Origin of the sequence: Kitasatospora sp. NPDC056273, assembly GCF_042268845.1 — a bacterium.
In the GTDB taxonomy this organism is placed as follows: Bacteria; Actinomycetota; Actinomycetes; order Streptomycetales; family Streptomycetaceae; genus Kitasatospora.
Map to the genome: position 1 here is coordinate 48,602 of NZ_JBHJSJ010000035.1, position 40,475 is coordinate 89,076.

At 75.6% G+C, this 40,475-nt stretch carries 30 protein-coding genes and 1 pseudogene; 16 read left to right on the plus strand and 15 right to left on the minus strand.

What is annotated here, in order from left to right; all coding sequences use genetic code 11:
* Nucleotides 1-230 precede the first annotated feature (230 nt).
* Entirely contained in the window at nt 231-1,262 is a 1,032-nt protein-coding gene (locus ACFCY1_RS27025) for a DUF4232 domain-containing protein (protein ID WP_375876339.1), read from the plus strand.
* Nucleotides 1,263-1,643: 381 nt separating this feature from the next.
* Here ACFCY1_RS27025 and ACFCY1_RS27030 read toward each other — a convergent pair whose 3' ends face one another.
* Nucleotides 1,644-2,660, minus strand: coding sequence for a helix-turn-helix domain-containing protein (locus tag ACFCY1_RS27030; protein WP_375876340.1), 1,017 nt, complete (start codon nt 2,658-2,660; stop codon nt 1,644-1,646).
* Between the two features lie 349 nt (nt 2,661-3,009).
* Between ACFCY1_RS27030 and ACFCY1_RS27035 the strand changes: the two genes are divergently transcribed.
* Nucleotides 3,010-3,525 (plus strand): hypothetical protein, encoded by a 516-nt coding sequence (locus ACFCY1_RS27035; RefSeq protein ID WP_074005383.1) that lies wholly within the window; start codon nt 3,010-3,012, stop codon nt 3,523-3,525.
* A 94-nt stretch (nt 3,526-3,619) separates the two neighbouring features.
* On the opposite strand, the gene ACFCY1_RS27040 is transcribed toward ACFCY1_RS27035, so the two are convergent.
* Nucleotides 3,620-4,432 carry a GntR family transcriptional regulator gene (locus ACFCY1_RS27040; protein WP_375876341.1) on the minus strand — a complete coding sequence of 271 codons (813 nt, stop codon included), beginning with the start codon at nt 4,430-4,432 and terminating at the stop codon, nt 3,620-3,622.
* Nucleotides 4,433-4,640: 208 nt separating this feature from the next.
* On the opposite strand from ACFCY1_RS27040, the gene ACFCY1_RS27045 reads away from it, so the two are divergent.
* The 4 genes from ACFCY1_RS27045 (at nt 4,641) to ACFCY1_RS27060 (ending at nt 8,814) form a co-directional block, all read left to right on the plus strand.
* Nucleotides 4,641-6,197 carry an alkaline phosphatase family protein gene (locus ACFCY1_RS27045; protein ID WP_375876342.1) on the plus strand — a complete coding sequence of 519 codons (1,557 nt, stop codon included), beginning with the start codon at nt 4,641-4,643 and terminating at the stop codon, nt 6,195-6,197.
* A 210-nt stretch (nt 6,198-6,407) separates the two neighbouring features.
* Complete coding sequence (locus tag ACFCY1_RS27050) at nt 6,408-7,418, plus strand: aldo/keto reductase (protein WP_375876343.1); 1,011 nt, start codon at nt 6,408-6,410, stop codon at nt 7,416-7,418.
* 39 nt (nt 7,419-7,457) lie between these two features.
* Nucleotides 7,458-7,877: an SRPBCC family protein gene (locus ACFCY1_RS27055; protein WP_074005387.1), complete on the plus strand. Its 420-nt coding sequence runs from the start codon at nt 7,458-7,460 to the stop codon at nt 7,875-7,877.
* Nucleotides 7,878-8,034: 157 nt separating this feature from the next.
* A complete protein-coding gene (locus ACFCY1_RS27060) occupies nt 8,035-8,814 on the plus strand; it encodes a hypothetical protein (protein ID WP_375876344.1) in 780 nt (259 codons plus the stop codon).
* Between the two features lie 51 nt (nt 8,815-8,865).
* Here the strand turns inward: ACFCY1_RS27060 and ACFCY1_RS27065 are convergent, their stop codons facing one another.
* Nucleotides 8,866-9,507, minus strand: a complete 642-nt coding sequence (locus ACFCY1_RS27065; RefSeq protein ID WP_117484956.1) for a hypothetical protein — start codon at nt 9,505-9,507, stop codon at nt 8,866-8,868.
* 134 nt (nt 9,508-9,641) lie between these two features.
* Here ACFCY1_RS27065 and ACFCY1_RS27070 point away from each other — a divergent pair, with 134 nt between their 5' ends.
* The 4 genes from ACFCY1_RS27070 (at nt 9,642) to ligA (ending at nt 14,640) form a co-directional block, all read left to right on the plus strand.
* Complete coding sequence (locus tag ACFCY1_RS27070; protein WP_375876345.1) at nt 9,642-9,842, plus strand: hypothetical protein; 201 nt, start codon at nt 9,642-9,644, stop codon at nt 9,840-9,842.
* 60 nt (nt 9,843-9,902) lie between these two features.
* Nucleotides 9,903-11,414 (plus strand): phenylacetate--CoA ligase family protein, encoded by a 1,512-nt coding sequence (locus ACFCY1_RS27075; RefSeq protein ID WP_375876346.1) that lies wholly within the window; start codon nt 9,903-9,905, stop codon nt 11,412-11,414.
* On the plus strand, nt 11,415-12,464 hold the full coding sequence (locus tag ACFCY1_RS27080) for a hypothetical protein (RefSeq protein ID WP_375876347.1): 1,050 nt from the start codon (nt 11,415-11,417) through the stop codon (nt 12,462-12,464).
* A gap of 112 nt (nt 12,465-12,576) precedes the next feature.
* The gene (gene ligA, locus ACFCY1_RS27085) at nt 12,577-14,640 is read left to right on the plus strand and encodes an NAD-dependent DNA ligase LigA (protein WP_375876348.1); all 2,064 of its coding nucleotides are present in this window, start codon (nt 12,577-12,579) and stop codon (nt 14,638-14,640) included.
* A 128-nt stretch (nt 14,641-14,768) separates the two neighbouring features.
* Here the strand turns inward: ligA and ACFCY1_RS27090 are convergent, their stop codons facing one another.
* The 3 genes from ACFCY1_RS27090 to ACFCY1_RS27100 are packed head-to-tail and all read right to left on the minus strand — an operon-like array spanning nt 14,769 to nt 18,465.
* On the minus strand, nt 14,769-16,085 hold the full coding sequence (locus ACFCY1_RS27090; RefSeq protein ID WP_375876349.1) for an ATP-binding protein: 1,317 nt from the start codon (nt 16,083-16,085) through the stop codon (nt 14,769-14,771).
* The gene (locus ACFCY1_RS27095; RefSeq protein WP_074005393.1) at nt 16,085-16,798 is read right to left on the minus strand and encodes a response regulator transcription factor; all 714 of its coding nucleotides are present in this window, start codon (nt 16,796-16,798) and stop codon (nt 16,085-16,087) included. Before ACFCY1_RS27095 ends, ACFCY1_RS27090 begins: the two co-directional genes overlap by 1 nt.
* A 59-nt stretch (nt 16,799-16,857) precedes the next feature.
* Nucleotides 16,858-18,465 carry an alpha/beta fold hydrolase gene (locus ACFCY1_RS27100; protein WP_375876350.1) on the minus strand — a complete coding sequence of 536 codons (1,608 nt, stop codon included), beginning with the start codon at nt 18,463-18,465 and terminating at the stop codon, nt 16,858-16,860.
* Between the two features lie 175 nt (nt 18,466-18,640).
* On the opposite strand from ACFCY1_RS27100, the gene ACFCY1_RS27105 reads away from it, so the two are divergent.
* Together ACFCY1_RS27105 and ACFCY1_RS27110 are read left to right on the plus strand one after the other, a co-directional pair.
* A complete protein-coding gene (locus ACFCY1_RS27105) occupies nt 18,641-19,489 on the plus strand; it encodes an arylamine N-acetyltransferase (protein WP_375876351.1) in 849 nt (282 codons plus the stop codon).
* A 156-nt stretch (nt 19,490-19,645) separates the two neighbouring features.
* The gene (locus ACFCY1_RS27110) at nt 19,646-20,656 is read left to right on the plus strand and encodes an LD-carboxypeptidase (RefSeq protein ID WP_375876352.1); all 1,011 of its coding nucleotides are present in this window, start codon (nt 19,646-19,648) and stop codon (nt 20,654-20,656) included.
* Between the two features lie 17 nt (nt 20,657-20,673).
* Here the strand turns inward: ACFCY1_RS27110 and ACFCY1_RS27115 are convergent, their stop codons facing one another.
* The gene (locus ACFCY1_RS27115) at nt 20,674-21,093 is read right to left on the minus strand and encodes a helix-turn-helix domain-containing protein (protein WP_049660094.1); all 420 of its coding nucleotides are present in this window, start codon (nt 21,091-21,093) and stop codon (nt 20,674-20,676) included.
* 83 nt (nt 21,094-21,176) lie between these two features.
* The gene (locus tag ACFCY1_RS27120) at nt 21,177-21,683 is read right to left on the minus strand and encodes an AAA family ATPase (protein ID WP_375876353.1); all 507 of its coding nucleotides are present in this window, start codon (nt 21,681-21,683) and stop codon (nt 21,177-21,179) included.
* A 267-nt stretch (nt 21,684-21,950) separates the two neighbouring features.
* On the opposite strand from ACFCY1_RS27120, the gene ACFCY1_RS27125 reads away from it, so the two are divergent.
* From ACFCY1_RS27125 to ACFCY1_RS27135, 3 genes are all read left to right on the plus strand, one after another.
* Nucleotides 21,951-23,015 carry a DUF4190 domain-containing protein gene (locus ACFCY1_RS27125; RefSeq protein ID WP_375876354.1) on the plus strand — a complete coding sequence of 355 codons (1,065 nt, stop codon included), beginning with the start codon at nt 21,951-21,953 and terminating at the stop codon, nt 23,013-23,015.
* Nucleotides 23,016-23,214: 199 nt separating this feature from the next.
* Entirely contained in the window at nt 23,215-25,287 is a 2,073-nt protein-coding gene (locus tag ACFCY1_RS27130; protein ID WP_375876355.1) for a hypothetical protein, read from the plus strand.
* On the plus strand, nt 25,284-26,831 hold the full coding sequence (locus tag ACFCY1_RS27135; protein ID WP_375876356.1) for a hypothetical protein: 1,548 nt from the start codon (nt 25,284-25,286) through the stop codon (nt 26,829-26,831). The genes ACFCY1_RS27130 and ACFCY1_RS27135 overlap by 4 nt, the downstream gene beginning before the upstream one ends.
* A 51-nt stretch (nt 26,832-26,882) precedes the next feature.
* Here the strand turns inward: ACFCY1_RS27135 and ACFCY1_RS27140 are convergent, their stop codons facing one another.
* From ACFCY1_RS27140 to ACFCY1_RS27170, 7 genes are all read right to left on the minus strand, one after another.
* On the minus strand, nt 26,883-31,829 hold the full coding sequence (locus tag ACFCY1_RS27140; RefSeq protein ID WP_375876357.1) for an amino acid adenylation domain-containing protein: 4,947 nt from the start codon (nt 31,827-31,829) through the stop codon (nt 26,883-26,885).
* Nucleotides 31,826-33,874 carry an ABC transporter ATP-binding protein gene (locus ACFCY1_RS27145; protein WP_074005398.1) on the minus strand — a complete coding sequence of 683 codons (2,049 nt, stop codon included), beginning with the start codon at nt 33,872-33,874 and terminating at the stop codon, nt 31,826-31,828. The genes ACFCY1_RS27140 and ACFCY1_RS27145 overlap by 4 nt, the downstream gene beginning before the upstream one ends.
* Nucleotides 33,871-34,101: an MbtH family protein gene (locus ACFCY1_RS27150; RefSeq protein WP_074005399.1), complete on the minus strand. Its 231-nt coding sequence runs from the start codon at nt 34,099-34,101 to the stop codon at nt 33,871-33,873. Before ACFCY1_RS27150 ends, ACFCY1_RS27145 begins: the two co-directional genes overlap by 4 nt.
* A gap of 67 nt (nt 34,102-34,168) precedes the next feature.
* A complete protein-coding gene (dpgC, locus tag ACFCY1_RS27155) occupies nt 34,169-35,470 on the minus strand; it encodes a (3,5-dihydroxyphenyl)acetyl-CoA 1,2-dioxygenase DpgC (RefSeq protein WP_375876358.1) in 1,302 nt (433 codons plus the stop codon).
* Nucleotides 35,467-36,150, minus strand: a complete 684-nt coding sequence (gene dpgB / locus ACFCY1_RS27160; RefSeq protein ID WP_049659703.1) for an enoyl-CoA-hydratase DpgB — start codon at nt 36,148-36,150, stop codon at nt 35,467-35,469. The genes dpgC and dpgB overlap by 4 nt, the downstream gene beginning before the upstream one ends.
* A gap of 21 nt (nt 36,151-36,171) precedes the next feature.
* The gene (gene dpgA / locus ACFCY1_RS27165; protein WP_074005401.1) at nt 36,172-37,317 is read right to left on the minus strand and encodes a 3,5-dihydroxyphenylacetyl-CoA synthase DpgA; all 1,146 of its coding nucleotides are present in this window, start codon (nt 37,315-37,317) and stop codon (nt 36,172-36,174) included.
* The gene (locus ACFCY1_RS27170; RefSeq protein WP_063780398.1) at nt 37,314-38,684 is read right to left on the minus strand and encodes a PLP-dependent aminotransferase family protein; all 1,371 of its coding nucleotides are present in this window, start codon (nt 38,682-38,684) and stop codon (nt 37,314-37,316) included. The genes dpgA and ACFCY1_RS27170 overlap by 4 nt, the downstream gene beginning before the upstream one ends.
* Before the next feature lie 911 nt (nt 38,685-39,595).
* Here ACFCY1_RS27170 and ACFCY1_RS27175 point away from each other — a divergent pair.
* A pseudogene (locus tag ACFCY1_RS27175) lies at nt 39,596-40,475 on the plus strand (peptidase M28); the annotation flags it as partial.

The window sequence follows — 40,475 nt, forward strand, 5'->3', positions numbered from 1 at the left end:
TCCCGCCGAGGGCGGTGGCGGGGTGGGGGGCGGGGGGGGGGGGTGTCCGGGGGGGTGCCCTTCCCCGCCCCTCGCCCGGGCCCCCCCGGCGGTCGCCCCGGCGGGGGGCCCCGGCCATACGGGTCGGCGCCCGAGGCCCGTCCGCCAGGGGCGCGGACCGTGGCAGGACTGTTGCCCGTGAAGTGGCGCAGCTCACTGCCGTCCGGTGCGGGGCGTGATCGACTCGACCGATGCGCCAGCCCTCCCCGCCCCGCCGCCCGTTGACGGCCCGGCACCCCGCCGCGTCCGCCGTGGCCGCCGCCACCGCCGCGTTCCTGCTCGCGGGCTGCGGCACCGCGACGACCGCGGCCTCCGGCGGCGGTCCGGAGGGCGCCGGCGGTCCCCGGCCGTGCGGCAGCGCGCCGCCGAGCGCGCCCGGTGTGCCGCAGCCGACCGCGCTCGCCCAGGGCGGGGCGCGGATCACCGCCGTCGGCCGCACCTGCTTCGAGTACGAGGTGATCAACCCGAACGCCGAACCGTACGACTACACCGTGGTGTTCAACGGCCCTGATCCGGACCGGGGCGCGGCGGTGTTCGGCGGCCCGGGCGGGGGAGGGAACCTCACCCGGACCGTCACCGGGCTCGCCCCCGGCGCCACCGAGAAGGGGCGGATCGACCTGGCCGTGTCCGGCGCGACCGGGCCGGGCTCCCGCCCGGGCGCGCCCACCCTGGGACGGTCCGACAACCCCCGCCCGCCGAAGCCGGAGCTCCTCCGGGTCCGCAGCGTGCCCACCGCCGAGGCGCCCAGTGCCGGCGGCCCCTGCCCGCCCTCCGGCCTGCGGCTGTACGCCGACGAGGGCAGCGCCGCGATGGGCCTGCGCGCGGTCGGCCTGCACCTGCGCAACTGCGGGACGGCCACCGTCACCCTCGACGGCTACCCGCAGGTGCAGCCGCTCGACCCCGACCACAAGCCCCTCGACGGCGTGCGGATCCTGCGCGGCGGCGCCGAGATCGCCTCCGGAACCGGCGCGGACAACCCGCCGCAGAAGATCGCCCTGGGGCCGGGGGAGGGCGCCCGCGCCACCCTGGTGTGGCGCAACACCACCGAGGCCGGCGCCGGGGACCCGCAGAACGCCCCGTACGTCCGGGTGCGCGCCACCGCCGACGCGGCCCCCGTGATGGTCGTCCCGGAGCTCGACCTCGGCACCACCGGCCGCCTCGGCGCCGGCGCCTGGGCCCGGGAGGACGCGAACGACAAGCCGTCGCCGGATCCGAGGCCCTGAGGCCCTGAGGTCCTGGAGAGGGAAGGACGGCCCGGCACGCTCCCCCGTGGCGTGCCGGGCCGTCGGCGCGTAAACGGAACGAGATGTTCCGCCGCGCGGTGTTCACTCGTGGAGGATGCCAGGGAGACGCCCCCGCCGTGTTGGCACCGAGTCGACAGTCCTTGGCACTGGGTGGACAGGTGCGGCCTTCCGGCCCGTCCGTGCGCGCGGGGTGCTCGCGGTGCGGGGTTCTCGGGGGGCGTGGGTCGGCCGGCGGCCGGTGTTGTGCAGGAGGCGCAGCACCGCGTCGGTGTCCAGGCCCTCGCAGGCGGCGTCCATCGCGGCGTAGAGGGACTCCTCGATCCCGACGGCCCCGTCGGCGGGGCCGTGCCGCCCGTGCGGCTAGCCGCCGGCGCCCCCGGCCAGGGTCTGCCGGCGGTGCTCGCTGGGGGAGAGGCCGTACGCGGTCTTGAATGCGCGGCTGAACTCGGCGGCGCGGGGCAGGCCGCAGCGGGTGGCGACGGCGTGGACGGGCAGGTCGCGCAGCGCGGGGTCGGCCAGGTCGCGGCGGGCCCGCTCCAGCCGGCGGCGGCGGACGAAGGCGGCGACGGTCTCGCCGCCGGACTGCCGGGTGAACAGGCGGTGCAGGTAGCTGACCGAGATGTGGTGGGCGGCCGCGATCACGGCGGGGGTCAGCTCCGGGTCGTGCAGGTTGCGTCCGACGAAGGCCCGGACGTTCTCGACCAGGGCCCGCTGCCGGGTGTCGTCGGGTACGGCGGCCTCGGCGTCCAGTTCCCGGGCGAGCCAGGTGGCCACCAGGTCGACCACGATGCCGCCCAGCCGGGGGGTCTCGACCGGGCCCAGGACGGCGGCCTGCCGGTCCAGGCCGACGAGGAACTCCGAGAGCAGCGCGCAGGCGCCCTCCCGGGAGGAGAAGCCGCGGCCCAGCAGCTCGTGCACCCGGTGCGGCGGCAGCGGCAGCAGGGCGGTGGGGAAGTCGACGCCGACGGCCTCGATCCGGCGCTCCGCGGGCGCCTGGGCGCGGGAGCCGAAGGCCCGCAGGTCGAAGGAGTGGGAGCTGTCGAGCATGTGCAGGTTGCCGGGCCCGAAGGTCTCGGTGCGCCCGCTGCCGGGGGTCAGGACGAAGCCGCCGTCGAGCAGCAGGGTCAGGTGGAACACCCCGAGGTCCGAGCGGCGCACCCGGCGCTCGGTGCGCTGGAAGCGGGTCGGCGGGAAGGAGGTCCGCAGGAGGGTCACCGGCCCGAGCTCCAGGCGCCGCATCTCCGCCCGGAAGTCGTCGGAGTGGTCGCTGGTCACCTCGCTGTCCCGGGTGCGGCTGACCAACTCCCGCCAGCACTCGAACCGTTCCCTCTCGGGTACGCCCTCGCCGCGGAACACGCTCGCCGTGCTCGTGGTCACTGTCCGCCCTTCCCGTCCGGGGTCCGTCCCCTTCCCTGCCCGGTCGGGCTCCCCTTCCCCACCAGGTGTCACCGGCCCCTCGCAGCCGGTGACACCGAAACCTACAAGGTCAGGCCCGGTGTCCTCCGCCCGGGGGCCCGGAGCCCGGCCGCGCTCCGCCCGGGGCGGCCGTCGCCCGCCGGGAAATCCGGTGAACCGGCCGTCCGCCACTGCCCGTTGGCATGAACGCAGGGGCCCGACAGGCCCTGCTCCCATCGGAGGGCGGCGTACGGGGCGCGTCCCGTACCGCCGTCGACGAGACCGTGCCGCGGCCGGCCAGGAACCGCGCCGCAGCGGAAAGAGGGGAACGATGAGGAACACCGGAAGGACCAGGCGCACGCTCGCCTTCGCCGGCGCCGCCCTGGCGCTGGCCTCGCTCACCGGGCTGACGACGGCCACCAGCGCGTCCGCCGACGTCAACAGCGAGTGGAACTGTTCGCGCAACCCGAGCGGCTGGGACCACATGAACTGGGGCAGCTGCCTGCTGCCCGGTGACTCGCTCGTCTCCGCCAACGGCGCCTACCGGCTGACCTACCAGACCGACGGCAACCTCGTGGAGTACGACCGCTACGGCACCGCGATGTGGAACACTGCCACCTTCGGCGGCGCGGGCAAGGCGATCATGCAGTACGACGGCAACTTCGTCGTCTACGACACCTTCAAGAACGCCAAGTGGGCCACCGGCAGCGGCTTCGGCTGCAACCCCAGCGCCAACTGGGTGCGCATGCAGAACGACGCCAACATCGTCGTCTACCGCCCGCACGACAACAGCAGCCCCTGGGTCCCGGTCTGGTCCTCGCAGTCCGGCCGCGTCGGCACCTGCTGACACCCACCCGGCCCGTGCCCGGCACCTGCTGACACAGCCGGGCCCGTGATACCCGCCCCCGGCGGCCGCACCCCTGCGGCCGCCGGTGCCGGCGTCAGTTCCCCCGCGGCCGCTCCGCCTCCGTGGCGCCGCCCACCCGGGGGGCGCCGTCCGGGGCGCCGAGGGCGAGGGTGAAGCTGAACCGGTCGCCGCGGTACAGGGAGCGCACCTGCTCCAGCGGGCGCCCGGCGGCGTCCAGGCTGCGGCGGTGCAGCAGCAGCATCGGCAGTGCCGGCGGGGTGCCGATCAGCAGCGCCTCGCGCGGGGTGGCCAGTACCGTCTCGATCCGCTCCTCGGCGGCGCCCAGGCGCACCCCGTGCTCGCGCAGGTAGCCGTAGAAGGACCCCTCGGGGTCGAAGTCCCGGTCCAGCGCGGGCACCCGGGCCACCGGCACGTACGTGGACTCCAGCCCGACGCGCTCCTCGTCCGCGCGCAGCACCCGCTCCAGGTGCCACAGCGGCTCGCCCTCGGGGACCTCCAGCAGCCGGGCCACCGCCGCGTCGGCGGGCAGCCGGTCCAGGCCGATCAGGGTGCGGCCGGGGCGCAGGCCCTGGCGCGAGACGCCCTCGGTGTAGCTGCTCAGGGACAGCGGCTGCTCGATCTTCGGCCCGGCCACGACCGTGCCCCGGCCCTGCCGGCGCAGCCGGCCCTCCAGCAGCAGCTCGCGCAGTGCCTGGCGCACGGTGGCCCGGGCGACGCCGTGACGCTGCGCCAGATCGGCCTCGGTGGGCAGCCGCCCGCCCGGGCCCAGCTCGGCGACCAGCTCCTCCAGCCGCGCCTTGACCAGGTAGTACTTGGGCACCCGGCCGTGCTCGGGGACGCCGGCGCGGGCCGCTTCGGGGCCGGCCCGGGAGATGGGGTGGTTCACCGCGCAAGCCTACCGAGCGCCGCCCGGGCCGCACCGGGCCGCGCCCGGCGCCCCGGGGCCGTTGATCACGGAAGCGTAACGGGTCTGGTCTGAATTTCCGCGGTTGTTCATACAACCGTGGATCCGGCGAGGGCCCGTCCTCGCCCGCCCGGCGCATCCTCACTCCCGGTGCAACTGCACCGCACTGACGACCAGTTGGGAGCCCTCGATGCGCACCTCCCGCACCGCCGCCCTCGCCGCCGCCACGGCCCTCGCCGCCACCGCCGCCGCGCTGATCGCACCGACCACCGCCGCCACGGCCGCCGCCCCCGCCGCGACCGGGGCCACCACCGGGGCCGCCGCCGGTCCGTACCAGGGCCTGCCGAACGGCACCAAGCAGGCCAAGACCCTGGTCATCGGCGTCGACGGCACCCGCTACGACAAGCTGCTCACCGCCGACGCCCCCGCCCTCAAGGCCCTGATGGCCGGCGGCATGACCGCCACCAGCAACCTCTACGCCAACCCGCTGGCCCCCACCCTCTCCGGCCCCGGCTGGTCGACCATCGCCACCGGCGCGTGGCCCGACAAGCACCAGGTGAAGGACAACAGCTTCACCGGCTCCCGCTTCGACCTGTTCCCCGACTTCGCCACCCGCCTGGAGAACGCCGACCCCACCACCTCCACCCTGGTGATCGGCTCCTGGAACCCCATCGCCGGCAACGTCTTCAACGGCCGCGCCGACCTGCGCCTCCAGGAGAGCGAGAACGACACCAAGACCGCCGCCGACGCCGTCGACTACCTCGCCCACGGCAACCCCGACACCACCTTCCTGCACTTCGACCAGGTCGACGAGGCCGGCCACAACCACGGCGGCACCAGCCCCGAGTACGCGGCCGCCCTGCACTCCGCCGACGCCCTGGTCGGCCAGGTCCTCCAGGCCGTCAAGTCCCGCCCCACGTACGCCTCGGAGGACTGGCTGATCGTCGTCACCACCGACCACGGCCACACCGACGCCGGCGGCCACGGCGGCAACAGCGCCAACGAGCGCCAGACCTTCCTGATCGCCAACGGCACCGGCTACGCCCCCGGCTCGCGCCGCTACGACGTCAAGCCCGTCGACATCGCCCCCACCGTCCTCAAGCACGAGGGCGTCGCCCTCGACCCCGCCTGGAAGCTCGACGGCCGCCCGATCGACGAGATCGCCCCCGACGCCTTCGACGCGCTGCGCCCGAGCCTGCAGGCCCGCGCCGACGAGAGCGGCATCCCGGCCGGGGTGAAGGGCTGGACCCACACCCCGCCGGCCGGCTGGAGCATCGACAACTCCCGCATGCCCAGCGGCGGCGTCACCGAGTGGCGCGGCTGGACCTTCGCCACCGACGAGTTCTGGACGGCCGCCCAGCTCGGCCAGTCCCGCGAGACCAACGTGCGCGCCCGCAACGTGTTCGCCGTCGCCGACTCCGACGAGTGGGACGACAAGGCGCACGGCGCCGGCCAGTTCGACTCCACCCTGGTCGGCCCCGCCTACCCGGTCTCCGGCGCGAGCCGCGGCGTGCTGTCCTTCGCCACGAACTACAAGGTCGACGGGCCGCAGACCGGCGACGTCTACGTGGTCTTCGACAACGGCGCCCCGCAGCTGGTGAAGTCCTACCGCAGCGACCTCAACACCGTCGAGAACCTCCCCGTCACCGTCCCCGCCGGCGCCACCACCGCCCGCTTCCAGTTCCGCTACACCGGCACCAACAGCGCCTTCTGGACCGTCGACCAGGTCTCCTTCACCGCCTCCTGACCCGGGCGGCGGCGCGGGCGGGGGAGGGGCACCGGGCCCCGCCCCCGCCCGCGGCCGTAGACGGCGGGATCGGCCCACCCCTTGCATTGCCACGCGTATGCAACTATTGTTCCTGCATGTAAGGCGCGTTTGCACTAATCCTTCGGTGCGGACGCAACCCTCGGCGGGTCCCCACCCCACGACGCCCGCCCGCTCCGCAAAGGTACTGACATGTCCCTGAAGAACATCCTCCCCGGCAAGCTCGGCTTCGGCACCGCCCCGCTCGGCAACATGTTCCGCGCGATCCCCGACGCCGAGGCCCTGGCCACCGTCGAAGCCGCCTGGGACCAGGGCGTCCGCTACTTCGACACCGCCCCCTTCTACGGCGCCGGCCTCTCCGAGGAGCGCCTGGGCGAGGTGCTGTCCACCAAGCCGCGCGACGAGTACGTCCTGTCCACCAAGGTCGGCCGCGTCATCCTCGACGAGCTGGAGGAGGGCGCCCGCGACCTCGGCGAGAAGGGCGGCCTCTTCGAGCACGGCAACCCGAACAAGATGCTCCACGTGTGGACCGCCGAGGCCACCGAGCGCTCCGTCGAGGACAGCCTCAAGCGCCTCGGCACCGACCGCCTGGACATCGTCTGGGTCCACGACATCGCCCAGGACTTCCACGGCGACCAGTGGCTCGCCAAGTTCGAGGAGGCCCGCACCGGCGCCTTCCGCGTCCTGTCCCGCCTGCGCGACGAGGGCGTCATCAAGGCCTGGGGCCTGGGCGTCAACAAGACCGAGCCGATCGAGCTCACCCTCGCCCTGGACGAGCCCAAGCCCGACGGCTTCCTCCTCGCCGGCCGCTACACCCTCCTCGACCACGACCACGCCCTCCAGCGCCTGCTGCCGATGGCGCAGGAGCAGGGCGTCGACATGGTCGTCGGCGGCCCCTACAGCTCCGGGATCCTCGCCGGCGGCACCCACTTCGAGTACCAGCAGGCCCCCGCCCACATCATCGAGCGCGTCACCGAGCTCAAGGCCCTGGCCGCCAAGCACGGCGTCTCCATCAAGGCCGCCGCCCTGCAGTTCTCCCTCGCCCACCCGGTGACCGCCGCCGCCGTCCCCGGCGCCACCAAGCCCGGCCGCATCGCCGAGGACGTCGCCGCCCTCAACGAGACCGTCCCGGCCGCGTTCTGGCAGGAGCTGCGCGCCGCCGGCCTGGTCAGCCCGGCCGCCCCGCTGCCGAACAACGCCTGACCACCCCCGCTCCCCACCGCAGTGACAGGAGAAACGACCATGGCCTCCACCTCCGTCAGCCGTACCGTCCCCGCCACCCCCGAGAAGGTCTGGAGCCTCATCGGCGGCTTCGACGCCCTGCCCGACTGGCTGCCCTACATCCCCGAGAGCACCGCCTCCGAGGGCGGCCGCGTGCGCAGCCTGAAGAACCCCGAGGGCGACGTCATCGTCGAGCGCCTCGTCGACTTCAACGAGACCGAGCGGCAGTACAGCTACGCCATCCTCCAGGCCCCGTTCCCGGTCGACGGCTACGTCTCCACCCTCCGCGTCCACGCCGTCCCCGGCCGCGCCGACCTCGCCGAGGTCCAGTGGTCCGGCCGCTTCAACCCCGTCGGCGCCACCGAGCAGGAGGTCGTCGACCTGTTCACCGGCATCTACGCCGACGGCCTCGACGCCCTGGCCCGCACCCTCGCGGGCTGACCCGGGGCACCGCGCACCGGCGGCGCGGCGGTCCGGACACCTGGGGGATCGGGTGTCCGGGCCGCCGCGCCGCCGGCGTTTCCGCCCGTCCCCGCCGCTCCGACCTGCCCGGCCCCGCCCCGCGGGCCGTACGGGCGGCGGGCGTAGGCTCCCGCCGGTGACACCAGCACCGACACCCCCTGCCGAGGCCGGACAGCCCGTCGAGCCCGTCGAGCCCGGCCCCGTCTGGGCCCCGCTGACCCGCGCCACCGCCGTCGACCGCGCGACCGGCCTCGCCTGGTTGTCCGGGCTCGGCCACAACCGCGCGGCCCCCGCCGGCCTGCTCCTGCGCCTCCTGGACGCCGGCGAGCACCACTTCCTGGACCGCGACGACCTGCCCGACGGAGTCCTGGACGCCGCGATCGCCCACCCCGACCGGCGCGTGCGGATGGGCGCCGCGGAGAGCGGCCGGCTGTCACCGGCCCAGTGGGAGCGGCTGATCGCCGCCACGCCCGGGGCGGCGCTGCGCGAGCTGTTCGCGGAACTGGCCGAGGGGCCGGGCCGCCCGCGCGACCACCCCCACTTCCCCCGCCAGGGCCTGCTGCGCCTGGCCGCCGACCCGAACCCGCGCCTGCGGGCCCTGGCCCTCGACGACCCCGCCGCCACCCCCGCCCACGTCGAACGGGCCGCCGCCGACCCCGACCCGGCCGTCCGCCGGGCCGCCGCCGCGGACCCCCGGCTCGCCCCCGCCACCGCGGCCGCGCTCGCGGCCGACCCCGACAGCGGCGTGCGGCACTTCGCCCGCGTCAACCCGGCCCTGCCCCCGGAGGAGCTGGTGGTGCTGCTGCTCGACCCGTGCCGGGCCGACACCGCCGCCAGGAACCCCGCGATCCCCGCCGCCGTCCTGCACCGCATGGCCGACCTCGCCATCCCGCACGCCGCCGTACCCCGGCGCTGACCCGCCCGGGGCCGGTCCTGGGCACGGACCGGCCCCGGGCGGGGGCGGGGCTCAGTGGCAGACGAGAAGGTTGCGGGCCAGCTCCTGGATGGTGCCGGGGTTGACCGGGGTGTCGCAGGAGACGATTCCCTCCATCTCGGCGTCGAAGGTGCTGTAGGTGGGGTGGGAACCGAAGGCATAGGCCCAGTACCCGTCGCCGGGGTCGCTCCAGGGGCGGTTCACGCAGACGTACTCGTCGGCCTTGCCCTGGATGCGATGGGTGCCCTTGAACACCATGTAGTCGCCGGGGCGGTTGACGTTGTAGGTGACCTTCTGGGACCAGGTGCTGGTGGTGGACTTGCTGGTCTGGACGGAGAAGCCGACCTTGATGGAGACCTTCGCGAAGAACGCGCCAGCCTCGGCGTTGATCTCGGTCGAGGCGTTGAAGGTCGTGCTGACGTTCTCGACCTCGGTCACGGTGGTCTCGACGGAGCCGGTGGTGCCCGGTGCGATGGTGATGCCCTTCCGGTGGGTGAGCACCGGTTCGACGACGGCGGTCGAGACCTCGTACAGCCCGGTCCGGGAGACGCGGGGGTCACATGGGCCGCCCGGCTCGGCCGCGTGGGCCGTACCGGTGGAGAAGGCCGACGCCGCGACGGTCAGGACGGCGAGCGCGGCGGGTAAGGACAGCCGCCGCAGGAACGTGTTCGTCAAGGGGACTCCTCGGGGGAGGGGGTGTCGGACCGTCACGCGGCCGGCACCCGGCATGGATTCGTCAGATCGTGCCCAGAACACCCCCACCGCACACCCACAACACCGAACTCCCCTGCACAAGCGGAAGGTTGGCCGTGCACATAGCCTGTTGCGCACCGCCGGACCGTCCCTATACTGCCGTTGCCCGTAGGCCGGAACCCGGCCCCGGGCATCCGCCGCTGCGCCCGGCCAGGGCGGCCGGCCGCCCGTACGAGGGAGAACCGATCATGGTCAAGCACTACCTCAAGTACGCCTTCAGCACCCTCACCGCCGCGATGTTCCTGCACATGGTCTGATCCGACCGACCCCGGCCGGGGCCGGGTGGCCCATCGTCCGACCCTGGCCTGGGAGTCCGCTTGTTCGCGACCGCGCTGAGCCAACTGCGCTACGGCGCAGCGATCCTGACGAATCGTCGGATCCGACCCCGCGACCTGGAGCGCCTCGCCCGGGACCTGGTCGCCACCATCGCCGAGTTCGGCGAGCCCGGCGAGGACTCCGCCCTGCTGCCCGGCCGCGCGGGACACGTCGACCCGCAGGTTCGGCGCGAGGTGGCCCGCCGCAGCCTGCGCGCCACCGCCCGCTCCGCGGCCCGGCACACCGCCTACTACCGCCGCACCTTCGCCGAACTCGGCCTCGACCCCGACCGGTTGGAGCCCGAGGACTGGTCACGCGTCCCCGTCACCCCCAAACAGGCGCTGCGCGCCCTGCCCGCCGCCTTCGTCTCCGACACCGCCCGCCCCGCCCTGCAGGCGCTCACCACCGGTACCAGCGGCACCCCCACCGCCGTGTGGTTCTCCCGCGCCGAACTCGAGTGCGCCATCGCCTTCAGCACCATCTCCGCCGTGCTCGGCCTCGGCCTGCGCCCCCGCCACACCGTCGCCTACGCCGGCTGCTCCCGCGCCACCCTGTCCCTGGTCAACGCCGAGGAGTCGGCCACCCGCGCCGGCGCCGGCTTCGTCCAACTCGGCACCGTGGCCCCCGCCGTGGCCCTCGACCGCCTCGCGGCCCCGCTCGGCCTGCCCGGCAAGGACCCCCAGGTCACCCACCTCACCACCTCCGCCTCCTACCTGGCCGCCCTCGTCCAGGAGGCCGAACAGCACAAGTGGCGCGACGCCGACTTCGGCCTGGAGTCGATCAGCGTCGGCGGCGAGGTGCTCTCCGCACCGCTGCGCCGGCGCGCCGAGGCCGTGTTCGGCGCCACCGCCACCTCCGCCTACCTGATGACCGAGATCCTGCCCTCCGGCGCCACCCCCTGCACCCGGGGCCACCTCCACCACACCACCGAGTTCGGACACCTCGAAGTCCTCGACCCGCTCACCTGGGAACCCACCGCCTCCGGCGGCACCGGCACCGTCGTGCACACCCCCTACGTGCCCTACCGCGAGTGCACCCTGCTGCTGCGCTACGCCACCGGCGACCTCGTACGCCTCCCCGCCGAGCCGCCCGACTGCGAACTCGCCCACCTGCCCGCCACCTCCGAGATCCTCGGCCGCTGGAACGGCCCGCTCAGCCGCACCGTCACCACCCGCGAGGTGCTCGACCTGGTCGAAGCCGAACCCGAGGTCCCGCTGCCCGCCCGCCACGCCCTCACCGAAGGCCCCGACGGCCCCGACGGACCGGCCCGCCTGCACCTGCTGGTCGACCGCCTGCCCGCCACCGCCCTGCGCGGCCGCCTGGAGGACCGCGCCCGCGCCGCCGGCCTGCGCCTGGCCGACATCCTGCTGTACGAGGACCGCGCCGCCATGCCGCCGACCGCACCCCTGCGCGCCGACCTGTGCGAGCACACCTTCGACACCCTCGGCACCTTCGACGTCCCCGCCGCCCCCGGCACCCCCGCCGCCCCCGACCGTGTCCCCGGAAGGCGCTGAATGACCGTCGACCTCGCCGCCCTGGCCGCCCTCAGCGCCGCCGTCGCCGCCGAGACCGCCCTGGCCGCCTGGTACCTCGCCCGCGTCCGGATGCCCCGCCCCCCGGTCGGCGTCTACACCGGCGGCGACATCGCCGTCCTGTGCGCCGGCGTCGTCCTCGCCCCGCTGCTCTACACCGCCCTGCCCGCGGCCGCCGTCTCCGCCGTCTTCGGCCTCGTCGCCTGCCTCGCCGTCCAGTTCACCCTCGCCCCGCTGCTCGCCGCCACCCGGCTGCGCGCCACCCCCTGGTCCTGGGCCGCCGCCCTCACCGCCACTGCCGCCACCGCGCTCGCCGCCCTCACCGGCCACCCAGCCGCCGCCCGCGCCGGCAGCGACCTGATGATCGCCACCGCCGTCGTCGGCGTCGCCAACCTCTGGACCCAGAGCGGCCTGCGCTCCGGCCACAGCGCCGCCCTGGCCGCCGTCCTCACCGGCTACGACCTGGCCGCCACCACCCTCACCGACACCACCACCCGCTTCTTCGAACAGGTCCAGGACCGGCCCTTCGCCCCCCTGCTCGCCCTCACCGGCGGCCCGGCCCCCGTCGCCGTCGGCCTCGGCGACCTCCTGCTGCTCGTCCTCTACCCGCTCGTCGCCGCCAAGGCCCACGGCCGCACCGCCGCCGCCGTCGCCGCCCTCGTCGGCCTGCTCACCACCAGCGCGGTCAGCGCCTGCTTCGCCGCCGGCTGGCTCACCAGCGGATTCCCGCTGCTCACCGCCCTGGGCCCGCTGATCGTCGCCCAGCACCTGTACTGGCGGCGCCGCACCGGCGGCGAGCGCACCACCGCCCAGTGGCGCGAGGGCCACCAGCTCCCTCTCCCGCTGCCGTCCTCCGTCGGCCACGAGCCCGCCGCCGCCCTCGCCGCCCCCGTCCCCGACGGCACGCCCCCGGGCACCTGGCTCGCCCTCGCCGACGGCCGCGTCCTCGGCACCGGCCCCACCCCCGGCCACGCCCGCCGCGACGCCCGCCGCCACGGCACCGACACCCCCACCACCGCCCGGCTGGTCTGACACCTTCCAGGGCTCCGCCGGCGCGCGTCCCGAGGCCCTGCCGGTACGCGTCCCGAGGCCCTGCCAGCGCAGGACCCGAGGCCCTGTCAGTGCCGGCCGCCATGATTCCCGCATGACCGCCACCGCAGCACCGCTGTCCTCCCCGTCCGCGTACGCCGACGCCGTCGCCACCGCCGTCCGGGCCGCCGCCGCGTACTACACCGACGGCTCCACCCCGCTCGGCGACGACGAGTACGACACCCTGCTGCGGGCCATCGCCGCCTACGAGAGCGCCCACCCCGGCGAGACGCTGCCCGACTCGCCGACCGGCAAGGTGGCCGGCGGCGCCGCGAACGGCGACGTCCCGCACAGCGCCCCGATGCTCTCCCTGGACAACGTGTTCTCCGCCGAGGAACTCGACGCCTGGGCCGCCGGCCTCGAACGGCGCCTGGGCCGCCCCGTCACCGCCTGGTGCGTGGAGCCCAAGCTCGACGGCCTCGCCATCGCCGCCCGCTACCGCGCCGGCCGCCTCCAGCAGGTCGTCACCCGCGGCGACGGCCTCGCCGGCGAGGACATCACCCACGCCGCCGACGCCGTCCTCGGCCTGCCCGCCGAACTCACCGAACCCGCCGACATCGAACTGCGCGGCGAAGTCCTCCTCACCCGGGACCAGTTCGACCACGCCAACCGGATACGCGCCGACCACGGCGCCACCCCCTTCGCCAACCCGCGCAACGGCGCCGCCGGCACCCTGCGGGCCAAGGACCGCCCCTACCGGATCGAACTCACCTTCTTCGCCTACGACGCCATCGGCCCCGACGGCCTCGCCCACAGCGCCCTGCTGGACCACCTCGCCGCCCTCGGCGCCCACACCGCCGCCACCACCGCCGCCCGCCCCCGGCGCTGCGCCGACACCGCCGAAGTCCAGCAGCGCGTCGAGGAGATCGCCGCACTGCGCGCCGAACTGCCCTTCGGGATCGACGGCGTGGTCGTCAAGGCCGACCTGGCCGCCGACCGCGCCGAGGCCGGCTCCGGCTCGCGCGCGCCGCGCTGGGCCGTGGCCCGCAAACTGGCCGCGCAGCACCAGGTCACCCGGCTGCTCGCGGTGGAGTGGAACGTCGGCCGCACCGGCGTCATCGCCCCGCGCGCCGTCCTCGAACCCGTCGTCATCGACGGCGTCACCGTCACCTTCGCCACCCTCCACAACCCCGCCGACATCGAACGGCGCGGCCTGATGATCGGCGACCAGGTCTTCGTCTACCGCGCCGGCGACGTGATCCCCCGGGTCGAGGCCCCGGTGCTCGACGCCCGCACCGGCGCCGAGCAGCCGATCGCCTTCCCCGAGACCTGCCCGCGCTGCGGCGACGCCATCGACACCACCGAACAGCGCTGGCGCTGCGTCCGCGGCCGCGACTGCCAGGCCGTCGCCTCCGTCCTCTACGCGGCCGGCCGCGACCAGCTCGACATCGAGGGCCTCGGCGGCACCCGCGCCGTCCAGCTCGTCGAAACCGGCCTGGTCACCGACCTCGCCGACCTGTTCACCCTCACCCGCGAGCAGCTGCTCACCCTCGACCGGATGGGGGAGACCAGCGCCGACAACCTGCTCGCCGCGATCGCCACCGCCCGCACCCGGCCGCTCAACCGGGTCTTCTGCGCCCTCGGCATCCGCGGCACCGGACGGACCATGTCCCGCCGGATCGCCGCGCACTTCGGCTCCATGACGGCGATCCGGGCCGCCGACGCCGAGACCCTGGCCGGCGTCGACGGCATCGGCACCGAGAAGGCCCGCGTCGTCGCCGCCGAACTCGCCGAACTCGCCCCGCTGCTGGACCGCCTCGCCGCCCTCGGCGTGGGCACCGCCGTCACCGCCCCCACCGCTCCCGCCGCCACGCCGACGGCAGGGGAAGGCGACACCGCCGACGGCCCCGCCGACGACCGGGGCCCGCTCGCCGGCGAGGCCGTCGTCGTCACCGGCAGCATGACCGGCGCCCTCGCCGACCTCTCCCGCAACCAGATGAACGAACTGGTCGAACGCGCCGGCGGCAAGGCCTCCTCCTCGGTCTCCAAGCGCACCACCCTCCTGGTCGCGGGCGAGAAGGCCGGCTCCAAGCGCGCCAAGGCCGAGGAGCTCGGCATCCGCATCCTCACCCCCGAGGACTTCGCCACCCTGGTGGCCGCCCACCTCCTCCCGGTCTGACGGGCCCCTCCCGCGCGGGGGTCCGAGTCCCTCCGGACGGTCCGGTACGCCCCACGGGCCGGAACACCGCGGCCTCCCGGCCGGACCCGACCACCGGACGGTCCGCCGGGGCGCCGTCCGGCGGACCGTCAGCCGCCCGGGGCCGGCGGCAGCCGGAAGCCGACCTCGGCACCGCCGCCGGGAGCGGCGGCGGCGAAGACGGTGCCGCCGTCCGCGACGACCAGGTCGTGGACGATGGCCAGGCCCAGCCCCGAACCCGGGGTCGACTGGGTGCCGGCGGCACGGTAGAAGCGCCCGAAGACGGCCTGCCGGTCGCCGGCGGCGATCCCGGGCCCGCGGTCGCGCACGGCCAGCCGGGTGCCGGTGACGCGGACCTGGACCAGGGTGCCGTCCGGACTGAACTTGACGGCGTTGCCCACCAGGTTGTCCACGCAGCGCTGGAGCGCCCGCGGACGGGCCAGCACCGGGACGGGCCCCTCGGTGACGACGGCGATCTCCCGGCCGGTACGGCGGCGGAAGCGCCGCGCGCTGTCCTCGGCGGCGGCCGGCAGGTCGAGCGGCTCCGGCTCCTCCGCGCTCTGCTGGTCGGTGGCCAACTCGACCAGCTCGCGCACGAGTTCGTCGAGCGCGACGGTCTCGGTGACCAGGGTCGCGAGGATCTGCTCCTCGTCCTCGGGAGCGAGCCGGCCGCGGGCGCGCTGGAGGAGCTCGGCGCACCCGCGCACCGAGGTCAGCGGGGTGCGCAGCTCGTGGCTGGCGTCCTGGACCAGGCGCTGCTGCTGCTCGCGGGAGCGGCGCAGCGCGCCGACCATCGACTCGAAGGCCCGGGTGAGGCCGCCGACCTCGTCGCGCCCGGCGGCGGGCAGCGGGGTGGCCAGGTCACGGGTGGTGGTGATGTGCTCGGCGGCGCGGGCCAGGCGCCGCACCGGGCGCAGGATGCGGCCGAGGACGAGCCAGCTGAGCAGGGCGCAGGCGGCGGCGGCCGCCACGCTGGTGACGGTGATCCGCCGCAGGAACGCGTCGTCGACCTCGGTGACCCCGGCGTAGGTCTGGCCGACCATCACCGCGCCCTGCCCGTCGGGGCGGGCCTGGGTGAGGACGCCGTAGGGGGTGCCGTCGACGGTGGCGTCCTCCTGGTGGGAGCCCTGCCCGGTGCGGGCCACCTCCAGGGCCCGCTCGGAGACCGGCAGCGCCGGCCCGCCGCCCGGGGCCAGCGGCCGGGCGGTGCCGTCGGCGGGCAGCAGCTGTTCGACGGTGTCGGGCCGGGCGGGCGGCAGCCGGCCGAGGTCCAGGGCGGCGAGCACGGTCTCGGCCCGGTCCCGCAGGCTCCGGTCGAGCTGGTCGGAGACCAGGGTGCTGACGCCGCGGTAGGCGGCGGTGACGGGCACGGCGATCGCCAGCAGGACGGAGGCGAGGACCACCAGGCCGATGCGGGTGCGCAGCATCAGGCGGTCCGGGCGGTGTAGCCGACGTTGCGCACCGTGTGGATCAGCCGGGGCGCGCCGTGCTCCTCGGTCTTGCGGCGCAGGTAGCCGACGTACACGTCGAGCGAGCGCGAGTCGGTGTCGAAGTCGTAGCCCCAGATGCGCTCGTAGATCCGGTGGCGGGTCAGGACGGTGCCCTGGTTGCGCAGCAGCAGCTCCAGCAGGTCGAACTCGGTCTTGGTCAGGTCGAGCCGGCGCCCGCCGCGGTGGGCCAGCCGGGCGGCCGGGTCCAGGGCGAGGTCGGCGAGGACGAGCCCGGTGTCCTCGCCGTCCCCGGCGTCGAGCGGCTCGGTGCGGCGCAGCAGGGCGCGGATGCGGGCCAGCAGCTCCTCGGTGGCGAAGGGCTTGGCGAGGTAGTCGTCGGCGCCCGCGTCCAGCCCGGCGACCCGGTCGCCGAGCTGGTGGCGGGCGGTGAGGACGAGGACGGGCAGGCGGTCGCCGCGCCGGCGCAGCATCCGGCACAGCGCGAGGCCGTCGAGGCGGGGCATGACCACGTCCACCACCGCGAGGTCGGGGCGCCGGTGCTCCAGGAGCTCCAGCGCCTCCTGGCCGTCGGCGGTGGTGAGCACCCGGTAGCCCTCGAAGCGCAGCAGGTGGTCGAGGGTGGCGCGGACACCGGGGTCGTCCTCGACGACCAGGACGGTGCGCCGGGCGTCGGCGGTGGGATCTGTCATGGTGTCATCCTCGCTGGTGGCGGGCGTGGTCAGGCCGGTCGGGGGCTGCCGACGACGCGTCAGCGGGGGACCGGGACGACCGCGACCGGCGGGATCCGGACCAGGCAGGAGGTGTCGCCGACCTCGCCGGTGCGGATGAAGCCGCTGGCGATCTCCAGGGCGCAGCCGGTGGACTCCATCTCCGGGAGGTGTCCGCTGTTGGGTACCGAGACGAACGCGCTGTGGCGGAACTGGGCCGCCGACAGGCGGGAGTTGACCTCGGGGGTGTTGGTGTCGAGGTCCCCGGAGAGCACCAGGACGGGCACGTCGGGCAGGTTCCCCAGGTCGGTCGGCTGCGGGCGGGCGGTACCCCGGCGCGGCCAGTTCAGGCAGTTGTCCCCGCCGTCGGTCTGGCCCGCGGCCCAGCCCTCGGGGCTGAAGGCCCCGAAGTCGGCCGGGTCGGCGGCGGCCAGGGCGGCGCGGTACTGGCGGCGGCGCTCCGACACCGGGGCCTCCGGGTCCCAGGCGCGGACGTAGTCGTTGCAGGTGACGGCCAGGAAGGAGGCCTGGTCCTCGGTGCCGGTGCCCTCCATCTCGCCGCGCACCAGGGCGGACAGCGGCCCCTCGTCGCCCGCGGCGAAGGCGTGCAGGGCGGCGGGCAGGGCGCCGAGCAGCCCGGACTCCCCGGGGTGCAGGCCGATGCCGCGGGTGGCCGGCTCGTACATCAGGTCGGCGAGCTTGTCCTCGGTGAACAGCACGGTGCGCCGCTCGCCGCCGGCCTCGGCGGTCACCTTCAGCGGGCGGGCGCGCAGCCGCTCGGCGACGGCGGCGAGGTCGTGCACCGCGGTGTCCGGGTCGCAGGCGCCGCTGCGCTCGCAGATCCGGCGCAGCGTCAGGGAGACCTGCTGGGCGCCGGGCCGGGCCAGGGAGTCGAAGGCGACCGGGTAGGCGCCGGACAGCACCATCTTCTCGACCCGCTCGGGATGGCGGTCGGCGTAGACCGGCATCAGGTAGGTGCCGTAGGACATGCCGTACAGCACCAGCCTGGGGGCGCCCAGGCGCTCGCGGGCGGCGTCGATGTCGTCGGCGGTGGCGGCGCTGGTGTAGCCGCGGGCACGCGGGCCGAGTTCCTCGGCGCACTCGGCGACGAGCTCGCGCTGGCCGGCCCGCGGGGCCCAGCGGTACTCGGCCTCGGTGACGTCGCAGGGCAGCCGGCCGGAGCGGCCGGTGCCACGCGGGTCCAGCAGGAGCACGTCGTAGTCGTCCAGCACCCCCCGCAGCGCACCGGCCACCTGCTCGGCGCGGTCGATCAGGGTCTCGCCGGGGCCGCCGGGGTTGAGGGCGACGGTGCCCAGGGCCGGACCGGGGCGGCTGTGGCGCACCACCGCGTAGCTCACGTCGACGCCGCCCAGGCGCGGCTCGCCCGTCACCAGGGGCCGGCGCATGGTCGTGCAGTCGACCCGGTGGCCGGGGACGGCCGGGCACCACGCGGGCCGGCCCTGCGCCCCGGCGGCGGAGGCCTGCGCGGGCGGGGCGGCGGCGAGCGGCAGCGCCGTCGCCAGTACCGCCAGGGCCGCGGCGGCCAGGGCGCCCCGCCGGGCCCGCCGCCCCGCGCCGCCCGTGTCCGCGCCGTTCGCGCTCGCGCCGTTCGCCCCGGTGGCCGTGCCCCTCGCCGTGCTCGTCGTCATCGCGGTGTCCTCCGTACGTCCTGCGGTCGGTGTGGGCACGACTCTGCCGGGCGCCCGTCAGCCGTTCGGCAGAGTGACGGCAAAGGCGTGTAAGAACCCCGAGCGCGCGGGAACCCGGGGGCGTAGGACCAAAAGCCGATGGCCCCGCGCCCGGCCTCCCGGGTGGAATGGCCCGATGGATCACGCGCCACGACCCGAGCCGTCGCACCCCGAGCAGTCGCACACCGGCCCCGCCGACGGCCTCACCGCCGCCCAGCGGGACGCCTACCTCGACCGCATCGGCCTGCCCGACCCCGGCGCCCCCTCCCCGCACGCGCTCGCCCGGCTCCAGCTCGCGCACCTGCGCACCGTCCCGTTCGAGAACCTGGACATCCACCTCGGCGAGAGCATCGTCCTCGACCCCGCCGCCCTGCTGGCCAAGGTCGTGACCCGCCGCCGCGGCGGCTTCTGCTACGAACTCAACGGCGCCTTCGCGCAGTTGCTCACCTCGCTCGGCTACCGGGTCGGCCTGCTCGCCGCCCGCGTCTTCGACGGCGAACGGCTCGGCCCGCCCTTCGACCACCTCGCCCTGCGGGTGGACCTCGACGAACCGTGGCTGGCCGACGTCGGCTTCGGCCGCTTCAGCCACCACCCGCTGCGCCTCGACGAGCGCGGCGAACAGGCCGACGCCGAGGGCGCGTTCACCCTCACCCCGACCGGCACGGACGGCGACCTGGACGTCCTACGGGACGGCACGCCCCAGTACCGCCTGGGCCCGCGCCCGTACGAACTCGCCGACTTCGCCCCGACCTGCCGGTGGCAGACCACCTCACCGGACTCCCACTTCACCCGCTCCACGACCTGCACACTGCTCACCGCGGACGGCGGCCGGGCGACCCTCAGCGGCAACCGCCTCATCACCACCACCCCGGCCGGCGAACGCACCGAACGGACCCTCACCGACGACGAGGCCCTCGCCGCGTACCGCACCCGCTTCGGCATCACCCTGGACCGCCTGCCGAGCCTGCCGGCCCTCCCCGGCTGAGCGCCCGGCGACCGCCCGCCCGGGCGAAAACCGGTTGCCGCCGCGCAGGCCGACGGCGAGACTGCGGTCCGACCCGCCCGGCCGGTGCGGCCGCCGGGGGTGTCCCGCCCGTCCGGCCCGGCCGGATCTGCCCACCTGTGAAACCGGGGTCGCCCCATGCCCACCGAGCCGACCGCCCTGCTCCGCCCGCGTGCCCTGCGCCCCGGTGACCTGGTGGCGGTGGCCGCGCCGTCCGGTCCGCTGGACGAGGCGGACCGTCCCCTCCTGGCCCGCGGCACGGCCGTGCTGGAGGAACTCGGCTTCCGGGTACGGGTGTGCCCGTCGGTCGCCGAGGGGCGCCGGCACTGGTGGGCCGCGGGCCGTCCCGCCGAGCAGGCGGCGGAGTTCAACGCGCTGCTGCGCGACCCCGAGGTGCGGGCGATCGTCGCGCACACCGGCGGGCAGGCGGTGACGGGCTGGCTGGACCAGCTGGACCTGGACGCTGTACGCGCCGACCCGAAGCCGGTGCTGGGCTGCAGCGACGTCTCCCAGCTGCTGCTGGCCCTGCACGCCCGCACCGGACTGGTCGGCGTGCACGCCGACATGGCCACCTACGGCTTCGGCGAGTGGAGCGAGCGCTTCGCGGACGGGCCCGAGGAGGACGGCGCGCACCAGGCGCTGCGCGAGGCGTACCTACGGGTGCTCACCGTGCCGGCCCCGCCCGGGCCGCTGCCGGCGCTCTCCCCGTGGCAGTGCTGGCGCGACGGCCGCGCCCGGGGCCCGCTGGTCGGCGGCCTGCTCAACCGGCTCGTCGCCCTCCAGGCCACCCCGTACGCCGTCCCCGCGCGGTCCTTCGACGGCGCGGTGCTCTTCTGGGAGGAGGTGGACCGGCCGCTGTCCGCGGTCTGGAAGGACCTGCACGTGCTGCGGCTGTCCGGCGTCCTGGACCGGATCGCGGCGATGGTGGTCGGCACCCCGCACCGGGTCGGCTCCGACGGGCCCGCCGGCGCGGGAGAGCCGTCGCTGCGCGAGGTGGTCCTGGACGTGCTCGGCGACCGCCCGCTGCCCGTCCTCGCCGGCGTGGACTTCGGCCACGCCGGCCCCAACCTCCCGCTGCCCCTCGGCGTGCGGGCCGAGGCCGACGCCACCGCCCGCACCCTCACCCTGCTCACCCCGGCGGTCTCCTGACCCCTCCGCGGAAGCCGTCAGGCGACGAGGCAGAGCCCGTCGTACCGGCCCGTGGACGGGGCGCGGCCCCGGCCGGTGCGGCTCGGGACGGCGGCGTAGCGGGCCAGCTCGTCCTGGGCGAGCGAGAGCAGGTCGCCGAGGCCGAGGCCCAGCGCCCGGGCGGCGGCCGCGAGCACCTCGGAGGAGGCCTCCTTGCGCCCGCGCTCCAGCTCCGACAGGTACGGCATCGAGATCCGGGCCGCCTCCGCGACGTCCTTCAACGTGCGTTCCTGGGCGAGCCGTTCGCGCCGCAGCACGTCGCCGACGACGTCGCGCCACAGCGGCTCCCGCCGTACGGGCGCCGGGTGCGGGGGACGGGACGGCCCGCCGGACGCGGGCGGCTGCGCCTGCGGGCGCAGGGGGATGACGCGGGCTTCGTTCGGCGCATGGGTGCTCACCCCTTCACCCTAGGGATCCGGCGCCCCGGGGGAAGAGCACGGAGTTCCGCCCTGGGTGAAGCCCGCGCGCCGGCCGCGGCCCCTCAGGGCCGGGGCGTCCAACCGGCCGGGGCGAGGCCGGTGTCGGCGAGGATCCGCCCGACCGTCTCCTCCAGGCCGCTGTGCCGGCCGACGACCCGTTCGAGACCGTCGGGGAGCAGGTCGTGGGGCCGGTACCAGTCGGCCATGTCCTCGGGGGAGAACTCGGCGGCCTGGGGGCGGGTGGCGTGCCGGCGCACGGTCTCGTCGAAGTCCACGTCGAGGTAGTACAGGAAGCTGCGGCCCCGGTGGTCGGCGACGAGCCGGGCCAGCATCGGCCCGTAGCGCTCGGCGGCGAGGATGCCCTCGACGACCGTGTGGAAGCCGTGGTCGAGGGCGTGCCGCGCGACCAGGTCGATCAGCCCGATGTTCGCCCCGCCCGGGACGTCCCGCTCCCGCAGCACGGTACGCCGCAGCAGGTCCTGCCCGACGACGGCGAGGCCCCGCCCGTACGCGGCCCGCAGCCGAGCGGCGACGCTGGACTTCCCGGCGCCGCTCGGACCCCGCACCACGACCAACACGCTCTCCGGGCCGCCCGTCACACCGCGACCGTCCCCGCGCCGCGCCCCGCCCACACCACCGGGCGCCCACCGGGTACCCGGCGGGAGGCCGCGGCCCGGCACTGTATATGTTGATCACTCGCCGGTCCGGCCGGCGTCCCGTCCCAGGGGGTGACGCGTGGGGCCGGGTCGCTGCCGTCGGGGAGCCGGGCAGGAGGCCCCCGGCCCGGGGCCGAGCAGCGGCCCGCCCGACATCCCACCGTTCCCGAAGGATTCCGCATGACCGTTCCCGTCCCGCCCGACAGCAGCCCGCGGCCTGCCGAGGAGCCGGCCGCCGCCGACCCGTGGGCGCCGCCGGGCCAGGGCCGGGACGAGGCCCCCACGGTCCCCGCCCCCGGCTTCGGCCCCGCCCCCGCTCACGCCCCCGCCGCGGGCCCCGGGCAGATACCGGGTCAGGCCCCCGGCCAGGCACCCGGCGCCCCGTACTGGCCGCCCTACGCGATGCCGGCGCCCGCGCCGCAGCCCCGCAACGGCCTGGGCATCGCGGCCATGGTGCTCGGGATCGTCGGGGTCGTGCTCGGCCTGACCATCATCCTGTTCTGGCTGTCCTGGCTGCCCGCCCTGCTGGCCGTGGTCTTCGGCGTGATCGCCCTGGGCCACGTGCGCAAGGGCCTGGCGGCCAACCGGGCGATGGCCCTGGCGGGCGTGGTCCTGGGCGTCACCGGCCTGCTGGTCTCGGTCGGCACCGGCGTGTTCGTCGTGAACCGGGTGCAGGAGGTCCACCGGGAGCAGAAGGCGCAGGCGGAGGCCGCGCGCATCCGCTTCGAGACCGCGACCAAGGCCGCCGAGGAGCGGGCGGCCAAGGAGAAGGCGCGGATCGAGGCCGAGCGCCAGCGGCTCGCGGCCGAGCAGGAGAAGCGGGCCGCGGACGAGTGGGCCCGGCGCCTGTCGTTCGGCCAGTCCTACACCTACCCGGACGGGCTGAAGGTCACGATGGCCGCGCCGGAGCCGTACGTCCCGCGCGGGGGCGTGGGCGAGACCCCCAAGGACGCCACGATCGTCCAGGTGAGGATCACCGTCGTCAACACCGGGCCAGCGGAGGTCTCGCTCCTCGGTTCGGGGCTGCCCACCGTCCGGGACGCCAAGGGCAACCTCGTCTTCACCCTGATCGACGGCAGCGGACGGATGAAGATCCTCACCAAGTCCCTGGCCCCGGGCGAGGAGGCCACCGGGCTGACCGCGTACGCCCTGCCGGCCGGCGCGGGCGACCCGTTCTCCGTCCGGTTCGACCACACCATGGGCACGGAGTACAAGGACGTCATCTGGACCGGCCCGGCCGGCTGACCCCCGACCCGCCCCACCGCCCGAGGCCGCCCGACCGCCCCCCGCGGCAACTCTGACGGCACGTCACGAATCGGCAACCGAGGCCCCGTCTCCGGCGATACACCTGTGACGCACCGACCGGCTCGCCTATTCTCCATCCGGCGCGGCGCACTCCCGCCGCGCCGGACGACTGGGGGGTCGCGTGCTTCTGGACGGACGCATGGCCGTGTTCGAGGCCGTCGTTCCCGCGCTGGTCGGCCTCGAACTGACGGGGCCCGAGCCGGGCAACGGCACCCGGCTGCGCATCCCGCCCGGCACCCCCCTGCTGGTCGAGTGCGCCGGCGGGCGGCTCACCGGCAAGACCACCCTCCTCAAGGCCCTGGAGGAGCGGTACGCCGAGCGCCTGCCCCAGGCGTACGCGGACCTCGGGCGCGCGGACTTCGGCCGCCCCGGCCTCGCCCTGCCCGCCGAGAACGAGGCGCCCCGGCTGAGCAACGCCTCCCACACCTCGGACCTGCTCTTCCACGTGCGCTACGAGCTGAGCCGGCGGGCGAACCGGTTCGGCGGGGGCCTGTCCTTCCCCCGGCTCACCCAGGGCCTGCTCGCGATCACCAGCTGGCAGGCCGTCGGGCTCGGCGAACTGGAGGCCGCCGGCCGGCGCCTGGAGAGCCTGCTGCGCGAGAGCCAGCCCGACGCCCAGGCCCGCCGGAACAAGGTGGCGGGCTGGATCAGACAGGTCGCCCCGAACCTCGGCGCCGCGGCCGGGCTCGGCCCCGGGGTGAACGAGCTCGTCGCCTCGCTCGCCGACGTCGTCGCCACCGAACTGCTCGGCGCCCGCGCCAACAGGAACGGCCTGCGCTGGTGGGCCGAACGGCGGGTCAGCGCCCAGGGCGAGGCGAACGTCCAGCTGTCCGAGCTGGCCCGCGCCTTCCGCGGCGGCGCACAGGACCGCGAGTCCGCCGAACGGCACCTGCTGGCCGCCCTCCTGGCCGACATCGACGACCACTACACCTGGGCGCGGCTGAAGAACCGGCTGCCGCGCCCGCTGCTGCTCCTCGACAACGCCCACACCCCGCTGGGCCGGCCGGTCCTGGAGACGCTGACCCGGGTGTGGCACGAGGAGAGCGTCCGGACCCGGCCCGGCGTGGTCGTCACCGCCCTGGACCGGGAACCGGCCGTCCCCGACCCGGAGAGCACCGCCCCGTCGACGCGCAACGCCGCCGGCCCGTTCTGGCGGGCGGACCGGCCGCAGACCGCGGACGGCTGGACCGTGCGGCTGCCGCTGGCCCAGCTGACCCTCGACGAGGTCAAGCGGATGTTCGGCACCGACCACCCCGCGCCCGACACCGCCCAGCTGATCCACCGTCTCAGCGCGGGACGGGCGGGCATCGCCCACGGCCTGGTCCAGGCCGGCCGGCGGGCGGTGCGTCTTGGGACGGACACCGGCCCCCGCGCCCTGCTCGACCTGCCCGCCGACGACGAACCGGACACCCCGGTGCACGAGCGGCTGCTGCGCCTCCTCGTCCCCGACGACACCGCCCGCACCCGCCTCGCCTACTTCTCCCCGGCCCTCGACTACGAGGCCGCCCACGGGCTCGGCTCCGCCTACCCGCCCGGCGACGACGGGGCCCTGCGCGTCCAGGAGACCATCCGGCTGCTGGAGCGCGACCGCTGGGGCACCCGCCCGTGGCCGGGCACCGGAGCACCCTTCGTCGGCGACCCCGCCCTGCGCGCCCTGCTCGGCCACCAGCTGGCCGCCCGGCTCGACGCCACCCCCGGGGCCGAGCCGTGGCACGACATCCACGAGACCCTCCGCGACCGCTACGCCCCGCGGACCGCCGGCGGCCAGCCCGACGACCGCTTCCTGCACCACGCGCTCGCGGTCCTCGACACCGGCACCGTCGTGCGCGCCCTCCACCAGCGCCTGGCCCGACAGGACGCGGCCACCTGGCTCGCCGCCCTCAACCTGGTCTGCGCCGCGCCCCACCCGCCCCGGAACCTCGCCCCCGCCACCGCACGCCCCGAGGACTGCCCGGCCTGCGGGAGCACCCGCGCCCCCGTGCACCAGGCGATCGACCTGCTCGTCCGCGGCCTGTGGCAGCAGTCGCACCCGCTCGCCCCACCCGACCAGCGGCTGATCGACAGCGTCCAGTTGCAGCTGCTCACCCTGGCCCAGCACAGCGGGCCCGCCGACCAGACGGTGTTCTTCCGGGCGTACGACACCTGGCCGCAGCTCCTGCGGCGCTGGATCCAGGCCCCCCACCTCCCGATCCGAGGAGAGTCCCCACGATGAGGCTGCTGCCCGCCGGTCCCCTGAACCGCGCGCTGGTGACCGCCCTGGCCGTCGCCGTCCTGGCCACCGGCGGCTACCTGGGATACGAGTACGGACTGGCCGACGACCCGTCCTGCGCCCCCGGCGTGGAGAAGCGCGGCGAGCAGCACGAGTGCGTCGGCGTCACCGACGGCGCCTACGTCTTCAGCGAGGAGCTGCGGCAGGTCACCGAGCGCATCAAGGCCGAGAACGACCGCGTGGCCGGCCAACCGCACGCCACCGTCGCGCTGATGATCCCGATGACCTCCGACGCCCCCGCCGAACGGCGCGAGCTGGTCGAACAGGTGCAGGGCGCCTACCTGGCCCAGCACTGGGCCAACGACGACGCGAACAAGGAGAAGACCCAGCCCCTGATCCGGCTGGTGCTGGCCAACCCCGGTCGCGAGTACAAGGAGTGGCTCGCCGTCGCCGACCAGCTGGCCCGGGCCAAGGCCGACGGCAAGCAGAACCTCCGGGCCGTCGCGGGCATCAACCTCAGCAGCGACCGGACCCAGGACGCCGTCCGCTACCTCACCGCGAACAAGGGCATCCCGGTCGTCGCCGGCCCCATGACCTCGGACGACATCAAGAACACCGCCACCGACCGCTCCTACCCGGGACTGGCGCGCATCGTCCCCGGCACCGCCGACCAGGCCGCCGCCCTCGCCTCGTACGGGGCGACCCTCAAGCCCGAGGAGGCCCTGGTGATCGAGGACACCCGGCCGGGCGACAACTTCCTCACCACCCTGCGGACGACCTTCAAGACGCTCGCCAAGGGCGCGCCCAACGCTCCGGAGACCTTCCAGTCGCCGCTCGACTACAACAAGGAGGGCAACCTCGCCAACACCTTCCACCAGATGGTGCCGGACATCTGCTCCTCCGCCGCCACGACCCTCTACTTCGCCGGCCGCCCCGTGCAGCTGCGCCAGTTCCTGGTCGCCCTGGGCAACCGGAAGTGCGACAAGCACTACACGGTCATCACCAGCTCGCACGCCTCCACCCTGATGGTCGACAAGGAGTTCGCCGACAAGTGGGACTCCCTCACCAAGGGGGCCGGCATCACCGTCCGCTACACGGCCCTCGCCCACCCCGACACCTTCGGGGAGCGCAGCGCCGAGACCACCGGCGGCTCCAAGGACGCCACGGCGAGGCTGGCCGACCTGCTGAAGAGCCCCGACACCAAGGCGCCCGACGCGATCGGCCCCGCCGACCTCCGCGACGGCCGGGTGATCGTCACCTACGACTCGGTCACCACCGCCGTCGCCGGCATCCGCAACCAGACCACGGACAAGGTGGCGATGCCCTCGACGGACGACGTCACCGAGGGCTGGAGGCGGATGCACGGCAGCAACCGGGTCAACGGCGCGAGCGGCTGGATCTGCCTCGACCCGCAGGGCAACGCCTACAACAAGGCCGTGCCCGTCGTCGAACTCGACCCGAAGATCAAGAACGCCGTCCTGGTCGGCCTCGCCTGGCCCCTCGGCCACGCCCCCGACGCGACCTGCCCGATCGGCAGCGACGGCTGACCCCCCGGGCAGGGGCCGCGCCCACCGGGACCGCGACCCCTGCCCGCCGCCTCAGCCGCCGTCCTTCCCGCCGTCCTTCGCGCCGTCCCCGCCGCCGAAGGCGGACTCGAACTCGTCGATGTCCTCCTGGCCCAGCGAGATCAGCGAGAAGTCCGACGGGGTGTGGCCGCCGGAGCCCTCGTCGGCGTGCCGCACCAGGCCCTCCAGCACCGCCCGCCAGCGCTCGGCGAGGTCCGCCAGCTCCGCCCCGCCGAGCAGCCCGGCCGGCGACTCCAGGACGAAGGACAGCTCGGGGCCCTCGGGCAGGTCCCGCGCCCGGCCGTTGATCTCCAGCACGTGCCGCAGCGGCATCGCCGGGTCGACACCGCCGGGCATCACGTGCTCGCCCGCCGACGTCCACGGCCGCCCACCGGTCGCGGAGCCCACCCCGGCGTCCGCGTCCGCGGAGCCCGCCTCCTCACCGGAACCGCCGAACCGGCCCAGGTAGTTGAACCCGATCTGCGGCGCCGCCAACGGCGCGAGCACCGCCCGCGTGGCCGGGTTGGCGTACCTCAGCAGCCCGTACCCCAGACCGTCGCCCGGCCGCTGCCGCAACTGCTCCTTGACCCGCTTGATCAGCCGCGCCACGTCCTCCCCGCCCGCCCGGACCTCGGCCGGGTCGATCGGCCCGGTCTCCAGCCACACCGGGTGGACGGCGGTGAACCAGCCGAGGGTGCGCGTCAGGTCCATGTCCTCCGACAGCGGCACCCGGCCGTGCGCCTCCCGGTCGACCAGGAAGCCCTCCGGCACCGGCCTGCCCCGGGCGCGCAGCCACTCGCCGAGCGCCGCGGCCAGACCGGACAGCAGCACGTCGTCCACGCCCGCGTGGAAGGCGGCGGGCAGGGCCGCCAGCAGCGGCCCCGCGGTGCGCGCCGGGACGGTCAGCTCGGCGCGCGAGCGGCCGCCGCCCGCGGTGTCCACGCGCGGGTCGAGCGGCCGGTCGGCGAGCGGGTCCTCGACCCGGTCCACCACCCGCCGCCAGTCCGGCAGTTCGTCCACCGTCCGCTGCGCCCGGGCCCGCTCCGCCAGGGCGACCGCCCAGCGGCGGAACGACGTCGCCTCGGCGGCGACCGCCGTCCCGGCCGCGTCCGCGCCGCCGGCGGCCAGGGCCGCGTGGGCCAGGGCCAGGTCGGGCACCAGCACCCGCCAGGAGACGCCGTCGATCACCAGGTGGTGGGCCGTCAGCAGCACCAGGCCGCCGCGCCCGGCGCCGCGCTCCAGGAGCACGGCGCGCAGCATCACGCCGTCGCGCGGCGCGAGCGCGGCCTCGGCGGCGGTGGCCTGCTCGTCGACCAGCGCGTCCAGCCGCTCCCCGTCGAGGCCGGCCGCGTCCACCCGGCTCACCAGGTCCGCCGCGGCGACCGCCCAGGACGTGCCCGGCTCGGGCACCACCAGCTGCTCCTCGTCCTCCTCCAGCCGCGCCCGCAGCACCTCGTGCCGGTCGAGGACCGCCTGCAGCGCGTCCGCCAGCTGCCCGGTGGTCAGGCCGGGCGGCGCGGTCAGCAGCATCGCCTGGCTGCCCGCCCGGGCCACCGAGCCCGCCCGCCGCGCGACCTCGCGCATCACCGGGGTCAGCGGGACCGGGCCGTAGGGGACGTCCTCGGCGTGCTGCGCCGCCGTCCCGTCGACCGGCCCGGCCACCCGCGCGAGCTCCGCGGGCGTGCACAGCTCGAAGACCTGGCGCGGGGAGATCGCCAGGCCGGCCTTGCCGGCCCGCCCGGCCAGCAGCATCGAGGTGATCGAGTCGCCGCCGAGGACGAAGAAGTCGTCCTCCGGGCCGACCTGTTCGAGGTTCAGCACCTCGGCGAACAGCCGGCACAGCAGCTCCTCCGCGTCGGTGGCCGCCTCGCGTCCGGCCGACCGGCCGGCGAAGACGGGCCGGGGCAGGGCGGCCCGGTCGAGCTTGCCGTTCGCCGTCACGGGCAGGGCCCCGAGGACGGTCACCGAGGCCGGGACCAGGTACTCGGGCAGCTTCCCGGCGAGGTGCTCCCGCAGCGCCTCCGGGTCGAGGGCGGACTCGTCGCCGCCGGCCGGCACGGCGTAGCCGGCCAGCCGCTTGTGGCCGTCCTCGTCCTCGACCGCGACGACGAGCGCCTGGGCGACGCCGGGGTGCGCGGCGAGCACGGCCTCGATCTCGGCCGGCTCGACGCGGAACCCGCGGATCTTGAGCTGTTCGTCGGCGCGGCCGAGGAAGAGCAGCTGCCCGTCCGGGGTCCACTGCGCCAGGTCGCCGGTGCGGTACATCCGGGCGCCCTCGGGTTCGTCCTCGGCGGGGAAGGGGCAGGCCACGAAGCGCTCCGCGGTGAGTGAGGGACGGCCGAGGTAGCCGCGGGCCAGTCCGGCCCCGGCGAGGTAGAGCTCGCCGGTCATGCCGACCGGTACGGGCCGCAGGAAGGCGTCCAGGACGAACACCCTGGTGTTGTCCATCGGCCGCCCCAGCGGCACGGTGTCGGGCACCGCGTCCGGGTCGGTGAAGGGCAGCTGGGTGGTGAAGGCGGTGGTCTCGGTGGGGCCGTAGGTGGTGCGCACCACCATGCCGGGGTGGGAGCGCAGCAGGGTCCGTACGGCGTTCGCGGAGACGACGTCGCCGCCGGTGGAGACCTCGCGCACGCCGCCGAAGATGTGCGGGGCCTGCTCGGCGAGCACCCGGAAGTGCCCGGCCGTGGCGTGCACGTTGGTGACCTGCTGGGCCGCGATCAGCCGGCCGCGTTCGACGGTGTCGATGTCCCCGGGGGGCACCAGCACCAGCCGGCCGCCGTGCAGCAGCGTCGTCCAGATCTCGTAGGTGGAGGCGTCGAAGGCGTGGTTGGCCTGCACCAGCACCCGCTCCAGGGCCCCGCTGGACCAGCACTCGTCGAGGCAGAACGCGAGGACGCTGCCGTAGGTCACCGCGACGCCCTTCGGCAGGCCGGTGGACCCGGAGGTGTAGATGACGTACATGAGGTTCTCCGGCCGGACCGGCACCGGCGGGAAGGCCCCGGCCTCCGTGTCCGCGTCCGTCTCCTCGGCGGGCTCCGCCGCCAGGCGCAGCACCTCGGCGGGGGCGAACAGTCCGGCGTCGGCCAGGCCCCGCCCGGCGTTGGGCGCGTCCACCAGCACGACGGCCGGGCCCGCCTGCGCCGCGACCGCGCGGAGCCGCCCGGCCGGGTGCCGGCCGTCCATCGGCAGGTACGCCGCGCCGGCCTTCACCACCGCCAGCAGCGCGGTGATCAGCTCGGGCGAGCGCTCGGCCACCACGCCCACCAGGGTCTCGGGGCCCACGCCGAGCCCGGCCAGCCGGTGCGCCAGGCGGTTCGCCCGCCGGTCCAGCGCGGCGTAGGTCAGCTCGGTGTCCCCGGCGACCACGGCCACCGCGGCGGGGGTGCGGCGCACCTGCCGCTCGAAGAGCTCGGCGAGGGTCGCCTCGGGCAGCTCGCGGCGGGTCCGGTTCCCGGAGCCGTCCAGGTCCCGCCGCTCCTCGCCGGTCAGCACGTCGAGCCGGCCCAGGGGCACGTCCGGGTCGGCCGCGACCTGGCGCAGCACCAGCGTCATCCGGTCGACGAGGCCGCGGGCGGTGCGCTCGTCGAACAGGTCGGGCCGGTAGTCCAGCCGGATCTCGGTGTCGTCGGCCGGCGTGACGACGACGGTCAGCGGGTAGTGGGCGGCCTCCTCGCCGCCGCCGGCCGCCACCCGCACCCCGGCGGGGCCGCGCCGGGAGACCCAGGCGGGCATCGGCGGCGGCTTCGACGTCCCGTCGGCGGGCGCGGGCGGCTCCGGGCCCGGCCCCAGCGGGCCGCCGGCCTGCTCGCCGCTGCGCAGCGCGCTGCCGCCCAGGCCCTCGCCCGGGGGCGGGGGAGCGGTGGGCCGCGGCGCGCCGGGCGCGGCCGGGTCGGCGGCGGGGGCGGCCATCGGGCCGCGGGGGTAGTTCTGGAAGACCATCAGGGTGTCGAAGACCGCGCCCGGGCCGCCGGCGCGCTGGATCTCGGGCAGGCTCAGCTGCTGGTGGTCGAGCAGGGCGGCCTGCTGGTCCTGGAGGGCGGCCATGGCGGTGCGGAAGGGCACGGCCGCGTCCAGGCGCACGCGCACCGGCACGGTGTTGATGAACAGCCCGACCATCCGGTCGGCCTGCGGTACGTCGGCGGGGCGGCCGGAGACGGTCGCGCCGAAGACCACGTCCAGGCGGCCGGACAGCTTGCCGACCAGCAGCGCCCAGGCGACCTGGAAGACCCGGTTGAGGGTGACCCCGGCGTCGCGCGCGGTCTCCCGCAGCCGGTCGGTGAGGTCGTCGCCGATCCGGTCGATCACGTGCCGGAGCATCACCGGCGGGCCGCTGCGGTCGGCCGGGCCCACCAGGGTGGGCTCCCCGGTGCCGGCCAGCATCGCGCGCCAGGCCGCGCGCGCGGCGTCGGTGTCCCGGCGGCCCAGCCAGGCGAGGTAGTCGCGGTACGGCGGCACCTTGGGGAGCACCGAGGGGTCGCCGCCGTTGTCGTAGATCCGCCACAGCTCGTCGAACAGGATCGGCAGCGACCAGCCGTCCATCAGGATGTGGTGCATCGTCACCACCATCCGGTACCGGTCGGGGCCGGCGCGCAGCAGCAGCACCCGCAGCAGCGGGGGCAGGCCGAGGTCGAAGCGCCGGGCGTCGGTCGCGGCCAGGGCGCCGGCGCGGGCGTCGGCCTCCCGCTCGTCCAGTGCGCCGAGGTCGGCGTACGTCCACGGGATCCGCACGCCCTTGGCGATCACCTGGACGGTGTCGCCGGCCGCGCGGGAGCGGAAGCCGGCTCGCAGGCTCGCGTGCCGGTCCAGCAGCGCCTGCCAGGAGGCCTGGAGCACCTCGGGCCGCAGTTCGCCGTCGAGGTTGAGGACCCGCTGCCCCACGTACACGTCCCGGGGCGCGTCCTGGTCGTACGAGGCGTGGAACAGCAGTCCCTCCTGCAGCGGGGAAAGCGGCCACACGTCCTCGACCGTCAGCTGGCTCATCGTGCTCTCCGTTCGGGTTGGTCGGGCCGTTCGGGTCGGTCGGGGCCGGCCGCCGCCTGGGGCGGCGGCAGCAGGCGCAGGGGGCCGCCGCCGGGCGGCAGCGGGGGCGGGGCGCCGTAGCCGTCGGCCGGGTCCGGCCCGGCTTCGGGGCGCGGCGCGGGCGGGTCGGCGAACTGGGTGCGGTAGAGCTCCGCGTACAGGCCGCCGGCGTCGACGAGCGCGGCGTGCCGGCCGCGTTCGACCACGCGCCCGTCCTGGAGCACCAGGATCTGGTCGGCCTCGCGGATCGTGGACAGCCGGTGCGCGATCACCAGGGCGGTGCGGCCGGCCAGGGCCGTCCACAGCGCCTTCTGCAGGGCCGCCTCGGACTCCGAGTCCAGGTGCGCGGTGGCCTCGTCGAGCACGACCACGGACGGCTTCTTGAGCAGCAGCCGGGCGATCGACAGGCGCTGCTTCTCGCCGCCGGAGAAGCGGTAGCCGCGGTCGCCGACGACGGTGTCCAGGCCGTCGGGCAACGCCGCGACCACGTCCCGGACCTGCGCGGCCTCGCAGGCCTCGACGAGCTCCGCCTCGGTGGCGTCCGGCTTGGCGTAGAGCAGGTTGGCGCGGATGGTGTCGTGGAACAGGTGGGCGTCCTGGGTGACCATGCCGACGGTGTCGCGCAGCGAGGCCAGGGACAGGTCGCGCACGTCGACGCCGCCGATCCGCACGGTGCCCCCGGTCGGCTCGTACAGCCGGGCCACCAGCTGGCTGACGGTGGTCTTGCCCGCGCCGGAGGGCCCGACCAGCGCGGTCAGCCGGCCCGCCGGGGCGCGGAAGCTCACCCCGCGCAGCGCCTGGGCGGTGCCGGAGCGCTCCGGGGCCGGCAGCGACAGCGTCTCCAGCGAGGCGAGGGAGACCTCCTTCGCGGCCGGGTAGCGGAAGGAGACGTCCTCGAACTCGACCTCCGGGGCCCGGCCAGGGCCCGGTACGGGCAGGGCGACGGCATCGGGCCGCTCCACGATCAGCGGCTTCAGGTCCAGCACCTCGAAGAGCCGGTCGAAGGAGACCAGGGCGGTCAGGTAGTTCGACTGCAGGTTGGAGAGCTGGTTGATCGGGCCGAAGAGCCGGGCCAGCAGGGTGGCCAGGGCCACCAGGGTGCCGATCTGGATGCTCCCGGCGACCACCAGTTCGCCGCCGACGCCGTAGACCACCGCGGTGGCCAGCGAGGCCAGCAGCGTCACCGTCACCAGCAGCATCCGCGCGTAGACGGAGGTGACCACGCGCACGTCCCGCACCCGGGCCGCGTTGCCGGCGAACCGGCCGTCCTCGCGCTCGGGCCGCCCGTAGAGCTTGACCAGCAGCGCGCCGGCCACGTTGAAGCGCTCCTGCATGAGCGAGCCGAGCTCGGCGTCCAGCTGCATCGAGGTGCGCAGGTTGCGCTGCAGCCGCCGCCCGACGACCCGGCCCGGCAGTACGAACAGCGGCACCGTGACGAGCACCACCAGGCCGATCAGCCAGGACAGGTAGAAGATCGTGGCGACCACCAGGCAGAGCACCAGCAGGCTGGAGAGCACGTTGGACAGCAGTACCGTCACCGCCTGCTGGGCCTCCATCACGTCGGTGTTGAGCCGGCTCACCAGCGAGCCGGTCTGGGTGCGGGTGAAGAACGCGAGCGGCTGGCGCTGCACGTGCCGGAAGACCTCGGTGCGCAGGTCGTAGATCAGCCCCTCGCCGATGCGCGCCGAACTTCGGCTGACCAGGAAGCCCACCAGGGCCTGCAGCAGCGCCAGGACCGCCACCGCGACGGCGGCGCCCGCCACCACGGCCCGGTCGCGCGGCACGATGCCGCGGTCGATGAGCTCCTTGAACAGCAGCGGCGTGGAGACGGTGATGAGGGCGTCGACCACGGTCAGCGTCAGCAGCGCGACGATCTGCCGCCGGTAGGGCCGCAGGTAGGGCAGGATCCGCCGGGAGGTGCCGGGCCTGACCTGCCCCCGGGCCGGCTGCGTCCCGTCGCCGGGGGTCGCCCGGATGGTGATCAGCGGGCCCGGGCCGCTCGTCATGGCGCGACGACCTCCCTGCCGTCCGGCGCCGCGGCCGTCGGGGCCGGCGGGCGCTGGTCGGTCCAGACGCGGTCGACGTACGCCAGGCACTCGTCGCGGGAGCCCCGGCCGCGGGCGATCCGCCACCCGGCGGGCACCTGCGCGAACCCGGGCCACAGCGAGTACTGGCCCAGGGGGTTGACCAGCACGAGGTAGGAGGCGTCCGGGTCGTCGAAGGGGCTGGTCATCTCGGTCTCCTTGCTTGTTCGGGTGCCGCCCGCCGGGGCGGCGGGGGAGGGCAGCGGCGCGGCGCTCTCACCCGGAGGGCCGGGCCGTGAAGCGGCCCGCCTTGCCGAGCACGTCCGCCGCGCGGATGCGCAGCGCCTGCTGGACGGCGAACTCCGCCAGGTAGGCGCGGAAGCCGTCCGCCGGTTCCAGGGCGAGGTTCACCATGCGGCGGTTGGCGGTGACGGCCGGGTCGCGCAGCAGCTCCAGGGCCCGCTCGACGGCCCGGTCGAGGTCCGCCGGGTCGACGACCTGGTCGACGAGCGTGCGGGCCTCCGGGTCGCTCGCGCGCACCCGCCGGCCGCCGAGGATGATCTGCCGGGCCAGCCGGGGGCCGGTCACCGCGGGCAGCCGGAAGTCCGCCGCGCCCGGGACGATCCCCTCCTGCGCGGCCGGCAGGCTCAGGTAGGCGTCGGAGGCCGCGAGCACGTGGTCCACCGCGAGCAGCAGCTGCATGCCGCCGCCGATCGCGAAGCCGTCCACCGCGGCCACCCACGGCATGTCGGTGAACGGGTAGCGCCAGGACGCGTCGTCCGTGCGCAGCCCGAGCAGCAGCTTCCTGAGGTAGCCGAGCTCACGGCGCAGCAGGAACCCGACGAGGGTGATCTCACCCGCGTGCAGCCGCTTGAGGTTGATCCCGGCGCTGAACACCCGGCGCCCCGCGTAGCGCGGGTGGGTCATCTCGCCGCCCCGGATCAGCCCGATCTCGCACCCCTCGTCCAGCAGCGCGAGGTCGACCGCGGTCTCCATGTCGTCGACCTGCTGCTCGTCCTCGGCGTTGAGGCGGTCCCCGGCGCACATGGTGATCCGGGCCACCCCCGCGCGCCGCTCCAGCCGGGTGCTGTCCATCCGCACCACCCCGGTGGCCCGGAACTCCCCGAGCAGCTCCAGCGCCCGCCCGGTGGGCCGCAGCATGGAGTCCATCAGGTGGCCGCCGGCGGCCGGGCCGCGCAGCACGCCGCGCAGCAGGACGCCCAGGTCGACCTCGTAGCCGAGGCGCTCGGCCACCGGCAGGGCCCGCTCCGCACGCAGCTGCGCCGCGGTGGGCACCAGGTTCGGTACGGCGCGGGCGGCGCCCTCCACCAGGGCGTCCAGCCGGGGGCGCAGGGTGCGGCCCGCGGTGATCCGGTCGTAGAGCTCCTCGGCGTGGCGGTCCAGGAAGGCGGTGCGCCGCGCGCGGCCGGCGTCCAGCTCCCGCTCGGCGCGCTCGCGCTCCTCGCCGGTGCGCGGCCCGGGCGCGGGGAACGGGGGCAGCAGCCGCGCCGCCCGGTCGAGCCCGTCCGCGGCGCGCTCCCGTACGGCGGCGGGCGCCCGCCCGGTGGCCGCGTTCACGCCGTCACCCCGTCCGGGGCCCGGGTGCGCCGCAGCGCGCGGTCGCAGGCGGCCAGGTGCGGGCCGAGCGCGTCCTCGAAGCTCATCCACTGGGCGTCGAAGGCCAGTTGGCGGCGGATCGCGAGTTCGGGGCCGGACAGGCGGCGCAGCAGCCGGGCGGCGGCCGCCAGGGTGCGCCCGGGGTCCCGGCTCACCTGGTCCACCAGGCAGCGCTCCAGGGCCTCGCGGGCGGTGATCGGCACCCCGAAGAGCACGGTGCGCCGGGCGCGGGCCGGTCCGAGCTGCTGGACCAGCCGGTAGCCGGCCATGCCCGGCCAGACGGCCTGCCCGTGGAAGGACGGCAGCAGCCGCAGGTCCGGGGCCGCCACCCGGACGTCGGCCGCCAGCAGCAGGTCCAGCGCGACGCCGCCGCACTCCCCGCTCGCCGCCGCCAGGGTGGGCAGCCGCAGCCGCTCGAAGCGCCGTACCGCCCGCTCCCACTTCGTGACGGCGGCGGTGTCGCCCGCCTTCGCCACCGCCTCGCCGTCGGGGGCGCCGGACAGGAACAGGGTCGCGGCGTCGGCGCCGGCGCTCTCCGCCTCGTCGCACAGGGCGCCGAGGGCGGCGGTCAGCTCGGCCGAGATCTCCCGGCGGCCGTCCACGTGCAGCACGGGGCCCTCGGGCAGGGCGTTGACGGGCATTGCGGTCTCCCTTGGGTCGGTTCACCACTGGATGAGCGCGGACTCGATCGTCGAACCCGGCCCCATGGTCATCAGCACGCCGTAGTCGCCGTCGCGGACCACGCCCTCCCTCAGGAGCCGGTCGTAGGAGAAGAGGAACGAGCCGCTGGAGACGTTGCCGAAGTCGCGCAGCACGGTGATGGTGTGCCGCAGGTCGTGCCGGGTCAGCCCGAGGTTGACGGCGACCGCGTCGATGACCTTCTTGCCGCCGGAGTGCACCAGCCAGTGCGCGACGTCGTCGCGGCGCAGCGAGGTGCCCGCCAGCAGCCGGTCGACGACCCCCTCCACGTGCGCGCCGACCAGGTAGGGGACCTGAGGGTCCAGGAAGAAGCTGAAGCGGCCCTGGTCGCGGTCCCAGTCGTAGCGCATCGCGTCGATCGCGTCGACGATGGTCACGCTCGCGGTCCGCAGGATCCGGGGCCCCTCCAGCCGGCGGCCGGGCCCCTCCTCCTCGGCCTCCTCGTCCTCGGCCCCCTCCGCCGGGCGGCGCCCGTCGTTCACCGGGTCCGCCACCACCGCCACCGCCGCGGCGCCGTCGCCGAACAGGCTGTTCACCACGGCCGTGCGCATCGTGGCGTCCATCGTGTACGCGGCCGAGCAGGCCTCCGAGCAGACCATCACGGCCAGCCGGCCCGGGTTCGCCGCCGCCCAGTTGCCCACCACCGCCAGCGCGTTGAGCCCGGCGTTGCAGCCCATGCCGACGATGTCGGCCCGCGCGGTGTGCCAGTCCATGCCCAGCTCGCGGATCAGCAGCGCGCTCAGCCCCGGCGTCAGGAAGCCGGTCGAGGTCACGCAGCACAGGTACGCCACCTCCGACAGGTCGGCCCCGATCCGCTTGAGGCACAGCTGCAGCGCGTCCGCCCCCATGCTCACGGCCCACGCCTTGTGCTTGTCCAGCAGGTCGCCCTGGCTCTCCCGGAGCCTGGTGCCGTCCGGCGCCGCCGGCGGCAGCACCAGCGAACGCTGCCGGATGGAGCCCAGCAGGAACACCGAGCGCACCCGGCGGTCGGTGATCCCGAACAGGTCCAGCAGCTCCTCCTGGGAGTAGTGCTCGGGCGGCACGGCGGTGCCCACGCTCACGATGCGCGGGACCGTGGCGGCCGGCGCTCGGTCCAGGGCCGTGGTCATGGTGCGTCACTCTCCGTTCCGGGTACCGGGCACGTCACCACCGTGCGTCCACCACCGCGCGCCCCACCACCGCGCGTCTCCTCACTGAGCGTCTCCACGAACCGCACCAGCCGCTCGACGCCCTCGACCACCTGCCCGGGCGTCAGGTAGCTGATCGACAGCCGGATGTCCCGCTCGCCCCCGCCGTGCGGATGGAAGAACTCCATCGGCGTCCAGATCACCCCGAACTCCCGGGCCGACCGCTCCAGCGCCGCCGTACCGGTCCGGAAACCGGTGCGCAGCGTGAGGAAGAAACCGCCGTCGGGCCGGTTCCAGCCCACCCCCAGCTCCCGGCGCCGCCGCTCCGGCAGCCACCGCTCCAACTGCGCGAGCGTCGCGGCCATGCTGCGCCGGTAGTGCTCGGCCGCCCGCGCGTTCAGCACCGACAGCCGCCCGTCCGAACCCAGCAGCGCACCCGCCGCGGCCGCCTGGCTGAGCGAGGACGTGTTCACCGTCACCATGCTCTTCACCTTCGCCAGGTCCCGCGCCAGCAGCCGGATCCCGCCGCGCCCGTCGCGCACCTCCTGGTCGGCCACCACGTAGCCGACCCGCGCACCGGGGAACACCGTCTTGGAATAGGTGCCGAGCTGGATCACGCTCCTCGACGTGTCGAGCGCCTTGAGCATCGGGCACCGCGGCCCCGGGCCGCTCAACCGGTAGGGACTGTCCTCCAGGACGAGCAGACCCTGGCGCCCGGCCAGCTCCAGCAGCCCGGTACGCGTCGGAAGGTCCAGCGTCGACCCGGTCGGATTCGCGTGGTCCGGCACCACGTACACGGCCCGCGGCCGGCGGCCCGCCGCCCGCTGCGCCCGCACCGCCGCGTCCAGGTCCGCGACCACCAGCCGCCCGTCACGCTCCGGCACCGCGACCACCGGGATGTCCAGCAGCCGCGCGGCCCCCATGATCCCGACATAACAGGGGGTCACGAGCAGCAGCACGTCCGCGGGCGTCGCGAACAGCGCGCGCAGCACCAGGAACATCGCCTCCTGCGCACCGACCGTCACCACGATCGCCTCGGGCGCGACCTCGAACCCCTCGTCCTGCCGCAGCGAGTAGGCGATCAGCTCCCGGATCTGCCCCGCCGCCGGCCCGTACTGGTAGAAGCCGCTGCGCACTTCGGCCGGCCCCGCGCCCCGGCTCTCCAGGTAGGCCGCGTACCGGCGCAGGTAGGTGTGGACCTCCTCGACCTCGAAGAAGCCGTCATAGGGGCGGCCCGGCGCGAAGGACACCGCGTCCGGGTAGCTGGACGTGATCTCGTTGAGGAAGTTCATCCGGTCGAGAACCGGGTCCTCGATGCTCGAGTGCAGCGTGGTCGAATCGAGCACCATGGTGCCCGCCTTTCCGTGGACGAGCCGCCGTGCGGCACCCCGTCGGACGGCGGATGCCAGGGCTCGCGTGAAGGACGCGCGGCAGGGCGACGGTGCGGCGGCGCCCCGTGGGCGGATCGCCGGTACCGTCCTCCCGCGTTCGAACATCGGTCGGTCTCGACGTCGGTCTCATGGCGGCCCCTCGGACGGGCCACGGGCTCCGGCGGCGCCACCGCGGGCGCACCGTCCGAACGGCGGCGGCGCGGTGCCCGCACGCGAAAACCGCCGTCGGGCACCGGGCCGAAGGCGGCGCGAGGGGGTACCGAGATCCCAGCACGCCCTGTCGCCGCTTTCGCACCGGCCGCGGTATCCGACGGATATCCGGAGCACAGGGCCCTGTCTGCTGTTTGTCCTCGTTCCAGTACGCGCCACCGGGCGAGGGGCTGTCAAGCGCTGTGGGTTTCCGCCCCGTCACAGCCTGCTACCGGATTCCTGGTCCCGCCGCCGTGCCCGCGGCCCCGGCGCCGACCGGCCCGCCTCCGCGCCCCCGCGGCGCCGGGCCGCTCCGGGGTGCCGCCGGGGGAGGCGTCGGAGCCCGACGGCCGGGCGGCCCCGGGGCCCGCTCGCCGGTCCGGTCCACCGCCGCCGGCCCTCCCCGACCGGTCGCCGTCCGATCATGGCCCGTCACCTGACGTGGTCTCAACCACTGGGACAAAAGCCCAGGTTGGCGCCGAACCGGACCGGCCGGCTTGACGGAATTCGCCAACCCACCGCCCCGCGCGCACCGGGCATTGACCCGAGCATGACGCCGTGTGAGTGTTCGGGCACCCGAGCGCGGACGGCCCGCACGGCCGTCCCCCGGATACGGCTGCGCGGCGCGCCACCAGCCCCTGCCGTCCGCGGTCGAGGACCCCCACATGCGAGGAGCCTCGATGCAACGCAGAGTCACCGCAGGCAGGTTGCTGACCACGGCGACCACCCTGACCGTGCTGGCCGGCATGATCGCCGCCGCCACGGGCCCGGCCACCGCCGCGCCCACCCCCTCCCCGGCGCCGCCGAGCGCCCTGGCCGCCGCCGTCAACGCCGCCGACGCCGTCGCCGCGGCCGGACTGGACGCGCTGGCCAAGGGCCCGGGCGAGACCTACGAGCGCAAGACCGTCACCCCCTGGCTCGGCGGCCTCTACTCCGTCTCCTACGAGCGCAGCTACCACGGCCTGCCCGTGGTCGGCGGCGACGCGGTCGTCCTCGCCGACGCCCAGGGCAAGGTCCGCGCCCTGCAGTCCGCCGCCACCGGCCCCGTCGGCGGCTCGACCGCCCCGCAGGTCAGCGCCGAGCACGCCGAGAAGACCGCCCGCACCAAGCTGGCCGCCGTCGACTCCGTCGAGTCCCGCCGCCTGGTCGTGCGCGTCAAGGACGGCGCCGGCCGCCTGGCCTGGGAGACCGTCCTCACCGGCCACAAGGGCAGCGCCCCCAGCCGCCTGCACGTCTTCGTGGACGCCACCACCGGCGAGGTCGTCGACAGCTACGACGACGTGCGCGCCGGCACCATCAACAGCGAGTGGAACGGCCCCGCGCCCGTCACCATCAGCACCACCAACTCCGGCGGCTCCTACTCGCTGCGCGACCCGAACCGGCCCGGCCTGTCGTGTTCCGACTACAGCACCGGCCAGGTCTTCTCCAAGTCCAGCGACTCCTGGGGCACCGGCAGCGCCTCCAGCAAGGAGACCGGCTGCGGCGACGCGATGTTCGCGGCCCAGAAGGAATGGGACATGCTCCGCGACTGGCTCGGTCGCAACGGGCACAACGGCAACG

Excerpts from the sequence above, each read along its gene's own strand:
- ACFCY1_RS27125 (WP_375876354.1), top strand. The coding sequence starts at position 21,951 with ATGACCGTTCCCGTCCCGCCCGACAGCAGCCCGCGGCCTGCCGAGGAG.
- ACFCY1_RS27025 (WP_375876339.1), top strand. The coding sequence starts at position 231 with ATGCGCCAGCCCTCCCCGCCCCGCCGCCCGTTGACGGCCCGGCACCCC.
- dpgB (WP_049659703.1), bottom strand. The coding sequence starts at position 36,150 with ATGCCCGTCAACGCCCTGCCCGAGGGCCCCGTGCTGCACGTGGACGGC.
- ACFCY1_RS27055 (WP_074005387.1), top strand. The coding sequence starts at position 7,458 with ATGGCCTCCACCTCCGTCAGCCGTACCGTCCCCGCCACCCCCGAGAAG.
- ACFCY1_RS27090 (WP_375876349.1), bottom strand. The coding sequence starts at position 16,085 with ATGCTGCGCACCCGCATCGGCCTGGTGGTCCTCGCCTCCGTCCTGCTG.
- ACFCY1_RS27105 (WP_375876351.1), top strand. The coding sequence starts at position 18,641 with ATGGATCACGCGCCACGACCCGAGCCGTCGCACCCCGAGCAGTCGCAC.
- dpgA (WP_074005401.1), bottom strand. The coding sequence starts at position 37,317 with ATGACCACGGCCCTGGACCGAGCGCCGGCCGCCACGGTCCCGCGCATC.
- ACFCY1_RS27130 (WP_375876355.1), top strand. The coding sequence starts at position 23,215 with ATGGCCGTGTTCGAGGCCGTCGTTCCCGCGCTGGTCGGCCTCGAACTG.
- ACFCY1_RS27110 (WP_375876352.1), top strand. The coding sequence starts at position 19,646 with ATGCCCACCGAGCCGACCGCCCTGCTCCGCCCGCGTGCCCTGCGCCCC.
- ACFCY1_RS27135 (WP_375876356.1), top strand. The coding sequence starts at position 25,284 with ATGAGGCTGCTGCCCGCCGGTCCCCTGAACCGCGCGCTGGTGACCGCC.
- ACFCY1_RS27150 (WP_074005399.1), bottom strand. The coding sequence starts at position 34,101 with ATGACCAGCCCCTTCGACGACCCGGACGCCTCCTACCTCGTGCTGGTC.
- ligA (WP_375876348.1), top strand. The coding sequence starts at position 12,577 with ATGACCGCCACCGCAGCACCGCTGTCCTCCCCGTCCGCGTACGCCGAC.
- ACFCY1_RS27170 (WP_063780398.1), bottom strand. The coding sequence starts at position 38,684 with ATGGTGCTCGATTCGACCACGCTGCACTCGAGCATCGAGGACCCGGTT.
- ACFCY1_RS27050 (WP_375876343.1), top strand. The coding sequence starts at position 6,408 with ATGTCCCTGAAGAACATCCTCCCCGGCAAGCTCGGCTTCGGCACCGCC.
- ACFCY1_RS27045 (WP_375876342.1), top strand. The coding sequence starts at position 4,641 with ATGCGCACCTCCCGCACCGCCGCCCTCGCCGCCGCCACGGCCCTCGCC.
- ACFCY1_RS27035 (WP_074005383.1), top strand. The coding sequence starts at position 3,010 with ATGAGGAACACCGGAAGGACCAGGCGCACGCTCGCCTTCGCCGGCGCC.
- ACFCY1_RS27145 (WP_074005398.1), bottom strand. The coding sequence starts at position 33,874 with ATGACGAGCGGCCCGGGCCCGCTGATCACCATCCGGGCGACCCCCGGC.
- ACFCY1_RS27140 (WP_375876357.1), bottom strand. The coding sequence starts at position 31,829 with ATGAGCCAGCTGACGGTCGAGGACGTGTGGCCGCTTTCCCCGCTGCAG.
- ACFCY1_RS27100 (WP_375876350.1), bottom strand. The coding sequence starts at position 18,465 with ATGACGACGAGCACGGCGAGGGGCACGGCCACCGGGGCGAACGGCGCG.
- ACFCY1_RS27095 (WP_074005393.1), bottom strand. The coding sequence starts at position 16,798 with ATGACAGATCCCACCGCCGACGCCCGGCGCACCGTCCTGGTCGTCGAG.
- ACFCY1_RS27080 (WP_375876347.1), top strand. The coding sequence starts at position 11,415 with ATGACCGTCGACCTCGCCGCCCTGGCCGCCCTCAGCGCCGCCGTCGCC.